The sequence below is a fragment of the Bradyrhizobium sp. GCM10028915 genome, assembly GCF_042666195.1.
GTDB classification, from domain to species: Bacteria; Pseudomonadota; Alphaproteobacteria; order Rhizobiales; family Xanthobacteraceae; genus Bradyrhizobium; species Bradyrhizobium canariense_D.
The window spans coordinates 166344-222760 of record NZ_JBHTFN010000045.1 but is presented as its reverse complement, the minus strand read 5'-3'; the positions used below and the strand labels follow the sequence as shown (position 1 = coordinate 222760).

Sequence of the window (56417 nt, the reverse complement as noted above, 5' to 3'; positions counted from 1 at the left end):
AAGCGCGTGTCGACGCTTCTTGACTCAACGACTGTGGACCACTCAACTCGGGGCAGTGATGTTGTGGGGTGCCTCATGGAGCAGGAATTCTACCACGGTCTCGCTCAGCGGGTCCGAATTATCGCCGATAGGGCCGACCCGTTTACTCGCCGCCGTCTGCTGGATCTCGCCAAGCGATACGACGCCAAGGGCGATCCGGCCTCGCGACCGGGAGCGACCGAACGGCCGCTGCCGGCGCCGCGCATCACGCCGCCGAGTTCGATCTTCTCCGGACCCGGCGAGGCCTGACCCGGAGGCAGTGGTTCTCGATGGTGCCCTAGCGCTTCCCGACCGAACCTAGCCGTCCTCCCTGCAGGGGCCTGCTGCCCGCCAGAAGCAAGCCCGCATATCCCAGCCGGTGCTCCGGGCCTCACCAGCGAGGATTTGATGCCATATACGGGTGCAGGACTGCGTTTCGCCCTGAAGGCCATCCCGGCGCCTCCTACTTCGACGGAGAAGAGATATTAGCCTGCAAACAGGCTGGCGTTGCAGTCACCTTGTCCAAGCCCATGACGTCGAACGCCAAGGCGGAGGGCCGGTTCGGCAAACAGGAATTCGCTTACCTGCCTGATGAGGACGTCTATCGCTCCCCATCCGGCGAGCTGCTGCCCTATCGCTACACCAACATCGAGCACGGAATGACGCTGCGCCGTTACTGGTCAACAGCAGCGTGCCAAGGCTGCACGATCAAGAGCCAATGCACGCCGTCAAAGGAGCGCCGCATAACGCGCTGGGAGCACGAGCATGTGGTCGAGGAGCTCCAGAGACGGCTCCATTGCAATCCCGACGCCATGCGGACGCGGCGCGAGACGGTCGAGCATCCCTTCGGCACGATCAAAGCCCATATGGGTGCGACACACTTCCTGATGAAGCGCCTACGGAATGTAGCCGCCAAGATGGCCTTGCACGTCCTGGCCTATAACCTCACCCGGGTGATGAACATCGTCGGCAAATCGAGCCTGATTTCAGCTATCCCACCCACCTGAAGGCGGGAAGTGCGTCCAAAAGCGACGCCGCGCTCGCAATAACCACCTCGGCCGGCTACGCAGTCGATCCGACGCGAAAACATCGGCGGCCTGCAACGATTGTCGACCACGGCCGCCTTTGAGCTATCCGTTTCCACACAACCAAGACCCACAGCGGACATATTGAGCTTTCCATAGCCGCATCGGTCGCTCATACTTTGCTTATCGGTTGTACTTTTGGCTTCGCGTGCTCCATTCTTTTGACGGCACGACCATTGTCGATTTCTGAGTTTTCCACGCCCTTAGTATCGCGCCATCGGAGCCGTGCAGAGCAATTTCATAGCGGAGGCTTTCATGAAACGTCGTGAATTTCTGGCGCGATCCGCAACGGCCGCATGCGCGAGTTTCCTTCTGGGAAACGGCTCCGACGGTTCTCGCCTCATTGGATCAGCGATTGCCGCTGACCAGGGGGACCGGCAGAAAGCGACGCTTGAGCAGAAATTTGCCGAATTCGCACTTTCGATTAAGTATGAAGCTCTGCCCGCCGATGTTATCGCTTCGGCCAAGCGCGTCCTTCTGGACACCCTCGGATGCGCATTCGGATCCGTGGGATCCGAGCCTTCGAATATTGCTGAAACTACAATTCGCCAGACTTTCGGACACGGCCAGACAGCCACAGTGATCGGCTATCCGCGGTCTGCTACCGTAGAAGGCGCGATATTCGTCAATGGCGTCCTCGTTCGATCCCTCGATCTGAACGATACCTATATTGGCACCGAACCACTTCATCCGAGCGAGGTGCTGCCGACGGCGATTGCTCTGTGCGAGGAGAATGGACGATCTGGCCGCGAGCTCATCGAAGCGATAGTCGTGGGCTATGAGGCCAGCATACGCGTTAATGACGCCATCTCCTTCATTGAGCGCGGCTTCCACCCCCTTTGCGCGGCCTCCTATGGCATCCCCCTGATTGCGGGCAAGATCTGGGGGCTTCCCAAAGGGGCCATCGCCAACGCGGTTGGAATTTCCGCCGCCCGCGGCTTCACGAGCTTCGTCGTCAATAGCGGCGCGATCAGCATGATGAAAGCCATGGGACTTGCCGCGACAGCCGCAGACGGCGTTTTCGCAACGCGCCTCGCTGCCCAAGGCTTCACCGGGCCTTCCGGCACGCTGGAATGGCTGGCGTCGAAGATGAAGCCGGTCAAGGAGGGGGTTGCCGTCGACCTCGAGCTCGCGCGATACCGGCTGCCGCAGGTGGCCTTCAAACGCTTTCCCATTCAAATCGAGCTACAGGCCGTAGCGGAGGCCGGCGCATCGCTTTCCACGAAGGTCAGGGATCGCATACAAGATATCCTAGCGATCAATGTTGAGACCTATCCCGGTATCATCGAGCGCGTCGCCGACCCTGCGAAGTTCAAGCCGCAGACAAAGGGCACCGCCGATCACAGCCTTCCAGTCTGCCTTGCCATGGCACTGCTCGATGGCGATGTGACGGTGACTCAATTCGAAAAGGACCGCTGGCGGGGCCGGGACGTGACGGCGTTGGTGGAAAAGACCACGGTTAAGCCTGGGGAAGCACTGATCGCCAAACTTCCCAAAGGACGCGGCACAAGCATCGAGATTGTATTCGCCGATGGCGCGTCCTTGCATGAAACCGTGGAAGTTCCTGAGGGCGACTCGAAACGCCCACTTTCTCGAGCGTCGCTTGAACACAAATTCATGAACTTCGCAGTTCCTGTCGTTGGCAAGGCAGGCGCAGAGCGGGTCATGTCGCTCGTCGATGGTCTCGACGAATTAAGGGATGTCCGAGAGTTGACCCGAAGCCTCAAGGGGACCGGAAAACAAAATCCAGCGTGAGCCTGAACTCGTTGTCCCCGCAACGGAAGGTTGATGTCGGCTGTTGAGCCCCTAACCGAACAGCGGTTCAACCGCCCCAATGTCGGTGGTCGCTGGTAAACCGGACGCCGAGCTGCACTTGCCTCGCCAGCCGCTTTTGTCCGAAGCCGCCAGCCGACGCGAAGTGGATTTCTGAACATCGGCTGGCCCAATCCATCAACCTTTCGGGCAGCCGGCAACTTAAAAGAACGCGAATGAGGTCATAGGCCCTGACCCAACCTGAAGTCGTGCAATTCTGCTATGGTAATTAATTCGGGCGTATGGCCCCGTGCGGGAGACAGCCGTGACAAATTGGGGGATGTCCAACGATCCATCTGGCAAGCCGCCATCCAATAGTGGGCAGCCGGACAAAGCAGGATCCGATGAGCAGCGATCGGGGAAGCCGCCATCTGATCGCAGTTTAAGGATACGCTTGCGGGCACGATTGCAGTTGATGGGCGGCGCGCTCGCCTCGATTGCGGCGGTGGGTGCAATCGCGGGCGGCCTCGTCGGCTACTGGACTGTTTGGAAGACGCTGCGCACAGACGTGTTTCCGGAGAGCCAGAAAACGCAGAAAGAGGCTACGGCCCGGCCCGACATTGCTCCCCGTTTGTCTCTCGTTGTTCTGCCATTCGCAAACCTCAACAACGATGCAGAGCAGGACTATTTCGCCGACGGGATTACGACCGATCTGACGACCGACCTCGCGCAAATGCCCGATACATTCGTGATCGGACGCGGGACGGCTTTCACCTATAGGAATAAGCAGGTCGATCTCAAGACGCTCGGCAAGGACCTTGGTATCCGATGGGCGGTGCAGGGCGCCGTGCAACGGGCTGGAGATCGGGTTCGGATGAACGTGTCGCTTGCAGACCTTTCCACAGGTCGTGACGTCTGGTCGGATCGTTTTGATGGCGACCGGATGAATCTCGCCAGATTGCAGGACCAAGTCACGGCGCGGCTTGCCCGCTCTCTCAACGTTGAACTCATTCAGGCCGAAAGTCGGCGCAGTCTGATGGACCAGCCCGCGAATCCGGATGCCGTGGATTTCACCATGCGCGGGTGGGCAAAAGTCTATGGACCTCAGAGCAAGGTAACGATCACCGAGGCAAAGGACTTGTTTGAGGCCGCGCTGCATCTCGATCCGGACCACATTGATGCAATGCTCGGTAAAGCGTGGTGCATAGCCAGCGGCATACTCAGCGGGTGGTCAACGTCCGTGACGGAAGACAAAAAGATCGCCACCAGCTTAATTGATCAAGTTCTTTCAAAGCGGCCGACGAGCGCGAATGCGCACATAACCAAAGGAAACGTTTTACTCTATGGCGATCCCGAGGGAGCGTTACCTGAATTCGACGCCGCTTTAGAAGCCGACCCAAATTCGCCGCTTGCATACGCAACAAAGGGAATTGCACTTGTCACAGCGGGACGCGCGCGCGAATCCTTCGACCCCGTTCAGATTGCTTTACGCCTAAGCCCCAAAGATCCGGCGCGTAGCACCTGGCATTTCTTCCTGTGCCATGCTCACGTCCATGTGCAGCAATTTAACGAAGCCATTGAGGAATGCAGGCGCTCTATCAATCTGAACAAATTATACTGGATGCCGTATGTGGATCTGGTTTCAGCTTATGGAGCCACTGGCCAACTCGAAATGATCCCGCAAATGACGGCCGAATTGGATGCAATCCTGCCGGATTTCACGGTCCAATGGTTCCGTCAAATAGGCTACGCACGTTCGAGCAATGCGCAGTTTCGCCGTGAGTACGACAGCATCCTTGATGGACTTAGAAAGGCTGGCGTCCGCGAACAGTGAGAGTGGCCAGAATCTTCGTTGCTTGCTTACCAGCAGAGTGTTCTCTGGCCTGAGCCGAAAAGCACTGGAGCCGCGGTGACGTCCGCTGTCGCTGGTGAGTCAGACGCCGAGCAGCCTTAGCTCAACAAGCGCCTGTCCCCAAAACCGACATCAGTGCCGCGCTCGACGGCATTCACCAATACCTTTTCCCCACTCGCGCCAGGGCTATGTGCAAGCTGGCGGGGGGCTGTCCGAGTGTGGTGCTTGCTCGCCGATAGCGTTCCCACATTGCCTTTCCGTCTAGATCTTCAACCAGCTCAAGTCCAACACAGGCGAGATCGTTGACGATGTCATCCGGATAGAATCCCGAAATCCAAGGCTCGCCGGTCTGCGCTACCAGGTTGGCATTCTCGTTGTGTGGTGATTGCGATGTGTTCTGGGCCAACTCGGCTTGATCCATATAGGTGAATACAAGTTCGCTTCCCCGAGCACCGCAAGTTGCCACTGCACGCAAGGTTGCCAGATTGGCTTGGCGTGTCAGGTACACCGAAACGCCGAGCCACGAGAAGAATGCTTTCTTATCTTTCCGGAAGCAAGAGCAAGCCAAAGCAGACACCAAATCCTCGTTTGCGAGGTCGGCAGCGATGAAATGCACCGACGGCGGAAGCGATATGCCGCATTCTTTAATACGCTGGATTTTCATCGTTTGGGTCGCCGGATGATCTATCTCGAAGATCGTCAGGGCATCCGAAAAAGCGGGGCGGCGAAGCACGAAGCTATCCAAGCCGGCACCGATAAGAACATACTGGCTTATGCCCCTGATTGTCGCCTCGCGCAGCGCGTCTTCCGCATAGCGAGAGCGGATTACCACTCCTGGGAGCGCGGTATTGGTCAGGAGGAAGTCGTCCAACACTGAAGCGGGTCCCTGCAGAGCACGGGCACGCGCGTCCTTATCCATGCGGGCCAATACCCGCTCAGTCATCCTTTCGCGTTCAGCTTCGGGAACGAGTCGATCGCCCCAGGGATCGTCAAAAAGGGGAGACGGTTCGAACCGCGAATGCAGCGCTCTCATGAGCGACGTCGCCAGTGCGGTGCGGCTGGGCAATGACTCCATCATCCCGATCCGTCTTGGGACGGCTTGTCTCGCTAAGTTAGGGCGATCTATCTCGTACGAACGATAGACTAGAATTGGCGATCATTAAAGCTGCCCATGAAAGGCGGCAACAACTTGCGCAGCAGCCGCACTGACACAAGGCTTCGGAAGGAAAGACGATTTAGACCGCAGCATGAGTTGGGGAATGGTTTCGGACAAGGCTGGGCCGGTTCGATTATCTCCGCTGTTCGGGGTGGACCGGAAGTGACGGGTACCCGCGGCGCTTCCGGGTCGCGCGGATGTCGCGCTGGTTAGCGAGGGTAGCCTCGACCCAAGCGCGCTCCGGTTCGGCTGCCCAGGTCAGAAGCAACTCTCGCGGGACGCCTCGAAATCGGCCGAGATTGACGGCCGAATCGGTCGAACAGGTGGTACACAGCGGTGGTCACAAAACTCGGCCGGACCTTTTTGGAATCCTTGTTTTCCGCGGGTTTTCGCGCATTCTCGGTATGGGGGAGAGATTCCCACTCTCCTAGCCTCTCGGCGGCTCAGTTAGTGACTTGGACCAGCGCTTCGCCTGCTCAGCGAGCGTTTGCGCGCAAGCGGGCAAACGTCAGCTATGAGGCCGAATGAATGAGAGATGGCACCCTCGGCTTGGATCGACTTCCGACTGCCGCATCACGTTGCGGGCGCCCGATCAGGTAGCCTTGCATCTCATCGCAGCCCTCCTCGATGAGGAGCGACATCTGCACCCTTGTTTCGATCCCTTCCGCAAGGACCGGGACGCCAAGACCGTGCGCGAGCCCGATGATCGCGCGAACGATGGCCAATGATCGCTCGCTTTGTCCTAGCGAGGCAACGAAAGACCGGTCGATCTTAATCCTGTCGAGAGGGAAAGCCTCGACATAGGACAAAGAAGAGTATCCCGTCCCGAAGTCATCGAGCGCAATCAGGATGCCGAGGCTTTTGAGCGATTGCATCGCCTTCTTGGCGCGCGAGACGTCCTCGATCAGGACGCCTTCCGTGATTTCGAGCTCCAGTCGCGAAGGCTCAAGGCCAGTTTCACGCAGTGCCATACGGACCTGTGCATCGAGGTTCTCCCTGCGGAATTGCGCGGCCGAGACATTGACGGCGATCCTGAAGGGCCGGTCCCACGAGGCGGCCTCCCGGCAGGCCTCCACCAGCACCCAGTCATCGATCTGGGCAATCGAGCCACTCCGCTCTGCGATCGGGATGAACTCTCCGGGAGGGACGATTCCGCGGTCGGGATGGCGCCAACGGACCAGGGCCTCGTAGCCAATGATGCGGCCATCGCGGTGCTGCTGCGGCTGATAATCAAGATAGAGTTCCTCGCGCTCGACTGCGAACCGCAGATCGTGTTCGAGCGCGCGGCGCTCGCGGAGCTGCTGGTCCATGGCACTCGTGAACAGGCGGATCGCGCCTCTGCCCTCGTGCTTGGCCCGGTAGAGCGCCGCATCGGCGTTCGCGAGCAGAGAGGTGATCTTGTCCGCATCTCTGGGAAACAGCGCCGCGCCGACGCAGAGGTCCAGCTTGAGAGCATGACCGTCGACCTTGATCGGATCCTCGAATGCTGCCCGCATCTTGGTCGCCAGGAGTTCCGCGCTTGCCGACAGAGGCACCTGGTCCGTGATGCCGATGAACTCGTCGCCGCCCACCCGTGCCACGTAGCAGCCCTCCGCTGCTTCTTGAAGACGGCGGGAGGTTTCGCGCAGCACGGCATCCCCGACCGCATGCCCGAACAGGTCGTTGATCTCCTTGAAGTGGTCAAGGTCGATGCAGAGAACGGCAAAGCCGGAGCCGGTGACTTCGGTCCGCTCAACGGCTGCCGAGAGGTGCTGATCCAAGGCGGTGCGGTTGGGCAGCTCGGTTAGAACATCGTGGGAGGCCAGATAGCTGATCCTCTCCTGGGCGCGATTGCGTTCGGTGACGTCGAACGCCACGCAAACTTGCGCTGCGCGCCCTTCGTATTGAAGCGGACGCGACTCGATCACGACCTGGATGGCATCCCCACAAGCGGTTCTGTGCAGCTCGAACTCGGCGGTGCGATCCGATCCTTCGCACTCGAGCTGCGGCTCGCACATCAGAAGAAGGTCCTCGCGGCGGTAGCCGTAATGTCGGCACATCGCTGCGTTCGCGGCGAGCAATTGCCGCGTTGATGAATCGACCACCCACATCGGCAGCGGATTCTCTTCAAATAGGAGACGGAACGAGGCCTCCCGACGCTTCAGGTCGGTGATATCGATCCGGACCCCGATGCTGCCTCCATCGGCGGTGCGCCGCTCCTCCACTCGGATCCAGCGATCGTCGGGCAGATGCTGTTCGTGCGAATATCTTGGCAGAGCATGGCGTGCCAAGCGTTCCGCGAGCCATTCATCCTCCTGCCCAATCGCCTCCGGATATTGCAGCCGCGCCAGTCCGGCCCGCAGGATGCTTTCGAACGGTGTTCCAGCCGCCAGGGTGTCCCGGCTGGCGGCATAGAAGTCCGCGTACTGCCTGTTCCAAAGGACCAGCCGATCATCCTTGTCGAATAGGGCCAGGCCTTCAGGAACGACCTCGAGCGCCTCGGTGAGATGGGTGTGAGCAGCGCGGGCGGCGGCTTCGGCCTGTTCAGCTGCCGTCTTGGTCTTGGCAAGGGCCATCTCGGTCCGATGACGCTCGGTGATGTCCTCGTGCGTGGCAACCCAGCCTCTGCCCTCCATGGGACGGTGCCGGATGCGCACGACACGTCCATTCGTCAATTCGACGGTTGTATCCGAACTTTTGGCGATCACCGCCGCGCTATTGCGCCAAGCCAGATAGTCCTGCTTCGACATCTTCGGCGCGCTGCCGGCTGAATACCGAAGATCGACGATGTCGTTCAGCTTCATGCCGGGCCGGACGACGTCCGGATCGAGATCGTAGATCTCCAGGTAGGTCCGATTGCAGACAATCAGGCGCTGATCCTCGTCGAAGAAGCAGAGGCCCTGGGACATGTTGTTGAGGGCCCGATCGAACCGCTCGGCGACGGCGGTCGCGGTCTGCTCCGCGGCCCTGGCGCGCTCCCCTTCTTGGGTCAAGCTGCTATGGGCCTGAATCAGTTGGACGAACGAACGAAAGTTGGTGTTGATCATCCGGCCGAGCAGCACGAGCAGCAACAGCAGATTGATGCCGAGCGAGATCATGATTCCGTCGCCCGAGAAGAGCAGTACAGTCCCGATCGGGGTCCCCGCAATCAGCATCGTCAGCAGGGATGCCGGCGGGAAGCTTCCGAGGCAGTAGGCCGTGCCGATGCACCCCATGAAGACGAGCAATGCTATCGGTGCGCGCAAACCGGGATCCACGGCTGCGAACAGCGCCAGAATCCAGAACACAAACCCTGCGTTGAGTACCACCGCGACGCCGCGCGTTCTCCTGAGCTCACGTTGCGCCTGCTCCGGCGTGACATCGACCGCTTTCAAGCGGATCCACTGAGTCAACCGAAGGAGGCAGAGGGCGAGGAGAGCGCCCGGCAGACCGAATCTGAGCCATGCGGATACTGTGAGCGGGATGACCAGCGCCACACTGATGCTGTCGATCAGTAGCACGGCGTAGAGAACCGGAACCTGCTTGCGAAGAATTCGGAATTGCTCGATGACCAACGAGCGACCGAGCGGATCGGCGGTATCGCCCACCGCAAAAGCTGCACTTACTCGCGCGAACAAGTCCATCGAGATTGCCCCACCCTCTTCATAAAGTAGGATGGAGAGGCGAAGGACAGGTAAAGGCGGTTGGTATCCTGAGGCTTAACAGCCTTACTGCAATCGTGGAGTTGCCGCAGCACCGCTCCCGGGTTAGCCGGGGCGCCGAACCGCGCGCCGCGAGCCGGCGGGTGCACGTCCGACGGTTGTGTCCGACCAGTTTTCCTGCCGAGTTCTCGATCGATGCAGCAAAGAGCATGCTCGATACAGCACCAGAAGCATCGGCTGCTCTTCCGGCGTTTTGTCCTTCTAAGAAGGTGCTGCACGCTCGTGACGGTACGTAAGCACCTTAAGGCGGTCAATCGACGCATTGTATGTTGTGGCGCGACGGGCCGCACGACGAAACGCGGATACGTAGTTGCGCCTTAGCCACTGCGATCTGCTGAGCGTGACACCTGCCGGATCATCCATGCTGTGCCCGCTCAAGCGCTCAATCGACCTGAAGGCGCGCGGGTCGTCGTGAGCCTGATCAGACGATCGACCGCGTTCAGAACGGCCCGCTCGTCGATCAACCGCTCTTCGGCTTGCGACAGACCGATTCGTCCTTCGTCGCGTTCGGCGAATGTCTCTCCCGATTCCGCCTGTTCGGCGAAGGCAGCGACGCTCCTTTCGGTCTCAGCGATCTCGGTTCTCATCTCTTCGACGACACGTGGACCATCTGCCGCCATGCGCTTGATCCGGTCGATCTGTTCGGCTGTTTGAGCCTGCACTTCATCGGAGAGCAAGTGAGGGGGCAGCAGCGCGCATAGCTTCTCGAACTCGTTACTTTCGCTCTGAAGCACGATTGAGGAATAATCAGAGAATACTATGAGGGCCGCGACCATCTCGTCCGTCTCGTCGCCGCCGAAGCGGTAGTCCAGAAACGCCGCGCCGAGAGCGTTCTGGCGTCCGGTGAGAATCGCCGCGCCGATGCCGGTCAGGGCCGTCCGTCCCAGGGTACGCCCGACGCGCAGCTTCGTTTCAGCGGCGATTTTCGCTACGCATCTGATCTGGGTGGTAGCGTTGTAGCGCACCGAATCGGAGCCGGACGAGGCGGCACCGTTCCGCCAGATGCCGATGACCGGATTTTTGAAGAAGACCTTGATGGATTCCGCCGATTCCACCGGGGCTCCATCGCCCTCGAAGGAGAATATCTCCGCCTGCAGCACCGGCACCTTCCATCCGGAGCGCAGGTCGTAGTCCGACATCGTCAGAGCGGGATCGCCGACGGAACTTTTCGCCAGGCCCAACGCCGAATGCTGCGGCATGGAGTCCAATGCCGACTTCCGCGGACCGATGAGCGCCCACACGAAGAAGCCGAGCCACCCGAGCACCGTGAATCCAAAGACGACGTTCAGGATCGCCAGCGCCCAGGCGTAGTGGTGCCGAACCTTGAAGGCGATGATGGTGGGCAGAAGGTACACGGCGACTCCCAGCGGCATCAATCCGACCGGTCCGATGGCCAGGCTCATCAACGCCGAGATTGCGACCAGGACCGTGAGAAGTCCTATTCCGAAATGCCGGTGCTCCGTGACGCTCGAAGAACGCCTGATGTCGCTCCCTTGCAGGGCGGGGGCAGGCGCGGTCGCATCCGAAGTCTCTTCCATGGCTACCGCCTGGCGCAGCGCCATCGGCAGCGACGGCGGCTCCGTCATCGCCGGCGCGGCGCGCTCAGGCTCGCCGCCATCCAGGACTTTGTCCTCGGAAGGCGCGATGGTCGGCGGCTCCACGGGCTTGACGTCCGTCGTGACCGGCACCGACGCGGGTGCGAGGCTCGAGATCGCGTCAATCTTCTTGCGCCTGTCGAAGAGGAGAAAGCCGACCGTCCCGATGAGACCGAGGACCGCGGCGACGAGCGCCCACTGGAGGTAGTTCGTTTCGGATGTCTTCGCCGCGGCCTGGATCGCGATCGGCGGGCCCACCACGCGAGGCTGGACGGGTTCGCTCGCGGAGGGCGTCGGGGGAGCTTTCGGACCGGCATCCGCCCCTGGTGCGATCGCGGGAGGGACGACCGCCGCCGGGCGGACAGCATCGGCTACGATCGGGTGCTGGATGGGAGAGACCGGAGCGACGGCGGTCGGCGCGACAGCCGGCCCGGGAGGTTTCGCGGCGATCACGGAGTTCGGGTTCTCAGCCGGTGCGACGTGCTCCAGAGCTGCTGGCGGTGACACGGCCACAGTCGGCGGGGGCGACGGCTGGGAGGCCGGCTGCGCGGCCGGCGGAGTTGCGTCGGGCGGACTTGCGGCGGGCGGAGTTGCGGTCGGCGCGGGGCGCGAGTTCGATGGCTCGACCGTGGGCGGCGAAAGCTGCGGAGCAGCCGGATTCGCTGCGACCTCGTGGGCGCCTGCCGCGACGTCGGGAGCAAGCCTGGACGGATCGATCGTCAGAAACCGAAGGGTCCCGCGGCCGGCCGGATCCCAACTCGCCGCCCAGACGTATCCGGCACCCCCGGTCACCCTGTAGACCGGCAGCCCGATCGAGGCGGAGCGCTGGTAGTTGCCGATGTGGTCCACCAAGATGCCGGCCCTGACGTCGCGGCCGGCTGCCGGATCCGCCAAACGAGCTCGATCGAGCGGCTGGAGGGAAACGTCGCCCCACGTCGCCATCAGCGTACGTGGCCCGACTGCGCTCGCCGGCGCTGCGATGAAGCGGGGCTCGCCGTATTTCATCGAGAGCCGGCGCACGTCGTCCATCGCCTCCGTGCCGGCGAAGAAGGCCGGCTCGAGGAAGCGGTTGATGTAGAGAGCGGTCCCGTCTTCCGAATGGACGATCGTCGTGGTCGATAGGTATGCTCCCCGGGAAGAGCTCTCCTGGCGCCGTCTTTGACACCAGGTCAGACCCGCGAACTGGACGCTCGGATTGCAGCGATACTCCAAATACGACGGGCTGCCGACCGAAACATGGGCGCCGAGGTGCAGACCATCGACCACGTATATGGATTCCGCCATCGCCGATCGCGCGACAGGCGCTGCGACGGCCGGATCTACGTCGCCGATGGAGGCGCCGCGCTGCTGGAATTGCCTGATGGCGGAAAGCTGGGCGTTCCTGATGCAGTTCGCGTCGGCTCCGCAAGCCCGACGGTCGGCCAACAGCGGGGCCGCAACGGCGCGCGCGATCCCTTCTCCGGATTGAGCAAGCAGATCTTGGTAGGCTCGAGCAATGAGGCGATCGAGCCTTGCGAGTTCGGCATCTCCGCAGATGGTGATTTCGTCTGCATATCTTGCCTTGCCGCAGTTGAAGCTGGGTCCCGAAGCGTTGGTCTGACCGCGGCATTGGCTTCGAAACTGCGAGATCCGTGGATCCGATGGCGACACGCCTTGCCGAATCATCGCGTTCACGGAAGAGCCGCCTTGGCGCAGGGCGCCGTCGAGACATGCGACCTCCGATCCCGGCAAGCTCTCCCAAGCGCTTCGACTAGCTGCAGCCACGCCGGACCTGATGATGCCGTCGAAGACGTCGAGGATCTCACGTTGTTGTCCGAAGGCCGTCTGGGGAAGGCCGACGATAAAAACGAACAAAATGAATCGTATGAAACGGATCAAGCGATATTCCCCCTGCGATCGAGCTCCGATTGTAACAACCAGCGACGCGTCCGGCAGGATGAAAACGAGATAGCGAACACGATTTTGTAGCTATCGTTACTTACTTCCGCTTCCTCTCGCTCCGTCCAGAGCCGTTGCCGCGAAATCGATCCCGGTGCGCCGCACCTGCGAGCGCTCGTCCCCGAGCGCTCCGGGATTTCTGTTGGGGATCGCGAATTCGACGGCGCATCGAGCGCTAGGCCGCCGCGGTGCCGCCGCCGCGCAGGCCAAGAGGCTTCCCAATGCGGCTCGCGGCCCGAAAGCTCTACCCCCTGTCCCGCGCCCCCGGCCCATGGCGTTAACGATGTCGGGTCGTTTTGCTCGCATTCCGTTTTATACGTGATAAATCACATTGACACCAGACGGCGGCGAGTTACCCGAGAACTCCGCGGCGCGGAGCTGGAAAGCACGAAGGAGACCGACATCATGAGTACGAAGTCGCCGAGCGCCACCCCGACGACGCGCGCGGCTGGGCAAGGAGCAAGGCAGGTGCCCCGCCGCGTCGCGGAGCGGCCGGATCCGGTTCAGTGGGACGCGCGCGAGCTGATGAGCTTGGAGGAAGCCGCCGCCCTGTTCTGGCCGAGCGGCCCTCTCACCACGACGAGCCTGCGCACGGCGGTCCGCGACCGCAACCTCGACGTCGCCGAGATCGCCGGCAAACTGCTCACCAACAAGGAGGCCATTGAGAGGATGTCGGTATGCCGGCCGCGCGCGGAGTGGTAGATCCGCAACAAGCGTTCCGACGCCTGCATCAACCCAAGCTTTTGCGCGGCGCACACCGTCCATAGCCCGAGGGCTCGGCGCGATGCCGAGCGGCGAGCTGTGCCGCTTGCTGGCGGCATTCCGGACCGAGACGGCAAGTCGGCGGTATCGATCTTGAGGACTCCGACGCGAAAGGCGTCGCGACCGGATGGGCATGACGTCTTGCGCGGGAGGGTCATCCGCATCTCCGCAACGGCTTCGGCCGGAGCACCGAAGCATGCTCGCCCCAGTCCGAGTCCGAGACCGGCGAGCGCACCCAAGGCACCAGCTCCAGGACGTCGCACGACCACCGTGCACCAGGACCGCCCCATTACCGGTTGTTTCAGCGTAGCGCCTAGTCAAACCGGAAGCCGAACAGGCCGCCATGCTCGTCGTCCGTCAGGCGGACGGGAAGGACGGCATTTTCCAGGATGCTTTGCTCTGTCGCCCGACTGGTCACGGCTCCCGCCTCCATGCAGGCGTTGAATTCGTCGCTGTTCATGGCGACGATGTATTGGCCCTTCTGGGCCTCGGCTACTTTGGCACCAAAGAGGAGAGCCAGATAGACCTGTCGCTTGTCGACACCATCGAAGAGGTGGCTGTCGTGACAGAGAAATTTCGGACCACCCAAGCGCCCGGAAGTGACCTCAAAGAGCATGCTGTCGAAACAGAAGATCTTCATCTGATCGATACCGCCGAGATTGCCGTCGCCCTGGATCGAAATCTCGATCTGAGGTCCGGTCTTCGATGGCGTGATGATCAGATTGCCCTCTCTGTCGTCGTATAGCTCGGAAATGGCGTGATCGACCTTCGCAGTGGCGTAGTTAATTGCGGTCTCGTTTCCCTTGTGGTCGTCCTGCAGCCGCAGCTCGAGCTCCGCGCTATCCCGCTTGTTCTGCGCCACCTGATTTTCGAGAATGTTCGCGTTTCGGAGCTTGTCGCGCAGCTGATCGGCACGGCTCTTGACCCCGGCGTATCCTTCGTGAAGAGCCATCAAATCGTCCAAGGCGCCCTTACCATCGAGCAGCCTCAGCAAGCGCGACTTGTGCAGGTCGAGGTCGCTCAGTTCGACCTCGAGGTTGCGTTTTTCCGTGCGCGCGCTCTCGAGTTCTTGCTCGAGATACTTCCTTCGATTGGCCACGACGGAGTTTTGAAACTCCTGCACCTCATCGAAACGTCGCAGCGAGACCGTCGGCAACGACGCCGGCCTCGCTATATAGCCGCTCGACAGATGCGTAAGCCGGCGGCTCCTCATCGCTGATAGCCTCGTTCAGGTGGGCGATCGTCTCATCGGCCAACGATAGATCGAGGGCGATGGCATTCATCCTGATTTTCAACGCGGAAACTTCGGCCGCTGTTTCGCGATACGTCTCCAGAACTTGGAAGCTGTCGATGCGTGCCTTTAATTGAGCGAGACGTTCTTCCGTCCTGACTATCTCGGGGCGGATCTCGGCCGAGCTGCCAAAGATAACGCCCAGTTCGCCTTCCTTAATGGCCTTTTTTAGGTTCTGCATTCCCTTCTTGCGGGCCTGCAGGTCCTGAATGTCTCTTGGAATACGCCAATCCAGACCGATCAGATACGAGAGGTTGACTTGCGAATCCCAAGGTTGCTGGTTTGCATTCTGTTTCTGGATGGCACCATAGCCGCCCGACTTGCGCCGCCGCGCGAAGTACGCGATGAGCGATCTAAATGAAGGCGTGAACCTTCCCTCGAAATCAGTCCCGCGGCGAAACGTCGTTTGTCCAGAGACGTCGGCATCCTTGTATCCCCGATTGCTCGCTCGGTAGCATGAACCGTGGCAAGCCCGAACTAAGACGTACCCTCGAACGGCCTCGCTGACGACCTCTGTTCGTTCGAAAAATCGGGTTTCAACACCTATGCACGCGCGGAGATTCGGCGCACCACAAGACGGAAGATGAGCGTGTGCTTCGAGGCTTCTCACCTCAGGAGACTGCGCCCGACAGCCGACGTCTGAATCTTCTACCGGTTGCGCGGGCCGCGTCCGCCGTACCAACCGCATACCGAAAATTCGCTTCGATCTGCTCCAGGCGGGAGCGCGCTTGGGGCCGAGCCGCTCGCCCAGACGAGGATTCGGTAGTTTGTCGGCCGGAATGGGCGCCGGCCCCGGAATCGTAACGGGTGTTCCAAAGTCATCAGCCATCGGTATCCTCTTCGGGCAGAGGCGTGGTTCGGGACCAATCAGGCTCGAATGGGCGGGGCCGATCACGGGGGCCTTCTTGGCCGCATCGACCTCAGACGGCGCGCGCGGCGTCCGCCGCCGGCGCGTGCGCCTTGACCACTCGTCGAACCTCGTCGAGCGACAGGACTAGGCGCCGTTCGCGGCGGAGCCGGCGCCAGAACTGCGTGACATTGTCGACGGCGCCGCCCTGTGCGGCGATCTTCGAGATCACGGTCCTGCGGGCCTGCTCCTTCTTCTCCCGCGTCGCAGCAGGCGCAACCGCGAGGTCGAACGTTCCCTCCCGGTACTCCCGACACAGTCGCGACATCCTGGTGCCGCCGACGCGGAACAGTTTGGCCGCCTGCTCCATGTTCAGCTTCCAGCCGTCCAGCATCGCCACCACCGCCGGCATGTGCTCGACCAGGAGATCGCGCCGCAGCGCCGCGACGTCGGCCGCGCCGGACCAGTCCGCCTTGGACAGGGCGCGCATCGTATTGCGGTCGGCACCGCTCAGTTCCTGCCGAAGTCGGCGCGGTTCGGAATAGAGCGACGGCTCGTGCGGGTCGTGCAGGCGCATCCGCGCCAGCACCTGGTTGATGGACGCGAACGGAAGCGGGAAGTCGAAACGCTTTCGCAGGGACCGGCAGAACTCGTTGGGGGTCTGCCCATTCGGCCGCTTCGGCCATTCGCGGCGCACCACTTCGAGCCACCGCTTGCGTTCGGGCTCCGGCACCGGCGGACGCAGCGCCCAGCCGAAGCAGCCGGCCCGGAAGTCGGCGCGAAGCTGCGTCATCAGATCCTGCCGCACCCGGAACAGGCGCGCCGCCTCGACCACGGTGACCTTGCGGGCGTCGATCATGGCGAACACGAAGGCGAAGTGCTCCTCGAACAGCGCCCGGCGCGTCTCGTCCTCCGATCCGTCCTCCCAGGCGGTGGCGGCGATCACCGCGATGCGAACCCGCTCTTCCGCGGTCGCGACCGCGCGCGCCGGGCCCGGCCGCTTCGGCGCGGCGGGGATCCGGTCCGGGGTCTCCACCACGTGGCGCACGAAGTCGAACGGCAGGGTCATCCCGTAGCGCCTGCGCAAGCCGGTGCAGAAGGCGACGATTCCTTGGCCGTCGGGGCGATCCGGCAGCTCGCGCAGCACCAGTTCGCGCCAGACCGCGCGATCCTCCTGCCCGTGCGGCGCGAGCGCGAACGCGAGCGTGCCGGCCTCGAACTCGGCGCGGAGCAGCGTCAGGCGGCCCGCCGAAACGCCGAGCAGGGAGGCGGCGGTGGCGACGCGCAGCTTGCGCCCGCCGACCATGCTGCAGACGAAGTCGGCGTGCCTGCGCAGCACGTCTTGGCCGAACTCGACGCGCGCCCGGCCGCGCGGCCGGACGATCGCCGCGATCCGGTCGATGTGCGCGCGCTCCGCGGCGCTGCAGTCGAGAACGGTGTAGAGGGGATGCCGCTTCGCCATCGTGCCGGTCGCCGCGCGGCGGGCCTGGGCGAGCCGCATCCGGAAACCGTTCTTTGCGTAGCCGAACAGAGCGTCCGCTTCGCGCATCAGCAGCCGACCTTCGGCGACCAGGCGCTCGATCTCGCCTCCATGTTTTACGAACAGGGGTTCGCGGACGGCGGCGCGGCGCTTCGGGTTCTTCGGCCAGAGCGTGTTCCGTAGCTTGACGACCGAGTCGAACGCCAGGCAGCTCGGATCGGCGAAGGCCACGATGGCGCAGGCGACGCCGTCGCGTCGCCGCGGCCTGTTGCGATCCGGATCGACGACCCGGCCCCGGCGCTTGCGGCGCAGCTTGACGAAACCCGTCTTGGTCATGGCGAACAGCTCCGCGAGCTGCCCGATGGAGACGTCCCCCGCGGCGATCAGGCGGTCGATGATCTTGCCGTGCTTGTCGTAGAGCGCGGCCCGGGCGGCCGCGGCGGCGCGGCGGTTCTTCGGCCAGACGCAGGACGACAGCGCGACGACCAGCGGATGGTCGTCGGCGAGCCGCCCGGTCCGGGGGCCCTTGCGACCGAACGCGTGGTCGCCGAGGCAATCGTCGTAGCTCGCCGGCAGAGCGGACGTTTCCAGCAGGTCGCGCCAGCCCTGCAGGGCAGGTTCTCCGAAGAAGCGCGCCGTTTCCTTGAAGGGATCGGTGCGCGCCAGAAGGCGGGCGATGGCTTCGGTGGTCACGCCGCCGCGGGCCATGCGGCGGGTCACGTAGGCCCGGGCGACGGGAGCTTCGTGCGCCGCCGCCTTCTCGCCGTGGAGGTTTGCCTTGAAGAAGGCGATGAGCGCGTCGGCGAAGCGCGGCATCCCGAAGGTCTCGCCGATGGTGGCCATCGCCACCGCCACGGTGTTGCGGCCGATCGGTCCGTCTTCGGTCGCGAACAGCCGCTTGGAGACGCTCGCCGGGCGCGCCCGCATCCAGTCCCTCAGCAGCTTGGCCAGCGCCGGGGTGATCGGCACGTCCTCGAGCTTCTTGTCGAACTCGATCCTGACCAGCAGCTCGTCCGGGAAGCAATTCTCGAAATCGATCCCGCAGATGGTCGGGACCTTCAGTCCCGCCAGCGCGTGAAAGCCGACCACGAGAGCCTGCCGCTTGGCGTAGGATTCGTCGTAGGCGAGGTGCCGGCGCAGCCAGAAGGGATTCTGGCAGACCGCGAAGACGTCGGCCGGCCCGACCTGGTCGCGGCCGAGCAGCGGCAGGAGCTTCCTGGGAACGGTCTCACGCGGCATGGGCGAGAGGCCTCATCGGACGCTCGGAGAAGCGGCGCAGGCGGTGGAACTGGAGATCGCCCGGGTCGAGCACGCGGGGCGAGCTCCACTCCTCGTTGAGATGCGTGTAGTACTTCTGCAGCGTGTCGGGGTGGGTCGAGAACGCGAACGAGATCGACGCGCGGTCCATGCCGGCGTGGGTCAGCGTGGTCACGCCCGAATGCTTGAGCATGTGCGGCGTCACGAACTTGAGGCCGGCGAGCTCGCGCACCTCGCGGAAGAGGTCGCCGATGCGGCCCTCGGCCAGCGGCTCGCCGTTCTCGTCGTGCAGCACGTGCGTGTAGAGAACGTCGGACTTCGCCTCGCGGCGCTTCTCGCGGTCCGCGGCCTCCCATTTCGGCGCGAGGTCGTCCAGCGAGCCGTTGAAATCGGACTGACCGCGGCGCTTGGTGGTGACCTCCGACCACTGGCCCTGGCGCATGATGCGCTTGAGCCAGGTGCTGATGTGTCCGGCGGTCGGATCCCAGTGCCAGAGCAGCTCGGGCAGGTTGCCGTGGCGTGTGCCGGAATAGAAGTAGAGCCAGATGAAGCGCTCGACGCAGGCATAGCGCTCCGGAAAGCGGTGGCAGCCGATCACCCGTCCGGCGGCGTCGAAGACGCGGCCGCGGCAGGCGCGCAGCAGGCGCAGCACGTAGGCCAGGGGGATGTACTTGTAGCCGGTGCCGCGGACCTTGGGCCGCTCGATGTTCTTGGCCGGCAGCTGGTACTTCGCGGTGAACCAGTTCACCGCCATGATCATGAAGTCGGCTTCGGTGCGCGCCGTCGAGGAGGAGACGTATTCGGTCTCCTCCGCGTCGCAGGACTGCCGCTGCTTCTCCTGTGCGGTCCGGTGGGCGGAGTACTGCCTGGCCGCGTTGATGCCGATCCGGTCGAACGCGAACGTTCCGTTGTAGGCGGCGACCAGGTCCAGCGCCGCCTTGGCGCGCTTGTGGAGGTCCGCATCGAGCGCCTCGGCGTGCTTGCCGGGGGCGTTCTCGTCGAGGTACTCGTCGTAGACGCGCGTCATGTTGACGTCGCGGGTGAGCACGTAGCCGAGCGCCTCGCGCACCCTCTCCTCGACGAATTCGGCCAGCGCGTAGAGGGCGCCCAGGTGGAAGCGGACGTCCTCGCCTTCGCGGAGCTCGATGCGCGCGGATTCGCGCTTGCCGAGATGCTTGATGTAGACGAAGCGCCGGACCGCGCCGTCTTCGTCCTTCTTGTCCTTCTTGCGGTTCTTCACCCACAGTCGCGGGCCGAGCGTCATGCGCCCGCGCTTGAGCTTTCCGTTCGGCCGATGCCGCGCCATGTAGGCGGCCTCGGCCATGTCGGCGACGGTCCCGGCGAGGTGAATCGGAAAGCCATCGACGATCAGCCGCCGCACCAGGGTCTCGTGCATGTCGACCGCCGGGCCGATGACCTTCTTCCAGAGCGCGTGCTCGGCATGGTAGGGCAGCTCCATCTTCTCGCCGAACGTCTCGACCATCCGCGCGACCGCCAGCGAGCGGAGCGCGCCCTCGCCGTCGGCGCCAAGCTCGTCCCGCTCGTCCTGCTCCTGCCGCTCGGTGCGCTCGCGCCGCGCGGCGCGGCGGCTCTCCTCGACTAGGTTCGAGGCCGTCTCCATCCAGGCGCGCCCGGGGTTGCGGGCGGCGGTGCGGACCGGCGCGCCACGCCGCTCCGGCGCGGCGCCGGCCCGCCGCGCCGCGGGCGCGGTCGCGGGCGAGGGGACGGGCGGGAGGGGAGAAAGATCGACCTGGGCTTCGGACATCGCTTGAGGGCTCCTTCGGGGGGTGCTTCAGTGGCCCGAGTGATCCATCACTGATTCCGTCGGGACACTCGACCATCTAGCGATGTATCACTTGACTCACAAGCGTCTGGAGGAACGACAGCCTTGGAATCCGAAACGGGGTTAACGAAGTCCTTACAGGAGGCCCTCCGCTCGGAGGTGCCATGGCACCGCATCGCCGCTGTGCTGGAGGAGCGGCTCGCGGGGGGGCACGACCGGGCGCGGACCGAAGCGGTACTGCGGGAGGCCCACGCCACCACCGAGCTCAAGCCGGTGGTGCTGAAGAGGCTGCTCGCGATCTGGCACCGCCTGGAGCGGGTCGCGAGGCAGGAGGGCATCGCCGCTTCGACCCTGGTCCTGCCCTCCTACAACGCGGTCGAGCTGGCGCTGCGGCTCTACGACCGCGACCGCGACGCCGGCATGCGGGCGCTGGAGGAGCTGCGCGCGGGGCGGACCACCATCGCCGGCCTGCAGCGCCGGGTCTCGAGCCTTCCCCCGGGCGCGGCGGATCCGGCCGCGGCGGCGCGCTCGGCGGCGCTGGTGCGCCGGGCGGGGACAATCAGGACCTGCCGCGAGGCGATCGCCGGCTACGTCAAGGGCGAGTTCGGCCGGCGCGCGGAGACCTCGCCGCGCCCGGCGATGCGCCACTTCCACCGCCTAGGCTACGAGGTCGCCGCCGACGGCCGAATCCTTGCCGGCGTCGACCTGCACCTGCCCGAACAGCAGCAATCCAAGGATTCGGACGGGCTGGCGCGCTCGCTGCTGCTGGCCCGGCTGCTGCCGCTGTTCGTGCTGGCCGTGGCGGAAGCGCCCGCAGAGGCGGCGGCGGAGGGGTCGCCGCTCGCGGCGGAGCGGTCGGAGTCCTCCTCCTCACCCTCCTCACCCTCCTCACCCTCCTCACCCTCCTCACCCTCCTCACCCTCCTCACCCTCCTCACCCTCCTCACCCTCCTCACCCTCCTCACCCTCCTCACCCGTCCCCCCCGACCCCGCCGCCGAGGAGGCTCGCGGCACGGCCGCGGACTGGAAGGCGACGACGCAGGTGCTTGGCATGGGCTGGGTGGGCATCGTCAGCATCGGGCCGCAGGGCGCGATCGACGAGGTCCGCCCGGCCGGCCCCAATCCCGAGCAACCCGACGGCGGCGTCTACGCCGCGGCGCGGGCGCGCCTGGCGGGCCCGCGCTGAAGTCGATCCCGGAAAGGAAGGAGCGGCGCGAGGGCGGCAGATCGGCGGCGCGGAGCGACACAACCTCAGATAAATTCGATAGTAAGATACACCCGTTTTCTGGAAATTGTGGCGCGATTGTGGCGAAGCCCTCAGCGTACCTAATTACCTGGAATCGCGCGGATCCGGGGGCACGTTTGGTGCACCGAAATTCCCGCCAGCAGACGAAATCGGACCGCAGGAGACCGCACGAAAGGTATCTTGGTGCAGGAAAGGGGACCGTTTTCGATGAATTTAGGGGGGTCCTATAAGTACGGTGAAAGTCTGCCAGAGTATTTTCTAAGCGAATAAAGAGTACATATTTCAATATCTTGACTCGACTTGCCGTGTCCGTGGGCACGTTATTGGGGCACGAATTGGGACCGATTATTCCCGCCCCAAACCCAACGAAATGGGACCGACAGCTCCGCGAGCAGAGTCGATCTTCGGTGAATCCCGGCGGCGCGCATGCCCCAGAAGGTCGAGCGAGGGCCTACGAGGGAGTGTGGCCGCTCAGCTCAAGCGGCGATACAGCCGGTCTCGGCTGACCAACAGATCGCCCAGTTCCGCAGCGGATACCGTTAAGGGTGTTGCCAGCGGTGGCTTGACTCTAGTGATCTTATAATTGAGAGATATCTTTAGCCGATGGGAGGTGACGCTTCATCTCCGGCGATGAAAAGGCGGTCCGTGAGTGTCGCGAACCTCCCTACCCGAGGTACGAACTCATGTCGGACGCATATACCGAACGGCAGCGGCTCTACCGGTCGAGCCGATTTCGAAGCCAGGTCGCCGACCGCCTTGAACTCGATGGTTGCCTCGTCGTCCCCGCCATCGCGGCCTTCGTGGAAGCCGACCTGATCCCAGCTCGGCTGTCGCGGAACGACAGAGCCCTCGCGGTCGACGGGGCCACGATCCTGGCCGCGATCGGAGGGCGGCAGTCGCGAGGGGCCTCCATCGTCCGCACCGGATTGACTTTGTGCGCGATGACGATGCAGCACGAGGCCGGCACTCCGAAGCGTCTCGGCGTCGCAGATATCTACCCGAGTTCGGCTTCGGTATCGTTCGGGACCGACATCGCGGAAGTATTCCTTAACCTCTCGCGAGCGGCACACGGTTCTTCGACGAAGGGGTTCAAGGGCGTCTCCATCGGCGTCCACTGGACCGATGAGCAAGGAAGCATCCTGTTCGGGACCATCGAGCAAGGTTCAGAGGGGCGCAAGCGAACCTACGCAAGCCAAGCCTTTCCGGCCCCGCCCCACGGCGGGAAGTGGGATTCGTGCAGATGCGGACCGTAGGAGGCACCCTCTACTCACCGCTCTCGATCCTGCGCTTCGGCGCACTTTTGGACGCCTCAGTGGAAGGCACCGCGGCGCAGATCTAGACCAGGTCGGAGTCGGCCGGCCACGGCAGAGTGTGACAGAACCGAGAATTGACGAGTGCTCCACCGCCGGAGGCGGGCCAATGATCTTCCAGTACCGCTTCACCTACCGCGCCGAATATTTCCTCTGGAAGGGGAAGAAAAAACGGCCGGTCTTTCTGACGGCCCTGCAGCCGGTTGAGATCGCCGAAGTGGACCCGGCGGCGGCGCCGCCTGCTTACAGAATTCTCAGCGAGGACCGGGGCTATCGGGAGACGCACGAAGTAAGATCCTTCGGCGGAATGCTTTGGTGGCAGATCTTCGATCACGCAGATCCACTTACGCCTGCTGCATTTCTGGCTCTCGCTTCCGCAAATTGGGAAAGGGCCAGCCGCGTGTTGGACCCGACGAGTCGCACCTATTACCTCGATGCCTCCTCAGCCGAGGTTTTCCTGGCTCAGCGAAGGGTAAGCAAGGGTAAGTTCTGGCCAGAGTGCGAACCGCAAGAGCGGCAGGCCAAACACGACGCATCTAAGTTGATGTTCTGCGGGGACTACGTCTATGTGGCTGCTGGCGACCCGGTCTGGTACGCCATCTGCGACGAGGCCGCTGGTCGCGTAGATTTCGTCATAGGCCACTCGGATCTCGATAGATACTACCTGGACCGGCCGTACGGGGTAGGCTTCTTCACACCCGGCCCCGACCGCAAGAACCGCATTTCCTGCGGCCGCCGTTCTCATGTGTTTGGTCTGGACGAGGTATCGTCCGCGCTACCGGCACTCGCGGAATCCGGGCACGAACCCAGATTTGGATCCGAGATCGTCTCGCTCTCCGAACATCACCCGCGAGCGTCCGCAGCTGCCGAACTTTGCGTCCGCGCTTCCGCGGAGCATTTGCGCGAGATTGCCTGGAGGAAGCCCGAGCTTCGCAAAGCGATCCCGGAACTGGAGGATACATCCCGAGATGGGCAAACGGACCTCCCCGCGGACAAGTCCCTCCTTGCGCGTTTCGTCGAGAGCAGGCCGGCACTGCGTAAGCCTTATGAGCAGCCGATCGTGGAAGCCCAAGCGGTACTCGATCGCTTGGCACGCCACGAATGCCTTGCCGACGACGACGAGGCTGCGCTCGCAAGTTTGGGCTTTGATTCCAGGGATGTCCCGCCGGCGTGAGTAGGGGCAAGCCGGCTTGCGCGCCCCCAGTTTGTGGCCGCTTTACGAAGCGATGTTCCCGATGGGCTGAACCGGCGCCCTTAACTGCCTTAGGTCTAGTCGCGGTTCACGACCTTCGCAGCGCGAAGTGCTCAACTTGGCATTTACCGCTCGGACGCCTCGGTGTCGTCCCGCGGTGCCTCTGCCCAGCTTTTTGCGATGGCGATGAGCATGGCCGAAGCTGCCACCCGTTAGGCACCCGAGCTTCCGCCGTTCTGCCCGGCCGAGCTAGTAACAGACTCCCGCTCTCGCATCCTAATATATTTGAAGGCGCATGCCTCCCCGACGCCCACAAGGGGCGTCACAGAACGAAGGAGACGTAAATGGTCGGTAACGACAACAACTCCCAAGAACCTCTGGATCAAACCGCGCCCAATTGGGGCGAAAACGCCCCCCGCGGCGGCATGGCGGTCATGACCCGCATCCTCAAGGACAAAGCGACGGTTCCGCTCTTCTTCGCCCAGACGCTTGTCCAGTCCCTGCGCGACGTCGGTTACAATCACACGACGTCCGCCTTGTGCGAGCATGTCGACAACGCGATTCAGGCTGGCGCGACCGAAATCCGCATCTTTTTCCGCCAACTTGGCAAGCGGGGCAATTATCACACTGACGTAGCGGTCTACGACAATGGCGTCGGCATGCCGCCGAACGTGCTGAAGGTTGCCATGGCTTTCGGGGGCTCCATGAGCTACGGCAGCCGCGACGGTATCGCGCGGTTCGGCATGGGCATGAAGACCGCGGCGCTCAGCATAGCGCCCGGCTTCGACATCTATTCATGGCAAGAACCGGGGGCGATCTACCGCATGTCGCTCGACGTCGACGAAATTGGACGCGAGCGCGCCAATCTGGTCCAGCTCCCCGATCCCGAGCTTCTGTCCGATTTTTCCGACGAGCTCGCCGATCTCTTCCGCAAGCCTATGTCCTGGCCCGACGCACAGGAGCAGGAGCTGCTGGCCAGCAAGGAGGACAACATCATAGATCGACTCGGGCCGTCCGGCACCATCGTCCACATGCCGGAATGCGACCGCCTGACCTATGCGCAGGCCCGTACGCTCGTCGAACACGCCGTCAAGGAGATGTCGCGTGTTTACCGCGTGGCAATCTCCAAGGGTTTGCGGCTTTACGTCAATAACCGCCACGTCGATGCATTCGATCCAACATACTCGATGGCGAACGCGCGCCACACTCGTTTTCTTGAGGGCGCGACGAGCACGAGCCGCCTGATCATCGCCAAGCCCCTACCGATTAATCTCAATGAGTTCGCCATGGATTTGGGTAAGGTCCCCATCCAGATCAAAATTTTCCGGCTGCCGATCGAGGAATGGTATCATCTTCCGCGCAAGACGCAGAAGAATGACCTTCGCATTTTCGATGGTCTCAACGTTTCGATCCTGCGCAACGGCCGCGAGGTCTTTGCAGGGCCGATGCCTAAACTGACGACCCGACACAGCGTCACCAACTGGTATCGCATCCAGATTGAATTTCCGGGCGAACTCGACGAAGCCTTTGGCGTGGCCGCCAACAAGCAGGGCGTTCGCCTCAAAGGCTACCTGGAAAAAGCCATCAAAGACGCCATCGGCGAGGACATCACGACCATCAATGATGAGATCAAGCGCTTCCAGGCCAAACAGCGCATTGAGCGCGAGCCGGCCAAGGCATCACTCAGTGAGGCCAAGGCCAACGAGGCCGACCCGTTCCAGACCAAGGCGCTGGACAACCTATCGGCGGAGGAGCAGGCGCAGCTCGACGCCAATCTTCGCGGACTGGCGTTGACACTCAAGCGCGAGAACGAAACGGACGACGAGGCGTTCGAGCGGGTCAAAAACTCGAAATATATCATCGCCTTCAAGCACGATGAATATTGGCCTTTCTATGATGTCCGGCACAATTTCGGTCGCGTGATCCTGACTATCAATACCGCTCATCCATTCTACCAGCGTCTCTACGAACCACTGACCAAGATGGACGTGGTCGAGCAGACGGATGGAGATGCCGAGTCGGAATCGTCGGCACCGGAGGAGTCCACCGGGCCCGCGTTCGCGCTCGACCTGTTGCTGCTGTCGCTTGCCCGCACCCAGAGCCGGCTGATCCATGCCAACGAAGAAGCCAAGAACATTTTAGAAAACCTGCGCCGCGAGTGGTCGGAGACCTATCGCGTGCAGTTGACCGTCTAACCCTTGAACGCGGGGTCGAAGGTCGGCCCTTGGCATCGTGTAACAAACCGGTCAGACTATCTCCTGATTCGATGAAGGGGTCGTCTCCCGTCCGGCTCGCTTCGGCAGGCACAGCGTCCATGCCGCAGATCCCCGGACATAAGACGACGTCCCCTTTCGCCAATCAAACGATCCGTAGGCCATAGCGGTCCTGCACAGAAAGTAGATCACATGACTGACGACCCTGATAAATGGGGCGCGTATACTCGCCTCCAAACTGATCTCAACAAAACCTATTGCATCAATAACCGCACCTGGGCGCTCGAAGCTGCGATCAGCGCGATGATCGAAACGGGCGCCGCTGGTACCCCAGCCGATACCGAGCGGATCGTTGCAACGGCCGAGCGCCGCGAACGTTACCGCGCCCGTCTCCGCCGCGTCTATGCGTCCGACCTCACCCCGCAGGGCGACGGCGCCGACGGAGTGGAAGCCCGCACCTCCCTGTCTATCCTGCATGACCGGCTCAAGCCCGAAGATTGGATGCTGATCTCGTCTATCGCTTCCGGCGAGGACTACGGGAGCATCGCCACGCGTACCCGCGCAACTGCCGCAAGCCTCAGAGTCCGTACGCTGCGCATCCGTCGCCGGCTCATCCAACTCGCTGCCTAGCAGCGGGACGGCGGCGGCTTCGGCCGCCACCGTCATCAGCTCAGATCACATTCATCACCGGCATAGTCGAGGCTGTGCTCGCCTGCCGAACAGACCAGCGTCGGCATCTAATCAGAAGGTACGAAAATGATCGATCAATGCGAAGGAAACGGCGGCTGCCGCGGCCGCAACGTGATCGTCTACTCGGACGGCACTGGCCAGGCCGGCGGGTTCCGCTTCGACGAGACCCGCTCGAACGTCTACAAGATGTTCAGGGCGACCCGCTGCGGCCCGGACTCGAGCATCAATCCGCGCGAACAGGTCGCGTTCTACGATCCGGGTCTCGGCTCGCAGGCGGACGGCGCCAACATCTTTGGCAAGGCGCTGCGCTGGATCCACAACACGGTCGCGCAGGCGACCGGCTTCGGCATCACGCGCAACCTGATCGACTGCTACGCCGCGCTGATCCAGTTGTGGCGGCCCGGCGACCGCATCGTCCTGATCGGGTTCTCACGCGGCGCCTACACCGTGCGCTGCCTCGGCGGCATCGTCGCGCGCTGTGGGATACCTACGCATGCCGCCGACAAGCCCGGCGTGCCGATCAAGCTCGACAACGCGTCCGCCCGCAAGCTCGCCGCAGAGGCGGTGAAGCACGTCTACCAGTTCACCGAGCCGCGCAAGATCGACAAGGCGACGCCGCGGCAGAAATTTTTGCTCGAGACGCGAGAGCGCATCGCGCAGAGCTTCCGCAAGCGCTATGGCTCGGACGATCCCGACGCGCCAGATAATGCGAACGTGTACCCGTATTTCGTCGGCGTGTTCGACACCGTGGCGGCGCTGGGGAATTTGCCTACGTTCCTGTTGTTCTCGATCATCTTCGGGGTCGGGCTCGCCGTGTTCGCCGGCGTGATCCAGGCCCTGGTCGACTTCTTGCCGACCGGCAGCTTTTTCGCGCACTTCTCGTTCGGCAACGTGTTCTTCGGCGTGATCGCGCTCGCGGCGCTGACCGCGGTCGCGGTCTACGTCTATACCCATTTGAAGTGGGACTTCGCGGTCGACGGTTACGGCTGGAAGGACAAGCTGCGGACCATCCACTTCAACGAACTCTGGATGCAGTTCTACGACACCGAGCTCAGCGCGCAGGTAAGCTACGCCAGGCACGCGATCTCGATCGACGAGAACAGGAAGGACTTCGCGCGCGTCGGCTGGTCCAGCCCGCGTGGCGCCGGCAAGGACGCCAACGGCATCCAATGGTTCGAGCAGGTCTGGTTCGCCGGCAACCACTCAGATATCGGCGGCAGCTATCCTGAGAACGAGTCCAGGCTCTCGGACATCGCGCTCGAGTGGATGGCTCGCTGGGCCGCAGCCGTACCGGACGGGCTGAAATTCGACCGGAGGGTGCTGAAGGTCTGGCCGCATCCGGAGGGGCCGCAGCACGACGAGGTCGCCGCCGGCTTCTCCTCCGTCCCGCACTGGACCGGCATCACCTGGACCGAGAAGCACCGCGAGCTGCCCGACCAAGGTCTCCACGGCATCATGCACGCCAGCGTCTATCGCCGCTTCGACGGCGAGGCCGTGCGCCTGACCGACGGCTTCGGCGCATATCGCCCGGCGTCGCTGCGTCGGCACGAAGACTTCGCGCGCTTCTGGGAGCCCGGCGCACGGTTCCCGGCGAATTCCTACCAGGGTCAGAAGAACCTGGCCGGCGAACCGCCTAAATTTCCTGCCGAGGCGTGCGCCCCGAACGAGGAGGCCTGATCCATGAAGTGCGAAGTCGAATTCATCGCTGTCGGCGCCAACAGCAAGGCCGGCGACGCCATCGTCATCCGGTACGGAGAGCCGCACGACTACAAGCTCATCCTCGTGGACGGCGGGCATGGGGAGACCGGCGAACGCCTGGTGACGCATCTCCGGAAAGAGTTCGGGCCCCGCGTCGCTCTCGAGCACGTGCTGCTGACGCACTCCGACGCCGATCATGCATCGGGGCTCCGCACTGTGCTCGAGCAGGTCCCGGTGCGCAACATGTGGCTTCACGTGCCGTGGTTTCTGGCTCGGGACGTAGTTCCTCTCTTCGACGACAGCCGCTGGACCCAAGATGGTCTCGAGCGCGCGATCCGGAAGGAATACGACATCATCGGTGAGATCGTGGACCTGGCCGCGGCGACGGGCGCGCAACTTCGGTACCCATTCCAGGGAGACTATATCGGACCGTTCCGGATCCTCTCGCCCAGCCGGCGTGCGTACCTGCATCTCCTGCCGCAATTCGAGAAGACGCCGGCCCCGAACGAAGCCGCCATCAAAGCGGCCTCCATGTGGATCGGCAAGGCCTCGATCATGCAGAAGATCATCGAGGCCACGCGGGCCAAGGTGGATTCCTGGATCACGGAGTCTTGGACGTCCGAGCGCTTGAAGGACGGCGGCATCACAAGCGCGAGCAACGAATCCAGCGTGGTGCTATACGGCACCTTCGACGGAGGCCGGCGCTATCTCCTGACCGGCGATGCCGGCGTAAACGCGCTCACCTGGTCAGCGAACTACGCTGACGCGACGGGCCTGCCGCTGCAAAACTTCACGTTCGTGCAGATTCCCCATCACGGCAGCCGGCGCAACGTCGGCCCGTCGATCCTGACGCGGCTGCTCGGGCCCGTACTTGCTGAGAATTCCGCCGGCAGCTTCTTTGCCTACGTCTCGGCGCCGAAGGACGACGAAAGCCATCCGCGCCGCATCGTGCTCAACGCCTTCAAGCGGCGCGGCGGCATCATCATCGCGACCCAAGGATGGAACATGCTGCACATGGGCGGGTTCCCCGTTAGGGACGGTTACGGCGACGTGGAGGCGCTTCCGTTCTACACCCGCGTGGAGGCGTACACGTGACGAAGCCGCCTTCGCCGAAGTCCCTCAAGGACCAGAACAAGTGGCAGCTCTGGCTCGCGATCGCCGGCAATGCGGCCGCAGCCTACGCCGCCTCTCAATGGACCGACGTCGCGACGACGGGGCTGCACGGCCTGTTCGACGGCGCCCTCCACCTTCTGCCTGTGGGCCTTGCGGTGCTCCTCACCTCCGTGGCGAACGCCCTCGTTGGTCCCGACGCGAAGTATCGCCTAGTCTTCCTGCGCATGCACAACGCGCTGCCCGGTCATCGGGCCTTCACCGAGTACGGCCCGCGCGATCCCCGCATCGACATGTCCGAGGTGAAGCGCCAGCTCGGCAACAAGCTGCCGCGGGATCCGGATGAACAGAACAAGGCCTGGTACCGGCTGTACAAGCAGGTCGAGAAGGCGCCGCCTGTGGAGAGCGTTCATAGAGAATTCCTGTTACTGAGGGACTACACCGCGCTGTCGCTGGTCTTCCTTGTCGCGCTCGGCGCCCTCGCGGGCTTCGCCGTGCGGCCAGCGACCGTGCTGGCCGGCTATCTCGGCTTCCTCGTCCTGCAATTTGTGCTGGTTCGCCTGGCGGCCGCGAACTGCGGCAAGCGGTTCGTCACCACGGTGCTCGCCGAGCAGAGCGTGGCGACCCCGCAGCGCAAGCGCGCGTCTAGACCGTGAGCGGATTCGCCGAAGCGTCCTGCCCCCAATCGCTTGACCGGTTGGCGCAAAACTCCTCCCAGGCCGTGCAGACCCGCTGGAGTTCGTCCACAATGAGCGCGAAGCCGCCGTCATCGAGGCAGCCGAGTTGCTGAACGCGCAGCATCATCTGCACCGCTTTCTCGAGCCAGAGCATCGAAAGCTGGATGGTACCGCGCCGCGTACCGTCCGGATCGATCACCCGCTTCGGGAAGAGCGGCATTACCTCTTGCATGAACAGGACATACAGAGACCGCATGAAGTGCCAGTCCGTGTTGTCCTTGGCGCGGCCGAACCGGATCCGCTGACGCGGATTGGTGTGGTACCGGAATTCGCCGGTGGCGTTCGAGATCAGGTGCGTCCGGACGAACTGATTGAGATCCTCGCGTTTCCGGACCCTGGGTATCCGTCTGTAGCGCGGGATCGTAGTCGCGTTGATGTACATCCCGAGAGTTTCCTCGTCGGCGCAGTTTTCCAGCCAGAAGCTCGATTGCGCAATAAGGGTGGTCCCCGGGACATCGAACTGCCTCCAGTCCTGTCGCACACGGTAGTCGGTCTTCTCCATGATCGCCATGAGCTTGTCCGGTTCGTCGCCGAACGCCAGCATCTCCTTCGGGAACGGCATGCCGGCATAACGCGAGACGAAGCCGTCCAAGGATAGCGACAGGATGCGGAGATTGTTGGCCTTGAGATACATCCCGGCCTGGCTGGTCCGGAAGATCTGATTGTCCATTCCGCCAAGGCCGAAGCCTTTCGTCCCGTCGTCGGGATCGACGCTCACGACCGCCACCCGGTCCTTTATTCCGATCCGTTGGTCGATCCTGAACTTCGGCGCGAACTCTTCTTTGTGCAGCATGTTGTAGCCGAGCCAAAGCCCGACCCTCACCTTGTCGAGCCAGTCGAGCAGCCAATAGCACTGCGACACCGCCAGCGACTTGCCGGCCATCAAAGCCTCGACCGCGCGCTTCGCTCGCTTTTCCAGTGTCTTGCCGTAGCGCTCGTTGCAATGCTTACAAGCCGGGAAGTGGAAGGTGGATGCCGCCCGGAGGACGTCGGTGCCCGTCAGCGGATCGCTTTCGATCTTGATGACCCGGTGCGGATCGCCGGTCGCGCGCAGCATCCACATCGGCAAGACGTGTTCGCGTGAACGCGCGGCCTTGCCCACCGGTTTGCCGCAGAAGACACAATTCGACCATCCAGGATCGTTCGGGGCATATCCCCGCTGCTTTTTTTGGGACATCGGCGATGGGACCCGGTCTTTTCTGCAGATGGACTATCGACCGATGAGGTTGCGGTTCTGAGGTCTGCGTACTTGGCTCTATAGATCAGGGAAGTGCCAGCGTCCAACCAGAGCGTTCTTGTCCGGCGGCCCCCCTTAGGGCGGCGCCATCGTTCGGTCCTGCGCCGATCGACGGCGTGCTCGATGCGATCTTGCCAGTGCTTTGCGATGGCGAGGTTGATGCTCGGTCAATCCTCCAAAGGCTGATCGTACTTGATCGACTGTCGCTATCTGAACGTCAGGGGCACCGGCGCGCCACACGACTGGACTCCGGCAGTCGCTTCGATGAACCATTCAGCGCAACGCGCAGCCCGAACTGCGTGCACCGGCAACAGCTAGATACAACTGCTGGTCAGCGCCCACTCCCTGCACGCTACGGGCTCAACATAGTCGAAGCGCGGCTACCTACGAGGGCGCTCCGGATGATTTTCCAACAGATCGACCAGACGCACTCCGAAGGTGCCAGCAAGCGACTCGAGCATGAGCACAGTAGGGTTGGAACGTCCGTTCTCGATGAGGCTGATGGCGGCTTGATCGATGCCCGTTTGGGCGGACAATTGTTGCTGGGTCAATCCACGCTCCCGTCGCAGGCGCTTCAGATTGGCAGCAAGCGCCTGAATCGCCTTCGAGTCTCTGAGAGGAAATCTTTCTTCGAAGCTGGATGACGCCATCTGGTCATGATTGGACTCTGATAGAGAAATCGTCAAGTTGCCGCGGCCCGGGCTTTCCCGGCCGTATGGCTCTTCCACAGTTTGAGCGAGTGCCAAGCTTCCGCCGCGCCGGCGGACGCGAAGACACCTTGTCCGGGAGTCTAGGCCGCCCTTCCGGTCAAAGCCCGTTTCGCACCACTGCAAGCCACGCGTGACGAGGATCTCGGATCCTGCCGTTCGCGATCTTGTAGCTGGATTTGGTTACGGAGTGGGAGACGTTGCCATCGATCACGTCCACTTCTCCGTCCCGCAACTCAACCACGAGGTCGGCGTGCGAGCAGAACCAATCGCCGGCGCGCAAAGCTTTCACGGCGCCGTCGCACGAGTTCGGCGGCGCCGGACAACCGGTGCCGCCCCTGCCGCCCAAACAGGTCGCCCACTTTCATCGCACCCGAGGCCGCGTCGATCAGCGCCAGATTCGGATGTGTTTTCGGCAGTGCCACGATCGATTGGCAATATCCCCAATGCGACCCCCCTGTAGGGAAAACCCGCTCCTGCAGCGGCCGTCTTGAACCAGAAGGATATGAACGCGGCAGACCACGGATAGGGCGACCTTCCGTTTCGCGCAGGCTCCCCGACCGTGACCCAATTCACGAACTGGACGTACGGCTGTTCCGATTCCCGACGGGCGATGGACTTCGGGCCGTGGACCGGAACGGTGGAAAATCCCCCCAACGCTTTCACTCGTTAGTGGCGGTCGTCAAAAGGTCGGACCGGATCGACATCTAGACGAAATCTCCGTTTCGCCGGCTCCACGCCTGGAGGTAAGCAGCGTCCCCTTTCCCGCGATCTCGTCCTTCACCGTCGCACACCTTTCGGGGTAGGCGATGCTTCCGAGAGCCAACAGATTCGCCAGCGGCCGGTTGGAGCCCAGTGCGGATTGGATGGCCGGGTATTTGCCCGCCCCTGGTTGTGAATCGGCGGTGGGGTCACGTCGCTTGAAGTCCGGCGGTATCCGTCTGAACGAAATTAAAAGCCAAGTTGGGGTGGGGTCACGATCGGCGGCGATCGGGACCCCACCTCAGCGCAGATTCGGTCGGCTGCGACAAGGAGTTGCCGCCGTTGGTTCAACGGGCCGAGTTCGGCGCCGATTGACACCGTCGGGCGCCACGAAGCCTTACTTCAGACTGCCTAGCAGCCTCCGCTTGCCGCGAACTACGCGATAGATCTGGCGCGCAAGACTCAGAAAATGGCCCGTGTCACGAATTTGTGGCATGCCCATTGCATATTGAACTTCAACTGAGATTTCCGTGCTCAGTTGGAAACATAGCGCCGCCGGGACACTCATTTCGAGCTCGGCGGCGCTCCTTCCAACAGCGGCGCGGTGTGCCGTCATAAGCCCGTAATTTTTAGATGCCGGACCTTGGCCCCGTCTCCCGATTTATGTAGGAGGGGACCGCCAACTAGGACGCGATCATGACAGGAAATTTGCAGCACGATTTCACACGACGCGATCGCCTGCTCGAAACAGCTCAACAGGAGATGATCAGGTTCGAGCGAAAAGAAAACGAGTTCCGTAAGAAAGATCGCGCGGAGAGAGCGGCCGAACTCCAACTCCCGCTGGATCAGCTCGATACCCATTGATCGGATGCCGACGATTCCACAGGAGGTTGTTGGATCGTTCCCGGCGTCGGCTCAGAGTGTCGCAATCTGTTCCCCTGGCGCCGTGGCCATGCTCGCGACCGAGGACGCACATTCTCGGAAGGACCAGGGCCATTGTACTGCTCAGCGCTAAGCTAAATTCGACCGGACGGTTCTAACGCGAGGATCGCCAGTGCGGCGCGCAAAGGCGACGCTCCGCCGGACCGATCGCAAAGCCCTGCGCTTGCGCCACGTCTTCCCTGATCGCTTGATCCGCCAGGAGGCGCAGCACCGGAGCCGGCAGCCGCGGCGAACGCGCGAGATCGTCCCTCCCGTTGGCGAAACCGTGCCTGTAGGATTGTGACCTGTTCGTCGAGGGCTCCGGGCTATCCGCCTTGAAGCCGTCCATGTAGCCCTCCACCATCTCGGCGAAGAACAGCTCCTCGAGTGGCCGATCCATCTCGTTCACCATTTCATCATCCCTTCGATCTTGAGCGCATCCTCGGGCGTCTCAAGCGTCAGCGCGCGAAATCCGAGGTCCGCCTCGTTCGCCGTCCGCCAGTAGGGCTCGCAGATCGGTTCGACGATGTGCTCGAGATCGACGGTGTAGTCCTGGACGAGGTCGAAGCCGTTCTCGCCGAAGATGAGGCGCAGCCAGCCGCGCAAGTTTTCCTTGTGGACGTTCATCTCGACCCATTCCATCTGCCACATGTATTCGAGGATGCCGTCTCGATCCGTGGAGCGGACGAACTCGGGCTCGAGGTCCTGCAGGTCGCAGGTGATGGAGTAGCCATCCGTGATCAGCGCATCCACGACCTTGGTTGCGATCTCCCTGTCGATCCGCCGGACCGCGCGCTTCTGGGCGACGCGTTCGAGCCGACTGTCGTACTCCGTGTCGGCCACGACCCTGCGGGTCCAGTACGGCGTCTGACGACGGAGGAATTGCGCCGCAATCATGTCCAGCGCCGCCAGCCTTTCCAGCTCCGGCTGGCCGCCTCGGGCGAAGGTCGCCTGAAGCGGCAGGGTCCAGGCGCGGCCCGCGTCCTTCGTGTGCGGATGCATGGCCCAAGTGTAGAGCACGAAAGAGCCGAAATTGTCTTCGATCAGATGGGTGCTCCAGCGATCCTGGTACCCCAACGCGATCTTCATCGCCTCGACGGGCGACAGCCGGCGCGCGATGACCAGATCGTCCTCATCCAGATCGTCTGCGGGAATGTATGCGGTGTGGGTCACGTTCATATTTTCACCTGAGAGGATGATCGCGGAGATTGGCGGGTTCGCTCAGCGCGGCGAAAGCGGGGGTGCCGACGTGAGGCCGGCCGCACCCTCCGCCGCGACCCTCTTCGCGGCACGCAGCGCCCACACAGCTCGTCGCAGCTTCGTCCAGTCGATGGAATCGGCGAAAGCAAGGCCAGCCCGGCGCCGGGCGATCAGCCTGGGCGCCGCCGCGGCGATGTCCAGGAATTCCCCCAGCAGCTTGCCGAGCACCGAAGGATCGAGCCGCCGCAAGGCTGCCGCGGCGGCTTCGGTCGGGACCTCGCCCGGAAAATGGGAGATCAGCGCTTCTTGCTCCTTCGGCGAAAGGCCTTCAGGGGTGCCGCCCCGCGTGGTCGCGCGGTATTCGAGGATCCAACGGACCGAACCGAGCGGCATGCTCGCAACGATCCGGTCGGCCTCGCACTCGTACTGCACGAAGCACAGGCCATGCGGGATGCCCAGCTTTTGCGCGAGCTTGATGGCGAACATATCGACGTACACCCGGGCGATCTCCGAGCGCTGCGCGCTGTGGTCGCCGAGCTCCTCGAACAGCTGCATGTAGTCGTTCTCGTCCAGCCAAGGTCCTTCGGGCCGGATCTCGGCGTATTGGCGCGCTGCGCGGATGCGAGGCTGCAAGAGGAGCGACGACCATTCCGGAGCGGCAAACCCGGAGAAACCCGGCACGTAGACTTTGAGCTCGATCATGCTTTGATCCTTTCGTGGTTCGCCGGACGCCGGCGCGGCGCACACGGGGTGCGGCGGCGGGCGAGCTTGGCAACTTTCTTCTTCCGGTCGACGGCGTACTCGAACAAGGTCATGGCGCCGCCGCCGCCGATCTCGGCATAGATCTCGTCGTCGATGTCGGGATCGGTGAAGGCGTCGAGCAGGAGACAGAGCTCGTTCCTGTCCCACCTATCGAGCCGCTGGCTCCCGGCCCAGGCGCGGATGAGCTTGCTGTGATGCGGCATCGGCGCGAACCAATTCCGGAGCAAATTGGACAAACCACGGTGGTCCTCCTGTTCACTCAGCTCGAACAGCCTCTGGGCCGTGCCGATCGGCACCGTGGCCACGATCCGGTCGGTCGTGAAGATGTAATCGCCGGGCTCGATCCTCTCGAACTTGAGCCTCGGCGCAAAACCGAGGCTCTCCGTTATCTTCCGTTCGAAGCACACGCACCAAGCCCTCGCGATCGAGGCGCGGTGTTTGGAAACGTCGTTGAACTGCGAGAGCATCTCCAGACCATCCCCTCCGTCCCGGTCGGCGCCGTCCATGCGGGCGTAGAGCTGCTGCGACTTGTCGAGCAACCGCTCCCACTTGGTTTTGTGGAATCCGCCGAAACCTGGCAGGAACATCTGGCGTCGCTTCGTTACGCCCCGTGCGCCGTTCGCCTTGCGGATCGACCGCGAATTGAGAATGTTCTTCATGCTTCCTCGCTGTCCCCGAGCGGAGTGTTCAGATATGCTTGGGCCTCCCTGTGCTGAGCGGCTTCCGCCTCGAACGCGGCCCAGTCGACCGCGCTCGAAAAAGCCTCGTGGAGCTCGCCGTCCTTGGTCATTTCAGCGAACAGCAGCAGGTCGATATGAGGGGCGACGAACGCGTCCAGAAGGACGCAGAGACGGTTCTTGTCCCAGCCCTCGACCGGATCCTGCAGCCATTCGCGCAGTTCGCCGCCGTAGTCCGTTGCGCGGTGGCCCAGCGTCAGAATCCGATTGCCGATGGCCCTCTCGAGACCAACGTGCTTCCGTAGCGCGCTCGCTTCGAACAGCGTGCGGACCTCTTCCGCGGGCAAGGAGGCGACGATGCGGTCGTTCTCGGCCGGGTAATCGGCCGGTCGCTCGAGGCGCGTGAATTTCAGCCCGATCGCCAGCCCTCGGGTCACGTATAGATGCCTCTCGAAATGTCGGCAGAAACTTCGTGCGACGGCGACGCTGAAGGCCTTCTCATCGCACGTGAGCGTCGCGATCTGCCTGAAATGCGCGGTCTTCAGCGGCCCTCCTTCTTCCCTATGGCTCTGAGCGCAGAGCTCCTTCTGCACGCTGATCGCCTCCTCCCAGGAGGTCTGGAACGAGCCGCCGAACCTCGGCAGATATGTTTCGAGCTGTGTGATGGTGCTCCGGATCACGTTGCGGCTCCGATTACTTTGTTGCGGTTCGCACCGGGCGATTCCGGACCAGGCGTCCGTCGAAGAACACGCGCGTATCGTGCTCCATGATGTCCTCGAAAAGTTCGAGCGCGCGGACATGATCGGTCGCGACGTCGGCGGTGCGCGGAACCGCGCCCCGCAGGACGGGCTCGAACACGTCGGTGTCCCAGCGGCAGCGACCGATGACGTATTCGCGGAGGTCGCCCCGGTCGCGATAGAACATCGCCGCGCCGTGTTCCTTGCGATACTCCAGCGCAATGATGAGGGCCTGGGCTATCGTTGCGTGGGGCGCGATGATCTCTTCGCCCCCGTTGCGCTTCACGATCATCGCGAACCTCTTGCCGTCCAGGCTTCGTGGCGCTCGAATGTAGACCGAACGCCACGGCTGGTCGGCCGGCGGAACGCGATCGGTCGTCGGTGTCTCGTTCATGAGCTCGCTCCGTACGCGTGGTCAGGGCGGGCCAACGCGCGCGCTTCGGTGGCGCGCTCGCCCCGGCCAGACGTCGGCGGCGCCCAGGCGGGCGACGAAAGGCCCGAGAAGTCGAGCAGGTAGGGAACGAGCAGCGTCTCTTGCGGCATCTTGCTTCTCCTTGTCGCCTTACGGTCGGGGTTGCGCCGGCATCCCGGCCACGACCGGCATCGGCGGCCTCCGGCGCGCGGCGGCGAGATCCGCGAACCGGGTCCAGTCGACGGAGTGCTCGAACGCCTCGCTGACGTCGCGGCCGGCCGTCATTTCGGCGTACAGCCGCTCGTCGATCTCGGGATCGACGAAGCCGGGGAGCAGATCGCAGAGCGCGGCCCGGCCCCAACGTTCGATCGGTGCGGCGAGCCACTGCTCGACCGCCTCGTCGGGATTGGGAACGACGCCCTCGCGGGGTGAGGAGCGGTCGCGGATCAAATCGAGGAGCCGCCGATGTCCTTCCTCCGCGCTGCGGGCGAACAGCTTGCGGCCGCTGTCCACCGGCATCGTCGCAAGGATGAAGTCCGTAGTGCCGCCGGCAGCCAGGATCTCCAACGCGCTGAACGTCAATCCGAGCTCAAAGCCCAGCCATCGCGACGTCTCCGCGTCGAACCGGCGGCAGAAGCCCTTGGCTAGTGAGGCGAAGAAGCGCGAAGCGTCGCTCGTCTCGCACAGGATCACGCCGAGATCGGCGGCGGTCAGTTCGTCGGGTCCTTCGTACCGCGCAAAGCGTTCGGCGCGCTGCATCCGGGCGAACGGGAACAGATTTTCCCAGCTGGTGCCCTGGAAGCCGCCGAAGCCCGGCAGGAAGATCGTCAATGTCGTCGTCTGGGTCACGTCGCGCTCCTTCCGTGATGACGGCTCGCGTAATCCCCGTCGGTCACGACGCGTCCGCTCCAGAACTCGTGTGGATGCTTCAGCGGGACCTGTTCGACTACCTGCATCGCCGGGCCCGCGCCGAGATGCCCTCCAAAATTCTGGAGAGGGGCGATATCGCCGTGGACGATGGAGGCCCTGCTCCTGGCGCCGTCTTCCAGCTCCAGGACGGGCGCGCGCGGCAGCTTCACGCCGCGCGCCACGACATCGTCGGCGGCCGGACCGGCGGCCTTCTCGATGAACATGGTGTAGACGACTTTCAACATCGCGTTTCCTTCAAAACACGTAGCTTGGCAGCAACGATTGGTGTCCTGATTGCACTTGCTCACTCCCGCCCCTGCCGTCGACTACGCCAGCTTGCCATGGCGTGACGACTGCCTCGCTTTTTGGACCCGAGCGGAAATCTCGGGGGCACCGCGCATGTAGATTTTGCGCGTCGTCGTCTTGGTTGCGTGCGCGCCCGAACCTGCCAGGTCGTCGTGCGACGCGCCGGCGCCGGCGGCTTCGGTGATCCCTCCCGCCTTAGAATCCATATTCCAGACCGACTTCGGGACGCCGGCCGCATCAGCGTACTCGCGCCAGAGCTTGCCGAAATCCATGTGCGTGGGCCAAGGAGAGCCGTCCTTCCGTCGGGCGACCGGCATCTCGGGATCCACGGGTCCAAGCATTTTGAGGCAGCGCGCCACGAGTTCGCATTTGTCGAGGTCGTGCACTACGTATTGACCGGTCTTCGACGTGCGCACGCGAAGGATCTTGTTGTCGGTGAGGATCATGCTCATGGTCATCCCCGACCAGACCTTCGCGCCGTGGTGCACTTCACCCGGGTTTGCGACGTAGCTGCCTTTGACCGTCCGCCATTTGCCGACAATATCGATCTGACGCAGGAAGCATTCGAATTGCAGCGCCTGGACCAGCGCCGAGGAAATGTCACCGGCTTCCAGTGCCCAGGTCACGATCGCGCTCGCATGCTCGTAGGTCAGAACCGAATCCCGGGGAGGATTCTTCGCGAACCTCATCTTCGAAAGGCCACTGAGAAGGCGCTCGCAATGGGTGTAGAAGAGGTTGGCCTGCATGCCGTAGCCGAGCAGGATCTTGACCATCTGGATGCAGCCATAGGCTCGCCTCACGCGATGTTCTTCGCCTGGCGAGATCGGCTCTTTCCAGTGGCGGTAGCAGGTCCTGAAATACTTTGCGGTGAGCGCATCGATACGACGCGGGCCGATCGTCCCGCGGACGATCTTCAGCCAGTCGCGGTACGAGCTTTGGGTATTTTGCTGGACGTCAGCAAACCCGCTCTCGGGATCGGATTCGTACATGAGGCAGAGGCTCCCCATGGTGCCGTTGAACTTCGGCCTCAGGCGCTCCTTATCGTCGTTGCCCTTCTCGAGCCAGCGCATGAGACAATCGTGTTCGCGCTGGCAAACTTGCTCGATCGTTTCTTTCGACGCCGGATCCGAGAGATCAACATGGATGCGAACGGTCGCGGGACGATAGTCGGCACACTCAGGGGTTTCATCCTTCGCCCAGTAGAGCTGGATTTTGCCCCTTCGCCGGACTTGCTTGAGGCCCGGCGCGTGGAGTTCCATGACCTCGCCGGCGATCCGCACCTTGGCGGCTCGATTGCGTTTGGTCATGGGCCGAACCTATCCGGACCATCTTCTGGATAGTCGGCTTCCAGACTGCCGGTGCCCTCGCGGTTATCGATGAATTTCAGTACGGCGGGCACATAATAGAGGTGCCGAATGGAAGGGCGCGCCGACGGCATACCGTCCCGTTCGAGCACGCGGCGGACTTCCCGCCAGTGGTCTGCGTACTCACCCAGCACGACATGCGCCATGAGCTGATCGTCGGCATAGAGCGGCGTCGGGATGATCACCCCTCGCCGTCCGATCGCACGATATTCCAAGCCTTTCGCCATCATCCTCTCCAGTGGACCAAATATGGCACTGAAAATTCACTGGCACAATAGGTCCACAGAAGTTATAAGCTGTTGGTTAACGACCGATTCGGGGGGCTCCGTGGTCAGCTCAAGGGAACTGGCGGATGTCGTCGGGGACGCTCTCGGCATCTCCCGAGCGAGCGCCCAACTGCACCTGAAGACGATCCGAGCAGGCGGCCAAATCCTGTTCGCGGGATACGGACGTGCTGCCGCCGAAATGACTTCCCTCGAAGCGGCTCGATTGGTCTTGGCTTGTGCCGGAAGCACCTTCGCCAAAGATTCGATGGAGGTCCTGAAACGTTTCGCTCACTTACGACCAGCGGGCACCAAAAAGTCTTCGATTGGTCTGGAGCAGTTTCTGTCCGCGAGGATCGCGGAGCTTCCGATGTACGTGCAGCCGGAACAGCGGGAGCGCGGCCTCGGAAGATCGTTCGGCTCGCGTTGGCTCGCTCAGACTGCACTGCAGCTATACGAGCCGATCGGAGAAAAGGTGGAAGAACTGCCGCGCTTTGCGGTGGTAAGGTGGCTCGAGGAGAAGGGGCACTCCAAATTGAAAATTTTCGGACCCGCGATGCGCCTGGTCGCGCGAGGACGACATTCCGCAAATGCACCTGCAGATGAAGACGACCTGTCTGGAGCGGGCGAATTTCACCACGTACTCGGTCAATATTCCGACCATCGTCTTTTTCAGGTGCGGGCGGTCGGAAGGACCGCCCTGATCGAGATCGGCGCGGCGCTTAAAGGAGCGACGGCCGATTACGGTAACGGCACTGGGTAACACTCGGTAACGCCTTTGGGGCGCACCGGGAAAAATCAATGAAAACAGAGGGAAATGGCGCGCCCGGAACGATTCGAACGTCCGACCCTCAGATTCGTAGTCTGATGCTCTATCCAGCTGAGCTACGGGCGCGTTTTTCGCTGACATTGCGGGCGTGGCCCGCAGGCAGCCCCCGGCGACGCCGGAGGGGTGCGAAAGAGCGCCCTGACTAACCGCTCTTGCCCCAATTGGCAAGGTCCGGATTGAGGTGATTTTGCTGGGAAATGACGGTTTCCGCACTCAGCCGCCGGCCGACCTACGCCCGCGCCCGCTCGTTGCGGACGGAGAGCAGTTCCACGGGGCGGTCGGGGATGACGATCCGGAAGGTGGCACCGATGGTGCCTTCGACCAGATGGATGTCGCCGCCATGGGCGCGGACCAGCTCGGCGGCGATGGCAAGGCCGAGGCCGCTGCCGCCGGGGCGGCCGGAGGTCTGGAACGCCTCGAACAGGTGTTCGCGAGTCTTCTGCGGCACGCCAGGGCCGGTATCGGAGACCTCGAGGATGGCGACCGCGCCCTCGCGTTTTCCCGTGATCCGGATCTGCTGCGCGCCGCCCTCGGCGGACGCATGGCTTTCCAGCGCTTGGGCGGCGTTGCGGACGAGGTTGAGCAGCACGCGGAAGAGCTGGTCGGGATCGGCATCGACCGCGAGCCCGCGCTCGATTGCGGCGACCCAGGAGATCGAGGCGTCGGAGGCAAGGCCAGCGGTCTCGCGCACCTCAAGCACCACCGGCTCGATCATGATCATGCGCCGGTCGGGCGCGGCTTCCTGGGCGCGGCCGTAAGACAAGGTCGACTGACAGAAGGCGATGGCGCGCTCGAGCGAGCGGACGAGTTTTGGCGCAAAGCGCTGCACCCGCGGATCCGGCACGCTGGCGAGCTGGTCCGACAGGAGTTGTGCCGAGGCCAGCAGATTGCGCAGGTCGTGATTGATCTTGGAGACGGCGAGGCCGAGGGCGGCGAGCCGGCTCTTCTGATGCAGCATCGACATCAGGTCGCGCTGCATGTCCGACAATTCACGCTCGGCAACGCCGATCTCGTCGCTGCGCTGGCTCGGCACGATGATCCCCGCCGAACTCTCGGGATTTTCGTGGAAGCCGACCAGGCTCGCGGTCAGCCGCCGCATCGGGCGCACGAAGAGATAATGCATGGCGAGATAGACGAGGCCCGCGGTCAACACAGCGATGATCAGCGCGACCACCACGACGTTGCGGGAGAAGCGGTACATCGACTGCCGCAGCGGCAGCTCGTCGGTGACGATCTCCATGAACTGGGCGTTGCCGACGCCGGGCCCGACGATCCGGATGGCCTGGTTGCCGGTCTCCAGCATCATCCGGAACGAGCCGGTGATCGCCTCCCACGCCGTCATGTCGCGCAGGTCGATGTCGTGCTCGATCGCGGCGGGCAGATTGTCGCTGGCGAGCAGACGGCGCTGCTGGCCCATCTTGATGGCGACGGCGCGCGCATTGATGCTTTTCAGGATCTCGCGCGAGAGCGAATCGGGGACCATGCCGAGCGGCGCCGCATCGAGCACCAGCGCCGCCGTGTTGGCCGCGGCGACGCGGTCGTTGAGCCGGTTGACCCAGAAGTTGGCGATGGCCGGCACGTAGAGCAGGATGGCCGCGATCATCACCAGGGGGACGGTGAGCAGCAGCAGCTTGCCGGACAGCCCAAGTCCGCGCGTCCCACGCGGCAGCGCCGCCGGCGGGTCCCGCTGATCCCCATCCTGGATCGGCTGGAGGTCTGTCGCTGCCACGAAATTCGCCCTCGCTGCCTTTACCGGGTTGAAGATTTGGCTGGTGAAGGGTTTGGCGCGTACGAAGATGCGGCCCGCCCCCAGCGCGGTCAAATTACAGATCGTCAATCTGCCAAGGTCGGATGTAAGCGCAGATTTGGCGAGTCGCTACCTCAAGGGTTAAAAACCCCGCACAAACAGCGATATTCGCCGGAATTGAGCTCTTGTGCGGCGTTGACGAAAAGAAGGCGCTCGCTTATAAGCCGCGCAATTGTCCGCGATGACCCGGTGTGACCGCCGGGAGCGGCTCTCTTGGGGCCGAAAAAGGCCCGTTTTGGGCAGCATCTTCCGGACTTTATCATCAATTCTACAGGCAAATTGCCCGGTCAGCGGAGAAAAACCCGTGAAGCGGACTTATCAACCCAGCAAACTGGTGCGCAAGCGCCGTCACGGCTTCCGTGCCCGTCTCGCCACGGCCGGCGGCCGAAAGGTGCTCGCCGCCCGCCGCGCTCGCGGCCGCAAGCGTCTGAGCGCCTGAGCCGGACCCCCTTTTTGGGATTTCATCATGGATCGGCTGAGGCAGCGAGCGGATTTCCTCGCCGTTGCCAATGGCGCGCGGGTGAATAGCCCCGCGTTCGTCCTGCAAAGCCGCGGTCGCGACGATAGCGGCCCGATCCGGATCGGCTTCACCGTCACCAAAAAGAACGGCAACGCCCCCGAGCGCAATCGCATCCGGCGCCGGCTTCGCGAACTGGTGAAGCGGCTCGATCCGGTGTCGATGCAGCCCCATCATGATTATGTGCTGGTCGGCCGAAGGGACGCGCTCTCGCGCGGCTTCGCCACCATGCTCGACGATCTGCGCATAGCGTTCGCGAAGCCCGCGCGGCATACGCACAAGGGACGCGGCTCAAAAAGCAGCCCAACAACCGACGGCTTAAAGCCCGGCCCCGCTCCTGCGACCAGCCGCAAACCGGATTGATGACGAGAGAATGATGACCGACAACCGCAATACCATCCTCGCCGTCATTCTGTCGGGCTTCGTGCTGATCGCCTGGCAATATTTCTACAACATGCCGGCGATGGAGAAGCAGCGCGCCCAGCAACAGGCGCAGGCCGAGCTGCAGAAGACCACGCCGCAGCCGACGGCTTCCGCTACGCCGGGCGCCACGCCGCAGGCCGGCAGCACGGCCCAGCCGTCGACGCCGAGCGCGAACCAGCAAGCCCAGCCGGTTCAAAGCCGTGACACCGCCATTGCTGCCAGCCCGCGCGTGAAGATCGAGACGCCGCGGATCGCCGGCAGCATCTCGCTGAAGGGCGGACGCATCGACGATGTCGCGCTGGTGCAATTCCGCGAAACGGTCGATCCGAAGTCACCGCCGATTATTCTGTATTCGCCCTCGGGGACCGCGGAGCCGTATTACGCCGAGTTCGGCTGGGTACCGGCGACGGGCGTGACGGCGAAACTGCCGGACGCGCAGACCGTCTGGCAGCAGGACGGCAGCGGCAGCCTGACGCCGACGACCCCGGTGCTGCTGAAATGGGACAATGGCGAGGGCCTCAACTTCCGTCGCACCATCTCGGTCGACGACCACTACCTCTTCACCGTCAAGGACGAGGTGAGCAATGTCGGCAACGCGCCGGTCACGCTCTATCCGTTCGCACTGATCTCGCGCCACGGCACGCCGCAGGTCTCCGGCTACTACATCTTGCATGAAGGCCTGATCGGCTATCTCGATGGCTTGCAGGAATACGCCTACAAGAAAATCGACGAAGCCAGGACGGTGAACTTCAAGGCCACCAATGGCTGGCTCGGCATGACCGACAAATACTGGGCCTCGGCGCTGCTGCCGGACACCAGTGCGCAGATTCAGGCGCGCTTCTCGTCGAATCCGAGTGGCAACGTCCACACCTACCAGACCGATTATCTGCTCGATCCGGTCACCGTCGCGATCGGCGGCTCCGCGACCGCGAACGCGCGGCTGTTCGCCGGCGCCAAGGAAGCCAGCGTTGTCGGCATCAACTTCCCGCTCGCCGGCCATGGCGGCTACAACAAGGAACTCGGCCTCAACCATTTCGATCTGTTGATCGACTGGGGCTGGTTCTACTTCATCACCAAGCCGATGTTCCTCGGCCTCGACTTCTTCTACCGCTTCTTCGGCAATTTCGGCATCTCGATCCTGCTCGTGACCGTGATCGTGAAGCTCCTGTTCTTCCCGCTGGCGAACAAGTCCTACGCCTCGATGGCGAAGATGAAGTCGGTCCAACCGCAGCTTCAGGCGCTGAAGGAGCGCTACCCTGACGACAAGGTGAAGCAGCAGCAGGAGATGATGGAGATCTACCGCAAGGAGAAGATCAATCCGGTCGCCGGCTGTCTTCCCGTGGTGATCCAGATCCCGGTGTTCTTCTCGCTGTACAAGGTGCTGTTCGTCACCATCGAGATGCGGCACGCGCCGTTCTTCGGCTGGATCAAGGATCTTTCCGCGCCGGACCCGACCAACCTGTTCACTCTGTTCGGGCTGATCCCGTTCGATCCGACCACCATTCCCGTGTTCGGCCACTACCTCGCGCTCGGCATCTGGCCGATCATCATGGGCATCACGATGTGGTTCCAGATGAAGCTGAATCCGACGCCGCCGGATCCGACGCAGCAGATGATCTTCAACTGGATGCCGCTGATCTTCACCTTCATGCTGGCGGGCTTCCCGGCGGGCCTCGTGATCTACTGGGCCTGGAACAACACGCTCTCGGTGCTTCAGCAGAGCTTCATCATGCGCCGCAACGGCGTGAAGGTGGAGCTGTTCGACAATCTCAAGGCGACGTTCGCGAAGAAGGCGACGTAGCGGTCGTCATTGCGAGGCAAAGCGACGAAGCAATCCAGAGTCCCTTCGCGGATGCATTTTTGGATTGCTTCGCTTCGCTCGCAATGACGCGGACAAACAGAAAGCCTTCGCATGAATGACGACAAAGATGCGAAGCTGATCGAGGTCGGGCGAAAGCTGTTCACGCGCGACTGGCAGTTCATCTGGGCCTCGCCCTCGACTGAAACGCTGCCGCCGATGGCGGGGCTGGAGATCGCTTTTGCCGGCCGCTCCAATGTCGGCAAGTCCAGCCTGATCAACGCGCTGACCGGCCGCAACGCGCTCGCGCGCACCTCGCATACGCCGGGCCGCACCCAGGAGCTGATCTTCTTCGAGGTCCCCGGGAAAAGTGACCTGCGCCTGGTCGACATGCCCGGCTATGGTTATGCCAAGGCACCGAAGAGCCAGGTCGCGTCCTGGACCGAGCTGATCCACAAATTCCTGCTCGGACGCGCGAGCCTCGCGCGCGTCTACGTGCTGGTCGACGCGCGGCACGGCCTCAAGGACGTCGATCTCGAAGTCCTGAAGACACTCGATCGCTCCGCGGTCAGCTACCAGCTGGTTCTGACCAAGGCCGACCAGATCAAGGCCGCCGAGCTTCAATCGCGCATCGTCGAGACCGAGGCCGCGCTCGCCAAGCGTCCGGCCGCGTTCCCGAACGTGCTCGCGACCTCGTCGCGGAGCGCAACCGGCATGGCCGAGCTGCGCGCCGCGATCGCCAAGCTGCTGGAAGAGCGCACCTCGTAATGGCGGCGTTCCGCCTGTTGATCGGGCTTGCCGGTATGATGGGCGCCGCCGGCGTCGCGCTGGCCGCCGCTTCCTCGCATGGCGGCGATGCGAGCCGGCTCGCCGCCGCAAGCGCCATGCTGCTGTTTCATGCAACCGCCATACTCGCGACCGTCGCCCTGCTCGGGCGCGGCCTTCTGCACGGCGGAATTGGCATCATCGCCGCGTCCGGCTTCGCAGCCGGCGCCGCGCTGTTCGCGGGCGACCTCACCTTGCGGCAATATGCCGGCCATTCGCTGTTTCCATATGCGGCGCCGACGGGTGGATCGGTGATGATCTTGAGCTGGCTGGCAGTGACGCTCGCGGCGGTGGTGGGAAAGAAATAGTGGCTCTTTGTTCCTTCTCCCCTTGCGGGAGAAGATGGCGCGAAGCGCCGGATGAGGGGTTCTCTCCACGAACTCACTATTGCGCGCGCGGAGAGAACCCCTCACCCGTCTCGCCGCTATCGCGGCGATCCACCCTCTCCCGCAAGGGGAGAGGGGAAGAACATCACTTTGCGCCCCGCCCGCCAATCGGATAGAACGCGGCCCGAGTATCCCGCCAGCGAGATCCGCCTCATGACCGAAATCTCCCCGCTCGACCAGGCCCGCATCCTGTCCGAAGCGCTGCCGCACATGCAGCAGTATGACGAGGAAACCATCGTCATCAAGTATGGCGGCCATGCCATGGGGGACGAGGAGACCGCGAAGAATTTTGCCCGCGACATCGTGCTGCTCGAGCAGACCGCAATCAATCCGGTGGTGGTGCATGGCGGCGGCCCGCAGATCGCGACCATGCTCAAGCGCCTCGGCATCGTCTCGGAATTCGCAGCCGGCCTGCGCATCACCGATGCCGCCACCATCGAGATCGTCGAGATGGTGCTCGCCGGCTCCGTCAACAAGCAGATCGTCGGCTACATCAACGAGGCCGGCGGCAAGGCCGTGGGGCTCTCTGGCAAGGACGCCAATATGGTGAAGGCGTCCAAGACGACGCGCACCATCATGGATCCGGACTCGCACATCGAGAAGGCGGTCGATCTCGGCTTCGTCGGCGATCCCGAGAAAGTCGATCTCACGCTGCTCAACCAGCTGATCGGCTACGAGCTGATCCCCGTGCTCGCGCCGCTCGCGACCTCGAAAGAGGGGCAGACGCTGAACGTCAACGCCGACACTTTCGCAGGTGCCGTGGCCGGCGCGCTGAAGGCAAAGCGGCTGCTGCTGCTCACCGACGTGCCGGGCGTGCTCGACAAGTCCAAGAAGCTGATCCCGCAGCTCTCGGTCAAGGACGCGCGAAAGCTGATCGCGGACGGCACCATATCGGGCGGCATGATCCCGAAGGTCGAGACCTGCATCTACGCGCTCGAACAGGGCGTGGAGGGCGTCGTCATCATCGACGGCAAGATGCAGCACGCGGTGCTGCTCGAGCTCTTCACCAACACCGGCACGGGCACGCTGATCCACAAGTGAGAGAAGAGCGGACAGGAACAGTGCTGGGAGAGCGGCGGCCTCGCCGCTCCGTCCTGACGCGCTTCCTGATGACGCTCCCTGCCGCAGCCATCTCGTTCGTGTTCTCCTCCGCACTGGCCTTCGCCGACCTGAAAATCTGCAACCGCATGTCCTATGTCGTCGAGGCCGCGATCGGCATCGACGACAAGGCGGCGACCGCGACGCGCGGCTGGTTCAGGATCGACCCCGCCACCTGCCGCGTGGTGGTGCAGGGCACGCTCTCCGCCGACCGCATCCTGCTCAACGCCCGCGCGCTCGGCGTCTACGGCGCATCCCCGATCCCGCAGAACGGCAGCGACACGCTGTGCGTCGCGCAGGACAATTTCGTCATCGCGGCAGCGCGGCAGTGCCGCAGCGGCCAGACCCAAGCCGCCTTCACCCAGATCACCCCGACCCAAGGCGCGGACGGCAATTTCGTCGCCTATCTCGCCGAGGACTCCGAGTATGACGACGAGCAGGCCCGCCTCGCCGGCATCCAGCGGCTTTTGGTGATCGCAGGTTACGACGCCGCGCCGATCGACGGCGTCGACGGGCCGAAGACGCAAGGCGCGCTGGCCGCTTTCCTGAAGAGCCGCGGATTGTCGTCCGACATCCTGTCGTCGCCGAACTTCTTCAAGACCATGGTCGATGCCGTGCAGACGCCGTCTGCGACAGGCCTCACCTGGTGCAACGACACCGCGCACAAGGTGATGGCGGCGGTCGCCACCGACGACGGCAAATCGGTGACGAGCCGCGGCTGGTATCGCATCGACCCCAAGACCTGCCTGCACCCTGATGTGAGCGGCCAGCCGAAGCAGATATTCAGCTTCGCGGAAGCCATCGACGCCGATAACCGAATCGTCAAGCTGAAGGACAAGCCGCTGAACTGGGGCGGCGACAAGCAGCTTTGCACGCGCGAGACCAAGTTCGAGACCAACGAGCAGACCGACTGCGGCGCGCGCGGTTTCGCGGCCACGGGCTTTAGCGCGGTGGACATGTCGAGCGGCGGCAAGACGCTGCGGTTTGCAATGCCGTGACGGGTGCTGTTGTGACGGTACCGGTGCCACGCACGCCGCTGACGGTGGCGCCGACGCTGCGCTCATTACGATGAACGCGGCGCTCGCCGAAAGTGTTGCGGAGACGAAGTGGCTGCGTCGCTATTTGCCGCAGGCACATGTTGGATTCTGCAGCAATAGCCGCGATGGTCAGGCCGCTGCGGCCGCCGCCGGCGCGGGGCTGGTTTGCTTGCCGACTCGGCTGGCCTCGGCCTATCCCGCGCTTCGTTCGATCAAGACGCCGGCGCCCGTCCCGAGCCGCGAGCTGTGGCTGGGATTTCATCGCGACACCGGCAAGGTCCGGCGGGTTCGCGCCGTGGTGGACTTCATCGCGGGAGAATTCCGTCAATTCGCCTGACGCTTCGGCAAGCTGTATAGCGGCCATACGCCCATAGCTGATGGCTCCCGCGAGACTGCACGTCTATCTCTCGAGCTCGGCAACAACCCGCCGTTCGAGGAGAGAGACAATGATGATGGATTGGAGCGCCTATCGGAGCGACTTGCTGGCGCGGATCGGCGACATTGGTGCCCTAAGCCCGGCGACGCTGAAGGGCTATCGCGAACTTGGCGCGGCTGGCCCCCAGACAGGAAAGCTGGACGGAAAGACGCGCGAGTTGATCGCGCTGGCGGCGGCCGTGACCGCCCGCTGCGACGGGTGTATTGCGGTTCACGCCGCCGCCGCCGCACGTTTCGGCGCGAGCCGTGAGGAGCTCGCCGAGGCCCTCGGCGTGGCGATTGCGATCGGTGCGGGGGCGTCGTTGGTCTACTCGGCACGGACGCTCGAAGCGTTCGATTCGAGCCGGGCACCGAAGCCGGGCGAAGGCTGATCCGATGACGCAAACACCGCAACCTGTGGCCTTCTCCGGATGCGGTTCGGCCGCAAGCTCGTTTCAACGGTCGGTCTCCTCTTCGCTGACCGTCGAAGAGGTGGTCACCCGCTTGAAGCAGGGAATCATTGCGGCAGACCTCTGGATCCTGCACGAGATCGACCCGCAAATGCTGCTCAGTCGTGGCGGCTTCGCCATCGGCCCCGCGCGTCAGGTCCTGTTTTTCCACCCACGCCTGATGTCGCGGCTGCTGACCGCCGATAGCGCGGCGCTGCTCGAGGCCCCCCTGAAGTTCGCCGTGATCGGCTTTCCAGACGGTCAAGCCGAACTGCGATGGCTTGATCCGGCTATGGCCTTCGCGCGCTACCGTTCACCGGCATTGACCGAACTCGGAAATGAGCTCGCCGGCCTCTGCGAGGGTATCGTGAACGGCACCGATCTCGCGGGCACATCAAAATAGCCGCCGGCCATGTCCCGGGCGCGTCCGAACGCGCCGGGACATGGCCGACTGCGTTCTTGACTCTCTCGCTCCAAGTCCCGAAAAAGCGATCCAAATTCCCCGCAAATGCTGCTCAAGGATCGCCAAATGTCCCTGTCCGTCCTCGAATCCACCATCAACGGCGCCTTCGAGGCGCGCGACGGCGTCTCGACCTCGACCAGGGGCGAGGTCCGCGAGGCCGTGGATCACGCGCTGGAGATTCTGGACAAGGGTGAGGCCCGCGTTGCCGAGCGCGGGGCCGACGGCAAGTGGAAGGTCAATCAATGGCTGAAGAAGGCGGTGCTGCTCTCGTTCCGCCTCAACGACATGGGCGCCATTCCCGGTGGCCCCGGCAAGGCGGCCTGGTGGGACAAGGTGCCCTCGAAGTTCGACGGCTGGGGCGAGAACCGCTTTCGCGATGCCGGTTTCCGCGCCGTCCCCGGCTCCATCGTGCGCCGCTCCGCCTTCATCGCCCGCAACGTCGTGCTGATGCCGTCCTTCGTCAATCTCGGCGCCTACGTCGATGAATCCACCATGATCGACACCTGGTCGACCGTCGGCTCCTGCGCGCAGATCGGCAAGCGCGTGCACATCTCCGGCGGCGTCGGCATCGGCGGCGTGCTCGAGCCGCTGCAGGCCGAGCCCGTGATCATCGAGGACGATTGCTTTATCGGCGCGCGCTCCGAGGTCGCCGAGGGCGTGATCGTGCGCAAGGGCGCGGTGCTGTCGATGGGCGTGTTCCTGGGGGCGTCGACCAAGATCGTCGATCGCGAGACCGGCGAGATCTTCATCGGCGAGGTGCCGGAATATTCGGTCGTCGTTCCCGGCGCGCTGCCCGGCAAGCCCATGAAGAACGGCCAGATCGGCCCGAGCACCGCCTGCGCCGTCATCGTCAAGCGCGTCGACGAGCGCACGCGCTCCAAAACCAGCATCAACGAGCTGCTGCGGGATTGATTCGCGGCACCAGCTGCCGTACGACACCGAGGGTCCATCGAACCCGCCCTCCCCCCATCGCGACCAACATCCGGGCGACCTTTCCCGCCCGGAGCCTTTGGCATGGACTGGATCTGGTATCTCTTCCGCTTCGACGGCCGCATCAACCGCGCGCTGCTGTGGCAGGCGCTGCTGCTCGTCATGATGCTGGCCTGCATGCTCGGGATGATCGACCAGGCCATCAAGGTGCTGAACGGGGCGGCAACTTTCGCCTTCAACTTCAAGGTCGACTTCGATTTCGGTGTCGACGACATCTTCAATGTGGTCGATCCCAGGGCCTATCGTCAGCTGGCTACGGCCGATCGCGCGACCCTCATCCTCAAAGTGTTCGGCACTTTGCTATTCCTGTGGATCTATCTCGCAACCGCGACCAAGCGGCTGCACGATCGCGACCGGAGCGGCTGGTGGCTGGTTCCGTTCTTCGTCGTGCCTGCGTTGTTCGACCAGTTCTCGGACCTGCTGCCCACCAATTCAAACTGGGTTCTTGCCGTCGCCTGGGCCGTGCACATTCCGTGGTTTTGGGGCCTCGTGGAAATGTTCATTGTGCCCGGCACCTCGGGCGACAACCGGTTCGGCCCCGACCCACTGGCCGTCCTTGAAGATGGCTCCGCGCCCGCACCTTCGACGAAAAGCTGGGACCAGCAGAGCGAGATCGAATTTGTCCCGCCCAGTGCTAGCCCACCCGGCGGCATGCATGTTAAGCGGGGCGCATGACCGATGCTCTCTCGATTGCCCGCGATCTCATCCGCTGCCCCTCGGTAACCCCGGCCGATGCCGGTGCGCTGGGCGTGCTCGAACAGGCCCTCAATGCGGCAGGCTTCACATGCCACCGCGTGACCTTCAGCGAGCCCGGCACCGCCGACGTCGACAATCTCTATGCGCGGATCGGCACTGACGGGCCGCACATCACCTTTGCCGGCCACACCGACGTGGTGCCGCCTGGCGACGAGAGCGCCTGGAGCGTCGGCGCGTTCTCCGGCGAGGTGAAGGACGGCTTTCTGCACGGCCGCGGCGCGGTCGACATGAAGGGCGGCATCGCCTGCTCGGTCGCCGCGGTGCTGGAGCATCTGGCCGCGAACGACGGCAAGCCGCGCAGCGACGGCAAAGGTTCGATCTCCTTCCTGATCACCGGCGACGAGGAAGACGTCTCCATCAATGGCACCATCAAGCTGTTGAAGTGGGCGGCCGAGCGCGGCGAAAAATTCGACCATTGCGTGCTCGGCGAGCCCTCCAATGTCGAGACCCTCGGCGACACCATCAAGGTCGGCCGCCGCGGCTCGCAATCCGGCACGCTGTATGTCGACGGCGTGCAGGGCCATGTCGCCTATCCGCACCGCGCCGCCAATCCGGTGCCTGATATCGCGCGGCTGATCGTGGCCATCTCGGACGAGCCGCTCGACCATGGTAGCGCGCAGTTCCAGGCCTCCAACCTCGAATTCACCTCGGTCGACGTCGGCAACACCGCCAACAACGTCATCCCGGGCCAGGCCCGCGCAAAATTCAACATCCGCTACAACGACAACCACACCCAGGCGAGCCTGCGCGAGCTGGTCGAGACGCGGCTGACAAAAGCCTGCGGCAACCGCATTCGCGCCCGCATCGTCTGGGAGCCCTCGAACTCGAACGTGTTCGTGACCAAGCCCGGCCCGTTCACCGAACTCGCGGTGTCCGCGATCGAGGAAGTGACGGGCCGCAAGCCAGAGCTGTCGACCTCAGGCGGCACCTCGGATGCGCGCTTCATCTCAAGCTATTGCCTGGTGATCGAATTCGGCCTGGTCGGCCAGACCATGCACCAAATCGACGAACGCGTGCCGGTCAGGGACCTGGAGCGGTTGACCAAGGTGTATCGCGGGATTTTGGCGAGGTATTTTGGGTAGGCTCTTCCGCCTGCCCACTCCGCTGTCATCGCCCGACTTGATCGGGCGATCCAGTATTCCAGAGACGACAGTGACTGAGCCGAGAGGCCACGGCTACTGGATGCCCCGGTCAAGCCGGGGCATGACAGTGGGGGGATGTAGCGAGAGTACGCGCCCTCATCCCATCAGTAATCCACCTGCATCAGATACAGCCCGTCCGGCGGGGCGACGATGCCGCAGGCGGCGCGGTTGCGTGCGGCGAGCGCTGCGGAGAGATCATCGGCGGTCCAGCGGCCTTCGCCGACCCACATCAGCGACCCCACCATCGAACGCACCTGGCTGTGCAGGAATGAGCGCGCCGAGGTGACTATGGTGATCTCGCGCCCGTCGCGCAGCACGTCGAGCTGATCGAGCGTCTTCTCCGGCGACCTGGCCTGGCACTCGGTGTCGCGGAAGGTGGTGAAATCGTGCTTGCCGAGCAGGCGTTGTGCCGCCGCATGCATCGCATCGGCGTCGAGCCGGCGCGGCACGCGCCAGGCGTGGCCGGCATCGAGTGCGAGATTGGCGCGAGTGTTGACGATACGGTAGCGGTAGTGGCGCTTGATGGCCGAAAAGCGCGCCTCGAAACTATCAGGCACGATATCCGCTTCGAGCACCGCGACAGGATGCGGGCGCAGATGCGCATTCAAGCCGTCGCGAAAACGGCCCGGCGGAAACTGCTTGCCGACATCGACATGCGCGACCTGGCCGCGCGCATGCACGCCGGCATCGGTGCGGCCGGCACCATGGACGCGCGCATCCGCGCCGGTCATCGCCTTCACAGCGGCCTCCAACGCGCCCTGCACCGAGGGCAGCGTCTCCTGCACCTGCCAGCCGAAGAACGGCGCGCCGTCATATTCGATGGTGAGCTTGTAGCGGGGCATCTTGTCCAGTTTCGCTGTCATCGCCCGGCTCGACCGGGCAATCCAGTACTCCGCAGCCTATCCGTTCGACCGAGAAGCCTCGGCGTACTGGATACCCCGCCCTCGCGGGGTATGACAGCGTCAGGTGAATTTGGCGCCGGTCTTCAACGGCACGCCGCGCAGGAAGTCCGCGGCCTGCATGCGTGCCTTGCCTTCGCGCTGGAGCTCGATCAGACGGATTGCACCCTCGCCGCAGGCGATGGTGAGGTGATCGTCGAGCACCTCGCCGGGTGCGCCCGTGCCTTTCGCCAGCTCGCAGCGCAGGATCTTGACCCGCGCATTCTCAAGTTCGGCCCAGGCGCCGGGAAACGGCGACAGGCCGTGGATATGGCGCAGCACCTCGCGCGCGGGCCTGGTCCAGTCGATCCGCGCCTCGGCCTTGTCGATCTTGGCGGCATAGGTGACGCCGTCCTCGCTCTGCTGCTTCAGCTGAAGCCCACCGCGGGCCAGCGCGGCCATGGCGCGCACCATCAGATCGGCACCGAGCCGCGACAGACGATCGTGCAGATCGAGCGCGGTCATGTTGTCCGTGATCGCGAGCCGTTCCGCCATGGCGACGTCGCCGGTGTCGAGGCCAACATCCATCTTCATCACCATCACGCCGCTCTCGGCATCGCCGGCCATGATCGCGCGGTTGATGGGAGCGGCACCGCGCCAGCGTGGCAGCAGCGAGGCGTGCAGGTTGTAGCAGCCGAGCTTCGGCGCATCGAGGATCGCCTGCGGCAGGATCATGCCATAGGCGACGACGACGGCCGCATCGGCGTCAAAGGCGCGAAATTCTTCCAGCGCCTCCGGCGTTTTCAAAGTCTTCGGCGTCAGCACGGGCACACCGAGCTTTCGCGCAGCCTCTTCCACCGGGGTCGGCTGCAATTGCAGCCCGCGCCGTCCGCCGGGCTTCGGCGCGCGCGTGTACACGGCCGCGATCTCGTGGCCATGCGCGACGAGCTCGAGCAGCGTCGGCACGGAGAAATCGGGCGTGCCCATGAAGATCAGGCGGAGGGGCATCGACAGAGAACCTCACTCCGCGCGCTTGGCGGCTTTCTCGAACTTCTTCAGCACGCGGTCGCGCTTGAGCTTTGACAGATAGTCGACGAACAGCACGCCGTTGAGATGGTCGATCTCGTGCTGGATGCAGGTGGCGTAGAGGCCTTCGGCGTCCTCCTCGTGCACCTTGCCGTCGAGATCGGTGTAGCGCACCCGCACCTTCGCAGGGCGCTCGACCTCCTCGTAATATTCGGGGATCGACAGGCAGCCTTCCTCGTAGACCGACAGGTCCTCCGAAGAGGCGATGATTTCCGGATTGATGAAGACGCGCGGCTCGGGCTTGGTCTCGCCGTCCTGGTCGGGCTTGGCGAGGTCCATGGTGATCAGCCGCAACGGCTGCGCGATCTGGATCGCCGCGAGCCCGATGCCGGGCGCGTCGTACATGGTCTCGAACATGTCGTCGGCAAGCTTGCGGATCTCCGGCGTGACCTTCTCGATCGGCTTGGAGACCAGACGCAGCTGCTTGTCGGGCAGGATGATGATTTCTCTGAGGGCCATGGCCGCGATTTAAGCCGCGCGTTCGATGCGGTCAATGCGGCCGGGAACCCCGTTAACCCTCCGCTAACCATAAAACTTCAGGTTTCATTAACCATAAAAATTAACAGAGCATTTACCATAAATGTTCGCTATTCGTTCGTGTCTCGAAGCGAATCGGCTAGAAGCAGGGGCA

Annotated in this window: 53 protein-coding genes, 1 tRNA gene and 1 pseudogene (1 of these 55 only partly in view); 30 read left to right on the top strand and 25 right to left on the bottom strand. The window is 63.4% G+C overall.

Annotated features, from left to right (window positions below; translation table 11 throughout):
• Positions 1-75 precede the first annotated feature (75 nt).
• From ACFQX9_RS27530 to ACFQX9_RS27515, 4 genes and pseudogenes are all read left to right on the top strand, one after another.
• Positions 76-288, top strand: a complete 213-nt coding sequence (locus ACFQX9_RS27530) for a hypothetical protein (protein ID WP_204512715.1) — start codon at positions 76-78, stop codon at positions 286-288.
• A gap of 110 nt (positions 289-398) precedes the next feature.
• Positions 399-1025, top strand: a pseudogene (locus ACFQX9_RS27525) (transposase); the annotation flags it as partial.
• A 333-nt stretch (positions 1026-1358) separates the two neighbouring features.
• On the top strand, positions 1359-2858 hold the full coding sequence (locus ACFQX9_RS27520; RefSeq protein ID WP_204512717.1) for an MmgE/PrpD family protein: 1500 nt from the start codon (positions 1359-1361) through the stop codon (positions 2856-2858).
• A gap of 337 nt (positions 2859-3195) precedes the next feature.
• Positions 3196-4689, top strand: a complete 1494-nt coding sequence (locus tag ACFQX9_RS27515) for a tetratricopeptide repeat protein (protein WP_377791118.1) — start codon at positions 3196-3198, stop codon at positions 4687-4689.
• Positions 4690-4861: 172 nt separating this feature from the next.
• On the opposite strand, the gene ACFQX9_RS27510 is transcribed toward ACFQX9_RS27515, so the two are convergent.
• The 3 genes from ACFQX9_RS27510 to ACFQX9_RS27500 all read right to left on the bottom strand — a co-directional run bounded on the left by ACFQX9_RS27510 (position 4862) and on the right by ACFQX9_RS27500 (position 11396).
• Entirely contained in the window at positions 4862-5785 is a 924-nt protein-coding gene (locus ACFQX9_RS27510; protein WP_204512719.1) for a class I SAM-dependent methyltransferase, read from the bottom strand.
• 590 nt (positions 5786-6375) lie between these two features.
• Complete coding sequence (locus ACFQX9_RS27505) at positions 6376-9465, bottom strand: EAL domain-containing protein (RefSeq protein ID WP_204512720.1); 3090 nt, start codon at positions 9463-9465, stop codon at positions 6376-6378.
• A gap of 452 nt (positions 9466-9917) precedes the next feature.
• A complete protein-coding gene (locus ACFQX9_RS27500) occupies positions 9918-11396 on the bottom strand; it encodes a superinfection immunity protein (RefSeq protein ID WP_377791117.1) in 1479 nt (492 codons plus the stop codon).
• A gap of 978 nt (positions 11397-12374) precedes the next feature.
• Between ACFQX9_RS27500 and ACFQX9_RS27495 the strand changes: the two genes are divergently transcribed.
• Both ACFQX9_RS27495 and ACFQX9_RS27490 read left to right on the top strand, forming a co-directional pair.
• Complete coding sequence (locus tag ACFQX9_RS27495; RefSeq protein WP_204512723.1) at positions 12375-13106, top strand: hypothetical protein; 732 nt, start codon at positions 12375-12377, stop codon at positions 13104-13106.
• Positions 13107-13481: 375 nt separating this feature from the next.
• A complete protein-coding gene (locus tag ACFQX9_RS27490) occupies positions 13482-13778 on the top strand; it encodes a hypothetical protein (protein ID WP_204512724.1) in 297 nt (98 codons plus the stop codon).
• 373 nt (positions 13779-14151) lie between these two features.
• On the opposite strand, the gene ACFQX9_RS27485 is transcribed toward ACFQX9_RS27490, so the two are convergent.
• From ACFQX9_RS27485 to ACFQX9_RS27470, 4 genes are all read right to left on the bottom strand, one after another.
• Entirely contained in the window at positions 14152-14994 is an 843-nt protein-coding gene (locus ACFQX9_RS27485) for a DUF2326 domain-containing protein (protein ID WP_377791116.1), read from the bottom strand.
• Positions 14963-15958: a hypothetical protein gene (locus ACFQX9_RS27480; protein ID WP_377791115.1), complete on the bottom strand. Its 996-nt coding sequence runs from the start codon at positions 15956-15958 to the stop codon at positions 14963-14965. Before ACFQX9_RS27480 ends, ACFQX9_RS27485 begins: the two co-directional genes overlap by 32 nt.
• 91 nt (positions 15959-16049) lie before the next feature.
• Entirely contained in the window at positions 16050-18695 is a 2646-nt protein-coding gene (locus tag ACFQX9_RS27475) for a hypothetical protein (protein WP_377791114.1), read from the bottom strand.
• Positions 18685-20478 (bottom strand): hypothetical protein, encoded by a 1794-nt coding sequence (locus ACFQX9_RS27470; RefSeq protein WP_204512727.1) that lies wholly within the window; start codon positions 20476-20478, stop codon positions 18685-18687. The genes ACFQX9_RS27475 and ACFQX9_RS27470 overlap by 11 nt, the downstream gene beginning before the upstream one ends.
• A 123-nt stretch (positions 20479-20601) precedes the next feature.
• Here ACFQX9_RS27470 and ACFQX9_RS27465 point away from each other — a divergent pair, with 123 nt between their 5' ends.
• The 8 genes from ACFQX9_RS27465 (at position 20602) to ACFQX9_RS27430 (ending at position 30610) form a co-directional block, all read left to right on the top strand.
• A complete protein-coding gene (locus ACFQX9_RS27465) occupies positions 20602-21681 on the top strand; it encodes a hypothetical protein (protein WP_377791113.1) in 1080 nt (359 codons plus the stop codon).
• Between the two features lie 743 nt (positions 21682-22424).
• On the top strand, positions 22425-22994 hold the full coding sequence (locus tag ACFQX9_RS27460) for a hypothetical protein (RefSeq protein WP_377791112.1): 570 nt from the start codon (positions 22425-22427) through the stop codon (positions 22992-22994).
• Positions 22995-23160: 166 nt separating this feature from the next.
• Complete coding sequence (locus tag ACFQX9_RS27455) at positions 23161-24225, top strand: hypothetical protein (RefSeq protein ID WP_204512730.1); 1065 nt, start codon at positions 23161-23163, stop codon at positions 24223-24225.
• A gap of 362 nt (positions 24226-24587) precedes the next feature.
• The gene (locus tag ACFQX9_RS27450; protein ID WP_246776099.1) at positions 24588-26438 is read left to right on the top strand and encodes an ATP-binding protein; all 1851 of its coding nucleotides are present in this window, start codon (positions 24588-24590) and stop codon (positions 26436-26438) included.
• 210 nt (positions 26439-26648) lie between these two features.
• The gene (locus tag ACFQX9_RS27445) at positions 26649-27086 is read left to right on the top strand and encodes a hypothetical protein (protein ID WP_204512731.1); all 438 of its coding nucleotides are present in this window, start codon (positions 26649-26651) and stop codon (positions 27084-27086) included.
• A gap of 126 nt (positions 27087-27212) precedes the next feature.
• Positions 27213-28823, top strand: a complete 1611-nt coding sequence (locus ACFQX9_RS27440) for a DUF2235 domain-containing protein (RefSeq protein ID WP_204512732.1) — start codon at positions 27213-27215, stop codon at positions 28821-28823.
• 3 nt (positions 28824-28826) lie between these two features.
• A complete protein-coding gene (locus tag ACFQX9_RS27435) occupies positions 28827-29939 on the top strand; it encodes a ComEC/Rec2 family competence protein (RefSeq protein ID WP_377791111.1) in 1113 nt (370 codons plus the stop codon).
• A complete protein-coding gene (locus ACFQX9_RS27430; protein ID WP_204512734.1) occupies positions 29936-30610 on the top strand; it encodes a hypothetical protein in 675 nt (224 codons plus the stop codon). The genes ACFQX9_RS27435 and ACFQX9_RS27430 overlap by 4 nt, the downstream gene beginning before the upstream one ends.
• Here ACFQX9_RS27430 and ACFQX9_RS27425 read toward each other — a convergent pair.
• Positions 30600-31760, bottom strand: coding sequence for a hypothetical protein (locus ACFQX9_RS27425; RefSeq protein WP_204512735.1), 1161 nt, complete (start codon positions 31758-31760; stop codon positions 30600-30602). The two genes, ACFQX9_RS27430 and ACFQX9_RS27425, sit on opposite strands and share 11 nt — an antisense overlap.
• A gap of 548 nt (positions 31761-32308) precedes the next feature.
• Complete coding sequence (locus tag ACFQX9_RS27420) at positions 32309-32674, bottom strand: helix-turn-helix domain-containing protein (RefSeq protein WP_246776100.1); 366 nt, start codon at positions 32672-32674, stop codon at positions 32309-32311.
• 1359 nt (positions 32675-34033) lie between these two features.
• Between ACFQX9_RS27420 and ACFQX9_RS27415 the strand changes: the two genes are divergently transcribed.
• Positions 34034-34201 (top strand): hypothetical protein, encoded by a 168-nt coding sequence (locus tag ACFQX9_RS27415; RefSeq protein WP_204512736.1) that lies wholly within the window; start codon positions 34034-34036, stop codon positions 34199-34201.
• Between the two features lie 172 nt (positions 34202-34373).
• On the opposite strand, the gene ACFQX9_RS27410 is transcribed toward ACFQX9_RS27415, so the two are convergent.
• From ACFQX9_RS27410 to ACFQX9_RS27360, 11 genes are all read right to left on the bottom strand, one after another.
• Positions 34374-34670 carry a hypothetical protein gene (locus tag ACFQX9_RS27410; RefSeq protein WP_204512737.1) on the bottom strand — a complete coding sequence of 99 codons (297 nt, stop codon included), beginning with the start codon at positions 34668-34670 and terminating at the stop codon, positions 34374-34376.
• Positions 34664-35437 carry a hypothetical protein gene (locus ACFQX9_RS27405; RefSeq protein ID WP_377791110.1) on the bottom strand — a complete coding sequence of 258 codons (774 nt, stop codon included), beginning with the start codon at positions 35435-35437 and terminating at the stop codon, positions 34664-34666. Before ACFQX9_RS27405 ends, ACFQX9_RS27410 begins: the two co-directional genes overlap by 7 nt.
• Before the next feature lie 42 nt (positions 35438-35479).
• Positions 35480-36160: a hypothetical protein gene (locus tag ACFQX9_RS27400; RefSeq protein WP_377791108.1), complete on the bottom strand. Its 681-nt coding sequence runs from the start codon at positions 36158-36160 to the stop codon at positions 35480-35482.
• Positions 36157-36879, bottom strand: coding sequence for a hypothetical protein (locus tag ACFQX9_RS27395; protein WP_204512740.1), 723 nt, complete (start codon positions 36877-36879; stop codon positions 36157-36159). Before ACFQX9_RS27395 ends, ACFQX9_RS27400 begins: the two co-directional genes overlap by 4 nt.
• The gene (locus ACFQX9_RS27390; protein WP_204512741.1) at positions 36876-37490 is read right to left on the bottom strand and encodes a hypothetical protein; all 615 of its coding nucleotides are present in this window, start codon (positions 37488-37490) and stop codon (positions 36876-36878) included. The genes ACFQX9_RS27395 and ACFQX9_RS27390 overlap by 4 nt, the downstream gene beginning before the upstream one ends.
• Positions 37491-37590: 100 nt before the next feature.
• Entirely contained in the window at positions 37591-37926 is a 336-nt protein-coding gene (locus ACFQX9_RS27385) for a hypothetical protein (protein ID WP_204512742.1), read from the bottom strand.
• A 98-nt stretch (positions 37927-38024) separates the two neighbouring features.
• A complete protein-coding gene (locus ACFQX9_RS27380; RefSeq protein WP_204512743.1) occupies positions 38025-38177 on the bottom strand; it encodes a hypothetical protein in 153 nt (50 codons plus the stop codon).
• A gap of 19 nt (positions 38178-38196) precedes the next feature.
• Positions 38197-38877: a hypothetical protein gene (locus ACFQX9_RS27375; protein WP_377791107.1), complete on the bottom strand. Its 681-nt coding sequence runs from the start codon at positions 38875-38877 to the stop codon at positions 38197-38199.
• 14 nt (positions 38878-38891) lie between these two features.
• On the bottom strand, positions 38892-39200 hold the full coding sequence (locus ACFQX9_RS27370) for a hypothetical protein (RefSeq protein WP_204512745.1): 309 nt from the start codon (positions 39198-39200) through the stop codon (positions 38892-38894).
• Positions 39201-39281: 81 nt separating this feature from the next.
• On the bottom strand, positions 39282-40568 hold the full coding sequence (locus ACFQX9_RS27365; protein ID WP_204512746.1) for a hypothetical protein: 1287 nt from the start codon (positions 40566-40568) through the stop codon (positions 39282-39284).
• On the bottom strand, positions 40565-40852 hold the full coding sequence (locus ACFQX9_RS27360; protein WP_204512747.1) for a hypothetical protein: 288 nt from the start codon (positions 40850-40852) through the stop codon (positions 40565-40567). Before ACFQX9_RS27360 ends, ACFQX9_RS27365 begins: the two co-directional genes overlap by 4 nt.
• A gap of 100 nt (positions 40853-40952) precedes the next feature.
• Between ACFQX9_RS27360 and ACFQX9_RS27355 the strand changes: the two genes are divergently transcribed.
• Positions 40953-41651, top strand: a complete 699-nt coding sequence (locus ACFQX9_RS27355) for a hypothetical protein (protein ID WP_377791106.1) — start codon at positions 40953-40955, stop codon at positions 41649-41651.
• A 55-nt stretch (positions 41652-41706) separates the two neighbouring features.
• Here ACFQX9_RS27355 and ACFQX9_RS27350 read toward each other — a convergent pair.
• Positions 41707-41783, bottom strand: a tRNA-Arg gene (locus ACFQX9_RS27350).
• Between the two features lie 163 nt (positions 41784-41946).
• Positions 41947-43446: an ATP-binding protein gene (locus ACFQX9_RS27345; RefSeq protein WP_026232446.1), complete on the bottom strand. Its 1500-nt coding sequence runs from the start codon at positions 43444-43446 to the stop codon at positions 41947-41949.
• A 382-nt stretch (positions 43447-43828) separates the two neighbouring features.
• Between ACFQX9_RS27345 and rpmH the strand changes: the two genes are divergently transcribed.
• From rpmH to dapE, 13 genes are all read left to right on the top strand, one after another.
• A complete protein-coding gene (gene rpmH / locus ACFQX9_RS27340) occupies positions 43829-43963 on the top strand; it encodes a 50S ribosomal protein L34 (RefSeq protein WP_008542748.1) in 135 nt (44 codons plus the stop codon).
• Between the two features lie 27 nt (positions 43964-43990).
• Positions 43991-44404 (top strand): ribonuclease P protein component, encoded by a 414-nt coding sequence (gene rnpA, locus ACFQX9_RS27335; protein ID WP_018453036.1) that lies wholly within the window; start codon positions 43991-43993, stop codon positions 44402-44404.
• A gap of 13 nt (positions 44405-44417) precedes the next feature.
• The gene (gene yidC / locus ACFQX9_RS27330) at positions 44418-46265 is read left to right on the top strand and encodes a membrane protein insertase YidC (RefSeq protein ID WP_026232445.1); all 1848 of its coding nucleotides are present in this window, start codon (positions 44418-44420) and stop codon (positions 46263-46265) included.
• Positions 46266-46376: 111 nt separating this feature from the next.
• Complete coding sequence (yihA, locus tag ACFQX9_RS27325; RefSeq protein WP_085351580.1) at positions 46377-47030, top strand: ribosome biogenesis GTP-binding protein YihA/YsxC; 654 nt, start codon at positions 46377-46379, stop codon at positions 47028-47030.
• Complete coding sequence (locus tag ACFQX9_RS27320) at positions 47030-47395, top strand: DUF423 domain-containing protein (RefSeq protein WP_368506915.1); 366 nt, start codon at positions 47030-47032, stop codon at positions 47393-47395. Before yihA ends, ACFQX9_RS27320 begins: the two co-directional genes overlap by 1 nt.
• A 231-nt stretch (positions 47396-47626) precedes the next feature.
• Positions 47627-48514 (top strand): acetylglutamate kinase, encoded by an 888-nt coding sequence (argB, locus tag ACFQX9_RS27315; RefSeq protein WP_007597683.1) that lies wholly within the window; start codon positions 47627-47629, stop codon positions 48512-48514.
• Positions 48515-48582: 68 nt separating this feature from the next.
• Positions 48583-49569 (top strand): DUF1036 domain-containing protein, encoded by a 987-nt coding sequence (locus ACFQX9_RS27310; protein ID WP_368506914.1) that lies wholly within the window; start codon positions 48583-48585, stop codon positions 49567-49569.
• 70 nt (positions 49570-49639) lie between these two features.
• Complete coding sequence (locus tag ACFQX9_RS27305) at positions 49640-49945, top strand: LysR substrate-binding domain-containing protein (protein WP_317245506.1); 306 nt, start codon at positions 49640-49642, stop codon at positions 49943-49945.
• Positions 49946-50054: 109 nt separating this feature from the next.
• Positions 50055-50414 (top strand): carboxymuconolactone decarboxylase family protein, encoded by a 360-nt coding sequence (locus ACFQX9_RS27300; protein ID WP_094183287.1) that lies wholly within the window; start codon positions 50055-50057, stop codon positions 50412-50414.
• Between the two features lie 4 nt (positions 50415-50418).
• A complete protein-coding gene (locus ACFQX9_RS27295) occupies positions 50419-50874 on the top strand; it encodes a DUF302 domain-containing protein (RefSeq protein ID WP_085351585.1) in 456 nt (151 codons plus the stop codon).
• Between the two features lie 126 nt (positions 50875-51000).
• Complete coding sequence (gene dapD, locus ACFQX9_RS27290; protein ID WP_085351667.1) at positions 51001-51846, top strand: 2,3,4,5-tetrahydropyridine-2,6-dicarboxylate N-succinyltransferase; 846 nt, start codon at positions 51001-51003, stop codon at positions 51844-51846.
• 102 nt (positions 51847-51948) lie between these two features.
• The gene (locus ACFQX9_RS27285; protein WP_018453026.1) at positions 51949-52599 is read left to right on the top strand and encodes a DUF805 domain-containing protein; all 651 of its coding nucleotides are present in this window, start codon (positions 51949-51951) and stop codon (positions 52597-52599) included.
• Positions 52596-53762, top strand: coding sequence for a succinyl-diaminopimelate desuccinylase (dapE, locus tag ACFQX9_RS27280; protein WP_377791105.1), 1167 nt, complete (start codon positions 52596-52598; stop codon positions 53760-53762). Before ACFQX9_RS27285 ends, dapE begins: the two co-directional genes overlap by 4 nt.
• Positions 53763-53926: 164 nt before the next feature.
• Here the strand turns inward: dapE and truA are convergent, their stop codons facing one another.
• The 3 genes from truA to def form a co-directional block, all read right to left on the bottom strand.
• Entirely contained in the window at positions 53927-54664 is a 738-nt protein-coding gene (truA, locus tag ACFQX9_RS27275) for a tRNA pseudouridine(38-40) synthase TruA (RefSeq protein ID WP_026232440.1), read from the bottom strand.
• Positions 54665-54784: 120 nt separating this feature from the next.
• On the bottom strand, positions 54785-55708 hold the full coding sequence (fmt, locus tag ACFQX9_RS27270; RefSeq protein ID WP_018453023.1) for a methionyl-tRNA formyltransferase: 924 nt from the start codon (positions 55706-55708) through the stop codon (positions 54785-54787).
• 12 nt (positions 55709-55720) lie between these two features.
• A complete protein-coding gene (def, locus tag ACFQX9_RS27265; RefSeq protein ID WP_007597693.1) occupies positions 55721-56245 on the bottom strand; it encodes a peptide deformylase in 525 nt (174 codons plus the stop codon).
• Between the two features lie 171 nt (positions 56246-56416).
• Here def and ACFQX9_RS27260 point away from each other — a divergent pair, with 171 nt between their 5' ends.
• Position 56417 carries a 1-nt sliver of a DNA recombination protein RmuC gene (locus ACFQX9_RS27260; RefSeq protein ID WP_377791104.1) on the top strand. It continues 1199 nt past the right edge of the window, so just 1 of its 1200 coding nucleotides falls inside the window; the start codon is cut by the window's right edge — 1 of its three bases falls inside, at position 56417; the stop codon falls past the right edge of the window.

What these genes read in the sequence shown, in the direction of transcription:
- ACFQX9_RS27530 (WP_204512715.1), top strand. Translation starts at nt 76, where the DNA reads ATGGAGCAGGAATTCTACCACGGTCTCGCTCAGCGGGTCCGAATTATC.
- ACFQX9_RS27520 (WP_204512717.1), top strand. Translation starts at nt 1,359, where the DNA reads ATGAAACGTCGTGAATTTCTGGCGCGATCCGCAACGGCCGCATGCGCG.
- ACFQX9_RS27515 (WP_377791118.1), top strand. Translation starts at nt 3,196, where the DNA reads ATGTCCAACGATCCATCTGGCAAGCCGCCATCCAATAGTGGGCAGCCG.
- ACFQX9_RS27510 (WP_204512719.1), bottom strand. Translation starts at nt 5,785, where the DNA reads ATGATGGAGTCATTGCCCAGCCGCACCGCACTGGCGACGTCGCTCATG.
- ACFQX9_RS27505 (WP_204512720.1), bottom strand. Translation starts at nt 9,465, where the DNA reads ATGGACTTGTTCGCGCGAGTAAGTGCAGCTTTTGCGGTGGGCGATACC.
- ACFQX9_RS27495 (WP_204512723.1), top strand. Translation starts at nt 12,375, where the DNA reads ATGGGCGCCGAGGTGCAGACCATCGACCACGTATATGGATTCCGCCAT.
- ACFQX9_RS27490 (WP_204512724.1), top strand. Translation starts at nt 13,482, where the DNA reads ATGAGTACGAAGTCGCCGAGCGCCACCCCGACGACGCGCGCGGCTGGG.
- ACFQX9_RS27480 (WP_377791115.1), bottom strand. Translation starts at nt 15,958, where the DNA reads ATGGCTGATGACTTTGGAACACCCGTTACGATTCCGGGGCCGGCGCCC.
- ACFQX9_RS27475 (WP_377791114.1), bottom strand. Translation starts at nt 18,695, where the DNA reads ATGCCGCGTGAGACCGTTCCCAGGAAGCTCCTGCCGCTGCTCGGCCGC.
- ACFQX9_RS27470 (WP_204512727.1), bottom strand. Translation starts at nt 20,478, where the DNA reads ATGTCCGAAGCCCAGGTCGATCTTTCTCCCCTCCCGCCCGTCCCCTCG.
- ACFQX9_RS27460 (WP_377791112.1), top strand. Translation starts at nt 22,425, where the DNA reads ATGTCGGACGCATATACCGAACGGCAGCGGCTCTACCGGTCGAGCCGA.
- ACFQX9_RS27455 (WP_204512730.1), top strand. Translation starts at nt 23,161, where the DNA reads ATGATCTTCCAGTACCGCTTCACCTACCGCGCCGAATATTTCCTCTGG.
- ACFQX9_RS27450 (WP_246776099.1), top strand. Translation starts at nt 24,588, where the DNA reads ATGGTCGGTAACGACAACAACTCCCAAGAACCTCTGGATCAAACCGCG.
- ACFQX9_RS27445 (WP_204512731.1), top strand. Translation starts at nt 26,649, where the DNA reads ATGACTGACGACCCTGATAAATGGGGCGCGTATACTCGCCTCCAAACT.
- ACFQX9_RS27440 (WP_204512732.1), top strand. Translation starts at nt 27,213, where the DNA reads ATGATCGATCAATGCGAAGGAAACGGCGGCTGCCGCGGCCGCAACGTG.
- ACFQX9_RS27435 (WP_377791111.1), top strand. Translation starts at nt 28,827, where the DNA reads ATGAAGTGCGAAGTCGAATTCATCGCTGTCGGCGCCAACAGCAAGGCC.
- ACFQX9_RS27415 (WP_204512736.1), top strand. Translation starts at nt 34,034, where the DNA reads ATGACAGGAAATTTGCAGCACGATTTCACACGACGCGATCGCCTGCTC.
- ACFQX9_RS27410 (WP_204512737.1), bottom strand. Translation starts at nt 34,670, where the DNA reads ATGGTGAACGAGATGGATCGGCCACTCGAGGAGCTGTTCTTCGCCGAG.
- ACFQX9_RS27405 (WP_377791110.1), bottom strand. Translation starts at nt 35,437, where the DNA reads ATGAACGTGACCCACACCGCATACATTCCCGCAGACGATCTGGATGAG.
- ACFQX9_RS27400 (WP_377791108.1), bottom strand. Translation starts at nt 36,160, where the DNA reads ATGATCGAGCTCAAAGTCTACGTGCCGGGTTTCTCCGGGTTTGCCGCT.
- ACFQX9_RS27395 (WP_204512740.1), bottom strand. Translation starts at nt 36,879, where the DNA reads ATGAAGAACATTCTCAATTCGCGGTCGATCCGCAAGGCGAACGGCGCA.
- ACFQX9_RS27385 (WP_204512742.1), bottom strand. Translation starts at nt 37,926, where the DNA reads ATGATCGTGAAGCGCAACGGGGGCGAAGAGATCATCGCGCCCCACGCA.
- ACFQX9_RS27380 (WP_204512743.1), bottom strand. Translation starts at nt 38,177, where the DNA reads ATGCCGCAAGAGACGCTGCTCGTTCCCTACCTGCTCGACTTCTCGGGC.
- ACFQX9_RS27370 (WP_204512745.1), bottom strand. Translation starts at nt 39,200, where the DNA reads ATGTTGAAAGTCGTCTACACCATGTTCATCGAGAAGGCCGCCGGTCCG.
- ACFQX9_RS27365 (WP_204512746.1), bottom strand. Translation starts at nt 40,568, where the DNA reads ATGACCAAACGCAATCGAGCCGCCAAGGTGCGGATCGCCGGCGAGGTC.
- ACFQX9_RS27360 (WP_204512747.1), bottom strand. Translation starts at nt 40,852, where the DNA reads ATGGCGAAAGGCTTGGAATATCGTGCGATCGGACGGCGAGGGGTGATC.
- rnpA (WP_018453036.1), top strand. Translation starts at nt 43,991, where the DNA reads ATGGATCGGCTGAGGCAGCGAGCGGATTTCCTCGCCGTTGCCAATGGC.
- yidC (WP_026232445.1), top strand. Translation starts at nt 44,418, where the DNA reads ATGACCGACAACCGCAATACCATCCTCGCCGTCATTCTGTCGGGCTTC.
- yihA (WP_085351580.1), top strand. Translation starts at nt 46,377, where the DNA reads ATGAATGACGACAAAGATGCGAAGCTGATCGAGGTCGGGCGAAAGCTG.
- ACFQX9_RS27320 (WP_368506915.1), top strand. Translation starts at nt 47,030, where the DNA reads ATGGCGGCGTTCCGCCTGTTGATCGGGCTTGCCGGTATGATGGGCGCC.
- argB (WP_007597683.1), top strand. Translation starts at nt 47,627, where the DNA reads ATGACCGAAATCTCCCCGCTCGACCAGGCCCGCATCCTGTCCGAAGCG.
- ACFQX9_RS27310 (WP_368506914.1), top strand. Translation starts at nt 48,583, where the DNA reads ATGACGCTCCCTGCCGCAGCCATCTCGTTCGTGTTCTCCTCCGCACTG.
- ACFQX9_RS27305 (WP_317245506.1), top strand. Translation starts at nt 49,640, where the DNA reads ATGAACGCGGCGCTCGCCGAAAGTGTTGCGGAGACGAAGTGGCTGCGT.
- ACFQX9_RS27300 (WP_094183287.1), top strand. Translation starts at nt 50,055, where the DNA reads ATGATGATGGATTGGAGCGCCTATCGGAGCGACTTGCTGGCGCGGATC.
- ACFQX9_RS27295 (WP_085351585.1), top strand. Translation starts at nt 50,419, where the DNA reads ATGACGCAAACACCGCAACCTGTGGCCTTCTCCGGATGCGGTTCGGCC.
- dapD (WP_085351667.1), top strand. Translation starts at nt 51,001, where the DNA reads ATGTCCCTGTCCGTCCTCGAATCCACCATCAACGGCGCCTTCGAGGCG.
- ACFQX9_RS27285 (WP_018453026.1), top strand. Translation starts at nt 51,949, where the DNA reads ATGGACTGGATCTGGTATCTCTTCCGCTTCGACGGCCGCATCAACCGC.
- dapE (WP_377791105.1), top strand. Translation starts at nt 52,596, where the DNA reads ATGACCGATGCTCTCTCGATTGCCCGCGATCTCATCCGCTGCCCCTCG.
- truA (WP_026232440.1), bottom strand. Translation starts at nt 54,664, where the DNA reads ATGCCCCGCTACAAGCTCACCATCGAATATGACGGCGCGCCGTTCTTC.
- fmt (WP_018453023.1), bottom strand. Translation starts at nt 55,708, where the DNA reads ATGCCCCTCCGCCTGATCTTCATGGGCACGCCCGATTTCTCCGTGCCG.
- def (WP_007597693.1), bottom strand. Translation starts at nt 56,245, where the DNA reads ATGGCCCTCAGAGAAATCATCATCCTGCCCGACAAGCAGCTGCGTCTG.